This is a genomic window from Agrobacterium sp. MS2, assembly GCF_003261015.1.
GTDB classification, from domain to species: Bacteria; Pseudomonadota; Alphaproteobacteria; order Rhizobiales; family Rhizobiaceae; genus Agrobacterium; species Agrobacterium pusense.
The window spans coordinates 225,276-281,797 of sequence record NZ_QLNF01000086.1; the positions used below are offsets into that span (position 1 = coordinate 225,276).

General features: G+C 60.1%; 54 protein-coding genes and 1 pseudogene (1 of these 55 only partly in view). 28 read left to right on the forward strand and 27 right to left on the reverse strand.

The genetic code is table 11. The features are described from left to right. The 4 genes from DOU54_RS28300 to DOU54_RS23945 form a co-directional block, all read right to left on the reverse strand. A partial coding sequence (locus tag DOU54_RS28300; protein WP_286079964.1) for an ATP-binding cassette domain-containing protein occupies positions 1-161 on the reverse strand: 161 nt, incomplete at its 3' end. Beyond that, positions 161-997 (reverse strand): ABC transporter ATP-binding protein, encoded by an 837-nt coding sequence (locus tag DOU54_RS23935; protein ID WP_060942273.1) that lies wholly within the window; start codon positions 995-997, stop codon positions 161-163. The genes DOU54_RS28300 and DOU54_RS23935, both read right to left, overlap by 1 nt. 4 nt (positions 998-1,001) lie before the next feature. Beyond that, positions 1,002-1,889: an ABC transporter permease gene (locus DOU54_RS23940; protein ID WP_113731917.1), complete on the reverse strand. Its 888-nt coding sequence runs from the start codon at positions 1,887-1,889 to the stop codon at positions 1,002-1,004. Continuing rightward, positions 1,889-2,911, reverse strand: a complete 1,023-nt coding sequence (locus DOU54_RS23945; protein WP_113731918.1) for an ABC transporter permease — start codon at positions 2,909-2,911, stop codon at positions 1,889-1,891. Before DOU54_RS23945 ends, DOU54_RS23940 begins: the two co-directional genes overlap by 1 nt. 296 nt (positions 2,912-3,207) lie before the next feature. Between DOU54_RS23945 and DOU54_RS23950 the strand changes: the two are divergent. Next, positions 3,208-3,842 (forward strand): annotated as a pseudogene (locus DOU54_RS23950) (LysE family translocator). 27 nt (positions 3,843-3,869) lie between these two features. On the opposite strand, the gene DOU54_RS23955 reads toward DOU54_RS23950, so the two are convergent. Both DOU54_RS23955 and DOU54_RS23960 read right to left on the reverse strand, forming a co-directional pair. Next, positions 3,870-4,598: a FadR/GntR family transcriptional regulator gene (locus tag DOU54_RS23955; protein WP_004445516.1), complete on the reverse strand. Its 729-nt coding sequence runs from the start codon at positions 4,596-4,598 to the stop codon at positions 3,870-3,872. Positions 4,599-4,689: 91 nt separating this feature from the next. After that, the gene (locus tag DOU54_RS23960; protein ID WP_004445517.1) at positions 4,690-5,676 is read right to left on the reverse strand and encodes a GlxA family transcriptional regulator; all 987 of its coding nucleotides are present in this window, start codon (positions 5,674-5,676) and stop codon (positions 4,690-4,692) included. 127 nt (positions 5,677-5,803) lie between these two features. On the opposite strand from DOU54_RS23960, the gene DOU54_RS23965 reads away from it, so the two are divergent. The 7 genes from DOU54_RS23965 to DOU54_RS23995 all read left to right on the forward strand — a co-directional run bounded on the left by DOU54_RS23965 (position 5,804) and on the right by DOU54_RS23995 (position 10,613). After that, the gene (locus DOU54_RS23965; protein ID WP_113731919.1) at positions 5,804-6,631 is read left to right on the forward strand and encodes an alpha/beta fold hydrolase; all 828 of its coding nucleotides are present in this window, start codon (positions 5,804-5,806) and stop codon (positions 6,629-6,631) included. A gap of 26 nt (positions 6,632-6,657) precedes the next feature. After that, a complete protein-coding gene (locus DOU54_RS23970) occupies positions 6,658-7,449 on the forward strand; it encodes an SDR family NAD(P)-dependent oxidoreductase (RefSeq protein WP_113731920.1) in 792 nt (263 codons plus the stop codon). A 13-nt stretch (positions 7,450-7,462) separates the two neighbouring features. Further along, positions 7,463-7,948, forward strand: coding sequence for a hypothetical protein (locus DOU54_RS23975; RefSeq protein ID WP_113731921.1), 486 nt, complete (start codon positions 7,463-7,465; stop codon positions 7,946-7,948). A 181-nt stretch (positions 7,949-8,129) separates the two neighbouring features. After that, positions 8,130-9,425: a bifunctional sulfur transferase/dioxygenase Blh gene (blh, locus tag DOU54_RS23980; protein WP_113731922.1), complete on the forward strand. Its 1,296-nt coding sequence runs from the start codon at positions 8,130-8,132 to the stop codon at positions 9,423-9,425. Beyond that, entirely contained in the window at positions 9,419-9,775 is a 357-nt protein-coding gene (gene bigR, locus DOU54_RS23985) for a sulfite-sensing transcriptional repressor BigR (protein ID WP_107339452.1), read from the forward strand. Before blh ends, bigR begins: the two co-directional genes overlap by 7 nt. Next, positions 9,772-10,179, forward strand: coding sequence for a YeeE/YedE family protein (locus DOU54_RS23990; RefSeq protein ID WP_167497236.1), 408 nt, complete (start codon positions 9,772-9,774; stop codon positions 10,177-10,179). Before bigR ends, DOU54_RS23990 begins: the two co-directional genes overlap by 4 nt. After that, complete coding sequence (locus DOU54_RS23995; RefSeq protein ID WP_113731923.1) at positions 10,176-10,613, forward strand: YeeE/YedE family protein; 438 nt, start codon at positions 10,176-10,178, stop codon at positions 10,611-10,613. Before DOU54_RS23990 ends, DOU54_RS23995 begins: the two co-directional genes overlap by 4 nt. A 73-nt stretch (positions 10,614-10,686) precedes the next feature. Here the strand turns inward: DOU54_RS23995 and gpmI are convergent, their stop codons facing one another. The 5 genes from gpmI to DOU54_RS24025 form a co-directional block, all read right to left on the reverse strand. Continuing rightward, positions 10,687-12,204, reverse strand: coding sequence for a 2,3-bisphosphoglycerate-independent phosphoglycerate mutase (gpmI, locus tag DOU54_RS24000; RefSeq protein WP_004445529.1), 1,518 nt, complete (start codon positions 12,202-12,204; stop codon positions 10,687-10,689). A 345-nt stretch (positions 12,205-12,549) separates the two neighbouring features. Then, on the reverse strand, positions 12,550-13,818 hold the full coding sequence (locus DOU54_RS24010; protein ID WP_113731925.1) for a dihydrolipoamide acetyltransferase family protein: 1,269 nt from the start codon (positions 13,816-13,818) through the stop codon (positions 12,550-12,552). A 2-nt stretch (positions 13,819-13,820) separates the two neighbouring features. After that, entirely contained in the window at positions 13,821-14,834 is a 1,014-nt protein-coding gene (locus DOU54_RS24015) for an alpha-ketoacid dehydrogenase subunit beta (protein WP_077985702.1), read from the reverse strand. A gap of 3 nt (positions 14,835-14,837) precedes the next feature. Continuing rightward, positions 14,838-16,076: a 3-methyl-2-oxobutanoate dehydrogenase (2-methylpropanoyl-transferring) subunit alpha gene (locus DOU54_RS24020; RefSeq protein WP_022562920.1), complete on the reverse strand. Its 1,239-nt coding sequence runs from the start codon at positions 16,074-16,076 to the stop codon at positions 14,838-14,840. 44 nt (positions 16,077-16,120) lie between these two features. Further along, positions 16,121-17,248 carry an acyl-CoA dehydrogenase family protein gene (locus DOU54_RS24025; RefSeq protein ID WP_113731926.1) on the reverse strand — a complete coding sequence of 376 codons (1,128 nt, stop codon included), beginning with the start codon at positions 17,246-17,248 and terminating at the stop codon, positions 16,121-16,123. A gap of 302 nt (positions 17,249-17,550) precedes the next feature. Here DOU54_RS24025 and DOU54_RS24030 point away from each other — a divergent pair, with 302 nt between their 5' ends. The 8 genes from DOU54_RS24030 to panB all read left to right on the forward strand — a co-directional run bounded on the left by DOU54_RS24030 (position 17,551) and on the right by panB (position 26,432). Continuing rightward, complete coding sequence (locus tag DOU54_RS24030) at positions 17,551-18,024, forward strand: Lrp/AsnC family transcriptional regulator (protein WP_004445535.1); 474 nt, start codon at positions 17,551-17,553, stop codon at positions 18,022-18,024. Positions 18,025-18,099: 75 nt separating this feature from the next. Continuing rightward, a complete protein-coding gene (locus tag DOU54_RS24035; RefSeq protein ID WP_113731927.1) occupies positions 18,100-19,272 on the forward strand; it encodes an isovaleryl-CoA dehydrogenase in 1,173 nt (390 codons plus the stop codon). A 9-nt stretch (positions 19,273-19,281) separates the two neighbouring features. Beyond that, positions 19,282-20,883, forward strand: a complete 1,602-nt coding sequence (locus tag DOU54_RS24040; protein WP_113731928.1) for a carboxyl transferase domain-containing protein — start codon at positions 19,282-19,284, stop codon at positions 20,881-20,883. Positions 20,884-20,890: 7 nt separating this feature from the next. Further along, the gene (locus DOU54_RS24045; protein ID WP_113731929.1) at positions 20,891-22,882 is read left to right on the forward strand and encodes an acetyl/propionyl/methylcrotonyl-CoA carboxylase subunit alpha; all 1,992 of its coding nucleotides are present in this window, start codon (positions 20,891-20,893) and stop codon (positions 22,880-22,882) included. A gap of 1 nt (position 22,883) precedes the next feature. Continuing rightward, positions 22,884-23,810 (forward strand): hydroxymethylglutaryl-CoA lyase, encoded by a 927-nt coding sequence (locus DOU54_RS24050; RefSeq protein WP_113731930.1) that lies wholly within the window; start codon positions 22,884-22,886, stop codon positions 23,808-23,810. Beyond that, entirely contained in the window at positions 23,800-24,576 is a 777-nt protein-coding gene (locus tag DOU54_RS24055; protein ID WP_022562927.1) for an enoyl-CoA hydratase-related protein, read from the forward strand. Before DOU54_RS24050 ends, DOU54_RS24055 begins: the two co-directional genes overlap by 11 nt. 138 nt (positions 24,577-24,714) lie before the next feature. Beyond that, complete coding sequence (gene panC, locus DOU54_RS24060; protein WP_113731931.1) at positions 24,715-25,593, forward strand: pantoate--beta-alanine ligase; 879 nt, start codon at positions 24,715-24,717, stop codon at positions 25,591-25,593. Beyond that, positions 25,590-26,432 (forward strand): 3-methyl-2-oxobutanoate hydroxymethyltransferase, encoded by an 843-nt coding sequence (panB, locus tag DOU54_RS24065; protein WP_113731932.1) that lies wholly within the window; start codon positions 25,590-25,592, stop codon positions 26,430-26,432. Before panC ends, panB begins: the two co-directional genes overlap by 4 nt. 192 nt (positions 26,433-26,624) lie before the next feature. On the opposite strand, the gene rhaI is transcribed toward panB, so the two are convergent. Next, the gene (gene rhaI, locus DOU54_RS24070; RefSeq protein ID WP_113731933.1) at positions 26,625-27,917 is read right to left on the reverse strand and encodes an L-rhamnose catabolism isomerase; all 1,293 of its coding nucleotides are present in this window, start codon (positions 27,915-27,917) and stop codon (positions 26,625-26,627) included. 102 nt (positions 27,918-28,019) lie between these two features. After that, positions 28,020-30,116: a bifunctional rhamnulose-1-phosphate aldolase/short-chain dehydrogenase gene (locus DOU54_RS24075; RefSeq protein ID WP_113732092.1), complete on the reverse strand. Its 2,097-nt coding sequence runs from the start codon at positions 30,114-30,116 to the stop codon at positions 28,020-28,022. Positions 30,117-30,313: 197 nt separating this feature from the next. Between DOU54_RS24075 and DOU54_RS24080 the strand changes: the two genes are divergently transcribed. The 7 genes from DOU54_RS24080 to DOU54_RS24110 all read left to right on the forward strand — a co-directional run bounded on the left by DOU54_RS24080 (position 30,314) and on the right by DOU54_RS24110 (position 37,691). After that, a complete protein-coding gene (locus DOU54_RS24080) occupies positions 30,314-31,144 on the forward strand; it encodes a DeoR/GlpR family DNA-binding transcription regulator (RefSeq protein WP_004445548.1) in 831 nt (276 codons plus the stop codon). A gap of 50 nt (positions 31,145-31,194) precedes the next feature. Further along, a complete protein-coding gene (gene rhaS, locus DOU54_RS24085; protein ID WP_004445550.1) occupies positions 31,195-32,205 on the forward strand; it encodes a rhamnose ABC transporter substrate-binding protein in 1,011 nt (336 codons plus the stop codon). A gap of 224 nt (positions 32,206-32,429) precedes the next feature. Then, a complete protein-coding gene (locus DOU54_RS24090) occupies positions 32,430-33,965 on the forward strand; it encodes a sugar ABC transporter ATP-binding protein (protein WP_193603450.1) in 1,536 nt (511 codons plus the stop codon). An 11-nt stretch (positions 33,966-33,976) separates the two neighbouring features. After that, complete coding sequence (locus DOU54_RS24095; RefSeq protein ID WP_113731934.1) at positions 33,977-34,978, forward strand: ABC transporter permease; 1,002 nt, start codon at positions 33,977-33,979, stop codon at positions 34,976-34,978. Then, a complete protein-coding gene (locus DOU54_RS24100; protein WP_113731935.1) occupies positions 34,975-35,985 on the forward strand; it encodes an ABC transporter permease in 1,011 nt (336 codons plus the stop codon). Before DOU54_RS24095 ends, DOU54_RS24100 begins: the two co-directional genes overlap by 4 nt. 3 nt (positions 35,986-35,988) lie before the next feature. Continuing rightward, entirely contained in the window at positions 35,989-36,312 is a 324-nt protein-coding gene (gene rhaM / locus DOU54_RS24105) for an L-rhamnose mutarotase (protein WP_004445557.1), read from the forward strand. Next, positions 36,309-37,691 carry an FGGY-family carbohydrate kinase gene (locus DOU54_RS24110; protein WP_113731936.1) on the forward strand — a complete coding sequence of 461 codons (1,383 nt, stop codon included), beginning with the start codon at positions 36,309-36,311 and terminating at the stop codon, positions 37,689-37,691. Before rhaM ends, DOU54_RS24110 begins: the two co-directional genes overlap by 4 nt. A gap of 55 nt (positions 37,692-37,746) precedes the next feature. Here DOU54_RS24110 and DOU54_RS24115 read toward each other — a convergent pair whose 3' ends face one another. From DOU54_RS24115 to DOU54_RS24130, 4 genes are all read right to left on the reverse strand, one after another. Continuing rightward, a complete protein-coding gene (locus tag DOU54_RS24115; RefSeq protein ID WP_044459182.1) occupies positions 37,747-38,583 on the reverse strand; it encodes an alpha/beta fold hydrolase in 837 nt (278 codons plus the stop codon). A 315-nt stretch (positions 38,584-38,898) separates the two neighbouring features. Beyond that, on the reverse strand, positions 38,899-39,594 hold the full coding sequence (locus tag DOU54_RS24120) for an FkbM family methyltransferase (protein WP_006698480.1): 696 nt from the start codon (positions 39,592-39,594) through the stop codon (positions 38,899-38,901). A 155-nt stretch (positions 39,595-39,749) separates the two neighbouring features. After that, positions 39,750-41,672 (reverse strand): putative bifunctional diguanylate cyclase/phosphodiesterase, encoded by a 1,923-nt coding sequence (locus tag DOU54_RS24125; protein WP_006698481.1) that lies wholly within the window; start codon positions 41,670-41,672, stop codon positions 39,750-39,752. A gap of 21 nt (positions 41,673-41,693) precedes the next feature. Next, complete coding sequence (locus tag DOU54_RS24130) at positions 41,694-42,200, reverse strand: putative pterin-binding protein (protein WP_077985719.1); 507 nt, start codon at positions 42,198-42,200, stop codon at positions 41,694-41,696. Positions 42,201-42,813: 613 nt separating this feature from the next. Here DOU54_RS24130 and DOU54_RS24135 point away from each other — a divergent pair. After that, positions 42,814-44,250, forward strand: a complete 1,437-nt coding sequence (locus DOU54_RS24135; protein ID WP_113732094.1) for an NAD-dependent succinate-semialdehyde dehydrogenase — start codon at positions 42,814-42,816, stop codon at positions 44,248-44,250. A gap of 245 nt (positions 44,251-44,495) precedes the next feature. Continuing rightward, the gene (locus DOU54_RS24140; protein ID WP_034497098.1) at positions 44,496-45,593 is read left to right on the forward strand and encodes a DNA alkylation repair protein; all 1,098 of its coding nucleotides are present in this window, start codon (positions 44,496-44,498) and stop codon (positions 45,591-45,593) included. A gap of 21 nt (positions 45,594-45,614) precedes the next feature. Here the strand turns inward: DOU54_RS24140 and DOU54_RS24145 are convergent, their stop codons facing one another. From DOU54_RS24145 to DOU54_RS24165, 5 genes are all read right to left on the reverse strand, one after another. After that, entirely contained in the window at positions 45,615-46,640 is a 1,026-nt protein-coding gene (locus tag DOU54_RS24145) for a sulfate/molybdate ABC transporter ATP-binding protein (RefSeq protein WP_006698485.1), read from the reverse strand. A gap of 4 nt (positions 46,641-46,644) precedes the next feature. Further along, complete coding sequence (cysW, locus tag DOU54_RS24150) at positions 46,645-47,532, reverse strand: sulfate ABC transporter permease subunit CysW (protein WP_113731937.1); 888 nt, start codon at positions 47,530-47,532, stop codon at positions 46,645-46,647. Positions 47,533-47,536: 4 nt separating this feature from the next. After that, entirely contained in the window at positions 47,537-48,358 is an 822-nt protein-coding gene (gene cysT / locus DOU54_RS24155; RefSeq protein WP_113731938.1) for a sulfate ABC transporter permease subunit CysT, read from the reverse strand. 73 nt (positions 48,359-48,431) lie between these two features. Next, positions 48,432-49,418, reverse strand: coding sequence for a thiosulfate ABC transporter substrate-binding protein CysP (gene cysP / locus DOU54_RS24160; protein ID WP_006698488.1), 987 nt, complete (start codon positions 49,416-49,418; stop codon positions 48,432-48,434). A 169-nt stretch (positions 49,419-49,587) separates the two neighbouring features. Continuing rightward, positions 49,588-50,646, reverse strand: a complete 1,059-nt coding sequence (locus tag DOU54_RS24165) for an enoyl-CoA hydratase/isomerase family protein (protein WP_113731939.1) — start codon at positions 50,644-50,646, stop codon at positions 49,588-49,590. 296 nt (positions 50,647-50,942) lie between these two features. On the opposite strand from DOU54_RS24165, the gene DOU54_RS24170 reads away from it, so the two are divergent. Beyond that, entirely contained in the window at positions 50,943-51,200 is a 258-nt protein-coding gene (locus tag DOU54_RS24170) for a DUF2934 domain-containing protein (RefSeq protein WP_113731940.1), read from the forward strand. Positions 51,201-51,266: 66 nt separating this feature from the next. On the opposite strand, the gene DOU54_RS24175 is transcribed toward DOU54_RS24170, so the two are convergent. Next, complete coding sequence (locus DOU54_RS24175; protein ID WP_113732095.1) at positions 51,267-52,070, reverse strand: SH3 domain-containing protein; 804 nt, start codon at positions 52,068-52,070, stop codon at positions 51,267-51,269. A 256-nt stretch (positions 52,071-52,326) separates the two neighbouring features. Between DOU54_RS24175 and ubiG the strand changes: the two genes are divergently transcribed. Then, positions 52,327-53,079, forward strand: coding sequence for a bifunctional 2-polyprenyl-6-hydroxyphenol methylase/3-demethylubiquinol 3-O-methyltransferase UbiG (gene ubiG, locus DOU54_RS24180; RefSeq protein ID WP_003585646.1), 753 nt, complete (start codon positions 52,327-52,329; stop codon positions 53,077-53,079). A gap of 33 nt (positions 53,080-53,112) precedes the next feature. On the opposite strand, the gene DOU54_RS24185 is transcribed toward ubiG, so the two are convergent. Genes DOU54_RS24185 through DOU54_RS24200 form a run of 4 tightly spaced genes read right to left on the reverse strand, consistent with a single transcriptional unit; the run spans position 53,113 to position 55,528 of the window. Next, positions 53,113-53,541: a DUF1178 family protein gene (locus DOU54_RS24185; protein ID WP_003585644.1), complete on the reverse strand. Its 429-nt coding sequence runs from the start codon at positions 53,539-53,541 to the stop codon at positions 53,113-53,115. After that, positions 53,538-54,398, reverse strand: a complete 861-nt coding sequence (locus DOU54_RS24190) for a carbon-nitrogen hydrolase family protein (protein ID WP_113731941.1) — start codon at positions 54,396-54,398, stop codon at positions 53,538-53,540. The genes DOU54_RS24185 and DOU54_RS24190 overlap by 4 nt, the downstream gene beginning before the upstream one ends. Before the next feature lie 24 nt (positions 54,399-54,422). Then, complete coding sequence (gene grxC, locus DOU54_RS24195) at positions 54,423-54,677, reverse strand: glutaredoxin 3 (protein ID WP_003585640.1); 255 nt, start codon at positions 54,675-54,677, stop codon at positions 54,423-54,425. Between the two features lie 59 nt (positions 54,678-54,736). After that, complete coding sequence (locus DOU54_RS24200) at positions 54,737-55,528, reverse strand: ComF family protein (RefSeq protein WP_113731942.1); 792 nt, start codon at positions 55,526-55,528, stop codon at positions 54,737-54,739. A gap of 140 nt (positions 55,529-55,668) precedes the next feature. Here DOU54_RS24200 and DOU54_RS24205 point away from each other — a divergent pair, with 140 nt between their 5' ends. Further along, positions 55,669-56,522 carry the 5' portion of a methyltransferase domain-containing protein gene (locus tag DOU54_RS24205; protein ID WP_113732096.1) on the forward strand. The gene runs 28 nt beyond the window's last position, so 854 of the gene's 882 nt are visible here — the first part of the coding sequence; it begins with the start codon at positions 55,669-55,671; its stop codon lies off the right edge, out of view.

Here is a 56,522-nt window from a genome sequence, read left to right on the forward strand (position 1 = left end):
ACGCAGCGCAACACGGTGGACTTGCCCGAACCGCTTTCACCGACCAGCCCGAAACATTCGCCGGGCTCGACACGGAACGACACCGAAGGCAGCACTTTCAGTGCAGTATTGCCGCTGCCGAAAGTGATGGAAAGATCGCGGGTTTCGACAGAAACGGCCATTATGCATTCTCCTCCAGCCATTCAGGGCGGCGGTCCAGCACCGCAAGCGGTGCGCGCGCACCGCCGATACGCGGCTGTGCCGCCAGAAGGCCGCGCGTATAGGGATGCTGCGCCTGATCGAGATCGCGGGCGGCCAGCGTTTCCACCACGCGGCCTGAATACATGATCAGCACCCGGTCGCAGAAATTGCGCACAAGGTTGAGATCGTGGCTGATCATGATGAGGCCGATGCCGCGATCGCGCACCAGACCGTCGAGAATGTTCAGCACCTGCAACCGCACCGTCACATCAAGCGCCGAAGTTGGTTCGTCAGCGATGACGAGATCGGGATCGGCAAGCAGCATCATGGCGATCATCACGCGCTGACCCATGCCACCGGAGATTTCGTGCGGATATTGCTCATAGACACGTGAAGCATCGCGGATCTTCACCGCATCCAGCATCGCCAGCGCCTTTTCCCGTGCCTCGGCTTTTGATGCCCTGAAGTGTCGCAGATAGGTCTCCGTCACCTGATCGCCGACCCGACGGATGGGGTTGAGGGAGAATTTCGGATCCTGAAGGATCATCGACATGCGCCGGCCACGAACCTTCAGCATCTCCTTCTCATCGAGGGAGAGAAGATCGAGCCCGTCGAAAGCCAGCCTGTCAGCGGTGATCGTTGCCGAAGGCAGGAGGCGCAACAGAGCGCGTCCGACTGTGGATTTTCCCGAACCGCTTTCACCGACAATGCCGAGCCGCTCCCGACCGAGCGTGAAGGAGATGCCGCGCACCGCCTCGGTGGGTGAGCCACCATAACGGATACGGAGATTTTCAACATCAAGGATTGGTTTTTCCATGTCCCTATCTCCGGTTCATCTGCTTCGGATCGAGCGCATCCCGCAGCCCGTCACCGAGGAGGTTGAAAGCGAGACTGACAGACAGGATCGCAATGCCGGGAAAGGTCACCAGCCACCAGCTATCCAGCATGTAACGCCGGCCGGTGGCGATCATCGCTCCCCATTCCGGCAGCGGCGGCTGCGCGCCGAGGCCAAGAAAGCCCAGACCTGCGGCGGTCAGAATGACGGTCGCCATGTTCAGCGTCAGTCTGATGAGAACCGAGGGGAGACACATGGGCATGATCGACTTGACGATGATGCGCAGCGGCGACGCGCCCTGAAGCCTTGCAGCGGCAATGTAATCCGCCTTGCGAAAGGTCATGGCTTCAGCGCGGGCAAGACGCGCAATCGGCGGCCATGAGGTGAGTGCGATTGCAATGATCGCGTTATTAAGGCTCGGACCCAGTGCTGCGACGAAGGCGAGCGACAGGATGAGGCTAGGGAAAGACAGGAAGATATCCGTGATGCGCATCATCACCGTATCGAGCTTGCCGCCGAGATAACCGGATGCCGTACCGACCAGAAGGCCGACGGGACCGACGATGATCGATACCAGCGTGATGATGGTGAGCGTGATGCGAGCGCCCCAGAGAAGACGGCTATAGATATCGCGCCCCAGCTCATCCGTCCCGAAGACATGGCCGTTGCCCGGGGGCTGCAGCGTGTTGGCGAGATTCTGTGCGTAAGGATCATGCGTCGCGAGCCAGGGCGCAAAAATCGCCGAGATGACGAGCAGCAGCAAGATAAGCAGGCCGAAAGCCGATGTCGGGCTCTTGAGCAGGAAGACGATAATGTTCTTCAGCGCGTTCAGCGGCACCGGAAGACGGAAGGAAGTTTCAGCACGGGCCGTCATCAGCGGGTCCTCGGATCGAAAAAGCGGTAGAGAATGTCGGACAGGAGATTGAGCCCGATAAAGATGACGCCGACGATCAGTACACAGGTCATCACCGCATTCATGTCGCCGATGATAAGATTGCTGGTGAGATATTGCCCGAAACCCGGCCAGGCGAAGACGGTCTCAATGAGGACCGCTCCTTCCAGCAGCGAACCGTAAGCCAGCGCGATGATGGTGACCAGCTGCACGCGAATATTGCCAAAAGCATGCAGCCACACCGTCTGCCGCTGCGACAGGCCTTTGACACGCGCGGTCGTCACATATTCCTGCCCCAGCTGATCCAGCATGAAGCTGCGCGTCATGCGGGTGATATAGGCAGAGGAGGAATAGCCCAGCAGGGCAGCTGGCAGGATGAGGTGGTTGATGGCCGACCAGAAGACCTCCATGTCACCCGCAAGCAGGCTGTCGATCAGCAGAAAGCCCGTCCGCTCCTCCACCAGACCGATATAGAACTGGTCCATGCGGCCACCGCCGCCAACGAGGCCGAGATGGGCGTAAAAAACGATCAGCGCGATCATGCCGGTCCAGAAGATCGGCATGGAATGGCCGAACAGGCTGAGAACGCGCACAAGATGATCCTGCCAGCGGTCTTTCTTCACGGCGGCGTAAACGCCCATGGGGATGCCGAGGCCGGCACCGATCAGGATGGCGAAGGTCGCAAGCTCGATCGTCGCCGGCATCACGCTTATGATGTCCTCGATGACGGGGCGGCCCGTGCGGATCGACGTTCCGAAATTGCCGGTGAAGACATCTCCGAGATAATAGACGAACTGCTGCCACAGCGGGCGGTCAAAGCCGAGCGCGTGATAGACCTGTTCATAGGTTTCGCGGGTCGCATCCTCACCGACAATGGCCCGCACTGGGTCGGCGGGCATCAGGCGGCCAATGAAAAAGGTCAGCAGCAGCAATCCAAGCAGCGTGACCGCAATACTTCCGATCTGGCCGGACAAGCCATAAAGCGAAAGGCGTCTTTTTGACATGATTCCTCCCTTGCCAGTCACCGAACGTGCAAGGAGCACATCCTGTCTGACAACTACGGTAAAGTTGTCACAGGTGTTGCGGGCTGTCAAGCATCCGACGCCAAAATCGATATCAGCAAGCGCGGTGGTATATAGGGACAGCGTTGCCCAGGCGGCGGTTGCGGCGTTCTTCTTTCCCTAAAGAAGCCCACATTGCCACAACCGCAAAACGCTGTATTCTCCCTGCCCACAGAAAGCTGACATGGAAAATTGTGGCGATTTGACCGCTCGTGTCTGCCGCCTCGGGGGAGGAAAATATGATCGACCTGACGCTCCTGGCCTTTGCCATGGTCGCCTTTATCGGCATTGCAACACCCGGCCCCACCGTCTTGCTGGCGCTTGCCAATGGTTCGAAATTCGGCGTGCGTCGCGCGATGATCGGCATGGCTGGTGCCGTCCTTTCGGATTTCGTCCTGATCGGCGCGGTTGCACTGGGACTAGGGGCTCTTATGGCCGCCTCGGAGTTCTGGTTCGGTGTCGTCAAATGGGCGGGGGTCTGCTACCTTGTTTACCTTGGCATCATGCTTCTGCGTTCAAGAGGGACGCTTGACGGCGCTCTCGGCTCTGCAGAGGCAAACAGGGCCGCATCGGCGCGCTCGATCTTCCTGAAGAGCTTTCTCGTCGCCGTGACCAATCCCAAGGGATACCTGTTTTTTCGGCCATCCTGCCGCAATTCATCGATGTCGCCGCGCCGCAGACTCAGCAATATACCGTACTTGCGCTAATCTTCGTCGGCATCGATTTCATCGTGATGTTCGCATACGCCCTGTTCGGCGCGCAGGCGGTCAGGATATTGCGCAAGTCCGGAGCATTATGGCTCGACCGCATCTGCGGCGGCGCGCTGTTGACACTTGCTGCTTCCCTGGCCTTTTACCGACGGGCAAACGCATAATTCATTGCCATATCAGCTATTTCCGCCTTACTCAGCCACGGTGCGGGACCGCAGGAGCACCTTGTAACGCTCGAGACTGCCGCGCAGATGCGAGGCCATATATTGGCGCGCGGCATCGGCGTCTCCCTCGATAATGGCATCGACGATCTTGCCGTGCTCCTCTTGAAGGTGGAGGTTGTAATCCTTGGGGCGCGACCCCGGCGCGGCACCCTGTAATTCGCCGCGGGGAATGATACCGGACCGAATGAGTTGAAGAAACTCCGGAAACCGCCTGTTCTGCGTGGCCTGCGCGATGGCGAGATGGAATTCGAAATCGGCGTCCCGCGTTGGTAGCCCGGCGGCGAGACAGTCACCGACACGCCGATGCGCATCCACGATCGATTCCACCTGCACGGCGGAACGGCGCGAGGCCGCCAGCCCGGCGGATTCCACTTCGAACACAGTCCGCAGTTCCAGGAGTTCGATAACCGAGGAAATGCGACCCACGGCGAGATCGTTAAAAGGCAGTTCCTTTGCCGGCTTGGCTTCGACAGCAAAGACCCCTGCACCCTTCCGTGCTTCAACGAGGCCATCGGCACGAAGAATGGCGATGGCCTCGCGCACAACCGTTCGGCTGACGGAATATTCCCGCGTCAATTCGCTTTCGCTCGGAAGCCGGTCACCCGGGCGGAACACCCCCTCCGCCAGATCCCGTCGCAAGGCCGAACTGATTTTCGCCGCAAGCGATACTTGCTTGGTGCTGCTCTCGACGTCCATTCCGGCCCACCTGTTTTAAACTTGTCTGGCATGTTAGCAAACACCGGCCACATTGCAAGTGCCGGGTACCACCACCCCCATCGGATCAACCTCAGGCAGCAACCATGGCCGAACCGCTGGAAAAGCGGCTTCTATACTCTCCCGGTGAGAGGCCGAGAATGCGGTGAAACACCCGGCGAAAGGCGGCAGCGTCCTCATAACCCACCGACCAAGCGATCTGATCGACCGAACGGCGGGTGAATTCCAGCAATTCACGCGCCTTGCCGACCCGCAGATGCTGGACATATTCGATGGGCTTCATGCCGGTCGCCACCTTGAAGCGGCGCAAGAAAGTTCGCTCCTCCAGCCCGGCATGGCCGGCCATGTCGGTAACGCTTGTCGCCCGCCCGGCACGGGCCTGCAACCAGTGCTGCACCTTCAGGATCGGCTCATCGCCATGCGTCAGCCTTGGGGCGAAACTACTATAATGACGCTGTTCCCGTCCTGACGGGTCGATCAGCAGAAACTTGCCGGTCTCGATCATCACGGAAGGGCCGAGCAGCCGGTCGACGATGCGCAGGCCAAGATCGGTCCACGCCATCAACCCGCCGGCCGTGATGATATCGCCGTCCTCGATGACGATCTTGTCTATCTCCAGCCGGACATCGGGAAATCGGTCCCGAAAACGCTCCGCAAACAACCAGTGGGTCGTCGCCGGGCGGCCAGCCAGAAGCCCGGTGGCCGCGAGCATGAACGACCCGCCGCAACTGGCAGCCAGCGTCGCGCCCTGGGCGTGCCGGTTCAGCAGCCAGCGGGCGTAAGGCTCGGCTTCCTCGATTTCAGCCGGCCCGGTCAACCGGCCGGGCACAACGAAGATATCGGGATGCCCCGGCCCGCCGGGTTCCGTGTCATAGGAGCGGGAAAATTCACCGCCTTCGCCCATGCTCCAATGGCTGACCCGCAATTTTGGCCCGCCGCGATCCTGTGAAAATACCGACGCGATGGCGAAAAGATCGGTGATGCCATGCACCATGGCGATCTGGCAGTCCCGATAGAGGACCAGCCCAACTTCCAGCGCGCTTCCCGTTACACCCGCCATGCCCAACCCCCGTTTTGTCAGTTTCGGCTCGCTTTCTGTCAGAAGCGCCAATCCATCCCCGGCTGCGTCAAGAGTATCTCTATTCCCACGGGACGCAAGCAAGCTCCCTGCAACAGGAGAGAGAGCCATGACAACGATCACCACCAGAGACGGAACGCACATCTTCTACAAGGACTGGGGCCCGAAAGAGGGCCAGCCCATCATCTTCTCCCACGGTTGGCCGCTCAGCGCCGACGCCTGGGACGCGCAGATGGTGTTCTTCGCCAATAACGGTTTCCGCACCATCGCCCATGACCGCCGCAGCCACGGCCGCTCCGATCAGGTCTGGCATGACAACACCATGGATCAATATGCCGACGATCTGGCCGAGTTGATCGAACAACTCGATCTTCACGACATCATTCTGGTTGGCCATTCCACCGGCGGCGGCGAGGTGACACGTTATATCGGCCGCCACGGCACCGCCCGCGTTGCCAAGATCGCTCTCATCGGCGCGGTGCCGCCGCTGATGCTGAAGACGGAAAGCAACGCCATCGGTCTGCCAATCGATGTTTTCGACGGCATCCGTAAGGGCACCTATGACAATCGCAGCCAGTTCTTCAAGGATCTGACCATTCCCTTCTACGGCTACAACCGCGAAGGCGCCGTCATATCCGAAGGTATCCGTGATGAGTTCTGGCGGCAGGGCATGATGGGCGGCCTGAAAGGTCAGCTCGACAGTATCCGCGCCTTTTCGGAAAGCGATTTCCATCAGGACCTGAAAGCTTTCGACAAGCCGACGCTGGTTCTGCACGGCGATGACGACCAGATCGTGCCGGTCGGCGCTTCCGCGCTTTCCACGGTCAAGATCGTCAAACATGCGGTGCTCAAAATCTATCAGGGAGCCGATCATGGCCTGACACAGACCCATCAGGACCGGTTCAACGCCGACCTGCTCGCCTTCATCAACGGCTGAAACCACCGGATACAGGAGACACGGACATGACACAGAATACATTTCTCATCACCGGCGCATCCGACGGCATCGGCGCGGTTTATGCCGAACGTCTGGCAAAACGCGGCCACGATCTCATTCTGGTGGCGCGACGCGCCGAGAAGCTGAAGGCATTGGCCGCGCAGCTGGAAAAGGATCATCACATCGCCGTCGAGGTTCTCTCCGCCGATCTTTCCAGGGCGGAAGATCTCGAAAAGGTAGAGGCGCGGCTGCGTGAGGACCGGCGGATTACCGGCCTCGTCAACAATGCCGGTATCGCTGGCGAAGGCGCGATCACGGCGCTGGACCCAGCCTATGTGACGACGATGATCAACCTCAACATTCTCGCCGTCACGCGGCTTGCGGCGGCCATCGCGCCGCGCCTTGCCGCCGACGGAAAGGGCACGATCATCAACATTACATCAGTTACAGCACTGATGCCGGCAGCATTCACCGCCGTCTACCCGGCCACCAAGGCTTTCGTGCTCGCTTTTACCGAGGCGCTGCAGGCACAGCTTTCACCCTCCGGCGTGCGGGTTCAGGCCGTTCTTCCCGGTATAACTCGCACGGCCATCTGGGAGGAAGAACGGCTCGATACCATTCCGGCCGCGATGGTCATGGATGTCCATGACATGGTGGATGCTGCCCTTGCCGGTCTCGACCTTGGCGAAGCGCTGACCATTCCCTCTCTGCCGGACATTGCCGATCTTGAAAATTTCCTTGCCGCGCGTGCAGCCCTGCGGCCCAATCTCTCCCATGCACTTGCCGCCAGCCGGTATCGTGCAGCCAAACCCGAATAGAGGGATACGTATCATGATCCTCGGACTGACCATTCCCCAATTCACTGCACTGCATGTGGGCTTGAGCTTCATCGGCATTGCTTCCGGACTGATCGCCCTGCCCGCTTATGCGGCAGGGCGATGGATGCCCCGCATGATGGCGCTATTCCTCGTCACCACGCTTGCCACCACGCTCACCGGCTTCCTGTTCCCAATCGGAAATTTCACGCCGGCACTCGGTGTCGGCGTCATATCGACCCTCGTTCTGGCAATCGCACTTGTCGCGCTTTACGGATACGGTCTGAATGGCAGGGCGCGCATCATTTATACGATCACCGCCACGATGAGCCTCTATCTCAACATGTTCGTCCTGATCGTGCAGGCCTTTCTCAAGGTCGAAACGCTCAACAAGCTGGCGCCGAACGGCAATGAACCACCGTTCCTGATCGCCCAGACGGTCCTGCTTGTAGTAGCCATCTGTCTCGGCTGGAAGGCGACGCGCCGCAGGCTTGCCGTCTGAGGCCAGTGTGAATTCCAATCGATGCCGCAAACATGCCTTGCGCCCTGCCACCCGGGCGCAGGGGATGTTCCGCTAACACGCCACAAGCCGCAGAGAGCTGCGAAGGTACCTCGCACTCTTGCCAGCGATCAATATACATTATACAATAATATATATTGAGTTGTTGCCACAGGAGATGTCGATGAAAGTCGTTAAGATCAACGAGCGCTTGACCGTTGCGGGGCAGCCGATGACCGCCGATTTCCAGTCGCTCTCCGCGCAGGGTTATAAAAGCGTCATCAATGCCCGGCCGGATGGCGAAGAGCCGGGCCAACCGGGCAATGAGCAGGAAAGAAGCGCCGCCGGGGCGGCAGGCATGGACTATGGCTTCATCCCGGTCACCGGCCCTGCCATCACTGAGGCCGATATCCGCGCCTTTCAACAGAAAATGGCGGAAGCGGCAGGCCCCGTTTTTGCCCATTGCAAGGGTGGCACCCGTGCGCTCACGCTTCATGTGCTTGGGGAAGCGCTCGACGGACGCATGGAACGCGGCGACATCGAGGCTTTTGGCAAGGCGCTTGGCTTTGATCTTTCCGGCGCCACCTGCTGGCTGGAGCGACGCGCGGCAGCGGTTCCGCACATCAAGGCATTCTTTGATCCGCGCACCTGGAGCGTGCAATATGTCGTTTCCGATCCAGTGACCAAACGCTGCGCCATTATCGATCCGGTCTATGATTTCGATGAGAAATCCGGCGCAACCGGAACGATGAATGCCGACGCCATTCTGAACCATGTGGAAAGCGAAGGCCTGTCGGTGGAATGGATTCTCGATACTCATCCGCATGCCGACCATTTCTCCGCCGCCCATTACCTGAAGCAGAAGACCGGTGCGCAGACAGCCATCGGCGCGAAGATCACCGGCGTACAGCGGCTCTGGCAGGAAAAATACAATTGGCCGGACCTTGAAACCGATGGTTCGCAGTGGGACAGGCTGTTCGAGGCGGGCGACAGGTTCAATATCGGTTCGCTTGAAGCGCGCGTGCTGTTTTCGCCCGGCCATACGCTCGCCTCCGTAACCTATGTGGCGGGAGATGCCGCCTTCGTGCACGATACGCTTTTCATGCCGGATTCAGGCACAGCGCGGGCTGATTTTCCCGGTGGCAGCGCCAGAGAACTCTGGGCGTCCATTCAGGACATTCTCGCCCTTCCGGACGAAACACGGCTGTTCACCGGCCATGATTATCAGCCCGGCGGCCGCGCGCCGAAATGGGAAAGTACGGTGGGCGAACAGAAACGCAGCAATCCACATCTGGTCGGCATGACGGAGGAAAGCTTCATCGACCTCAGGGAAACGCGGGATCGGACCTTGCCGATGCCAAAGCTCATCCTCCACGCCCTGCAGGTCAATATTCGCGGCGGACGACTGCCGGAGCCGGAGGCAAATGGCAGGCGTTACCTGAAATTCCCTCTTGATGTGCTGGAGGGCAGCACATGGTAAAAGGAAAGACGCTCGGAAAGCCCCTTCATACTCCTGACATTCCCCTTCCCGCCATGGAGGAACGGGCCGTGGAAGTCGCACTGCTTTTGAAGACCCTTGCCCACCCTGCGCGGCTGATGCTGGCCTGCACGCTGGCGCAGGGAGAATTTTCCGTGGGAGAGCTGGAAGCCAGGCTGGATATTCGCCAGCCTACACTCTCCCAGCAGCTGGGCGTCCTGCGGGAAGCCGGTGTGGTTGAAACCCGGCGTGACGCCAAGCAAATTTTCTACCAGCTGAGCGAAGCGAAAGCGGCGCAGCTGATCGAGGCGCTTTACACCATATTCTGCGCGCCGGAGGAGGAGACCGCGTGAGCCCCTACTGGTCTTCTCTTTTCGGCGGCATGTTGCTCGGCCTCGCCTGCGTTCTCCTGCTTGTCTTTAACGGCCGCATTGCCGGTATCAGCGGGATCATCGGCAGAACTCTTGGCAGGCAGCGGCGTCTTGCCGATCTCGCCTTCATCGCCGGCTTGCTGGCGGGACCTTATATCCATGCCGCAGCATTCGGCCGGCTGCCCGCAATCACCGTCGCTGCCCCTTGGCCCCTCATCCTGATTGCCGGTCTGCTGGTGGGTTTTGGCACACGCATGGGCTCCGGCTGCACCTCCGGCCATGGCATCATGGGGCTGGCGCGGTTTTCCCGGCGCTCGATCGCCGCAACCGCAACCTTCCTGATCACCGGCATCTTTACTGCGACGATAGCGGGAGCCCTGTCATGAAAAATCCGGCCGTAGCGCGTATTGCACTTGCATTGCTTGCAGGAGCGTTGTTCGGATTTGGCCTTTCGCTGTCGGGCATGGTCGATCCGGCGCGTGTTTCCGGCTTTCTCGACATCACAAGCGGCCATTGGGACCCGAGCCTGATGTTCGTTCTTGGCGGTGCCATTATGGTCGCGGCGCCGGGCGTGCTGCTCAGCAGACGTCTCGCCAAGCCCGTTCTCGCCGACGATTTCCGCCTTCCAGCAAAGCCCCGCATCGACGGGCCGCTGATAACCGGCTCGGCAATTTTCGGCATCGGTTGGGGGCTTGCCGGCTCCTGCCCCGGCCCGGCACTCTCCGCTGTCGGCCTTGGGCTGACGCCAGTCGTTCTTTTCGTCTGCGCCATGATTGCCGGCATGCTGGCTCACGACCGCCTCTACGCGAAGCAGTCATAGCTTCAAACGCTCGTTCGGAACCTGAAACAGACGGTCGCGCGGGGGTGAAATGCTGCCGCGCGACGACGCTTGATTAAAGGTCGATCAGGCTCTTGCCCGTCATTTCCGGCGGCAAGGGCACATTCATCAGCTGCAGCAGGGTGGGCGCGACATCGGCGAGAATACCGTCATGGAGCTTCGCACCTTCAGGGCCACCGAAAAGGATCACCGGAACCGGATTTGTGGTGTGCGCCGTATGCGGGCCGCCGGTCACCGGGTCGACCATGGTTTCGCAATTGCCGTGGTCGGCAATCACAAGCATTGCGCCTCCCACTTTTTCGAGTGCGGCAACGACCGCACCGAGGCCACGATCCACGGCTTCACAGGCCTTGATTGCGGCCTGCAGATCACCGGTATGGCCGACCATATCAGGGTTGGCGTAATTGGTGACGATGAGATCGTAACCCTTGCCGATCGCCTCGACAAATTTTTCCGTTACCTCGGGCGCGCTCATTTCCGGCTGCAGGTCGTAGGTCGCGACCTTCGGGGATTTCGGCATGAAGCGGTCTTCACCGACTTCCGGCTCTTCCTTGCCGCCGTTCAGGAAGAACGTCACATGCGGATATTTTTCCGTCTCGGCGAGCCGGAACTGCGTAAGGCCCTGCTTCGCCACCCAGGCGCCAAGCGTGTTGACGATATCGCGCTTCGGGTAAGCCGTGGTCATGAAATCATTGTGCCGGGTAGAATATTCCACCATGCCAAGCAGCGCCGAGAGCACTGGCTTTTCGCGCGCAAAACCGTCGAAATCATCGGCACCGATGGCAAGCAGGATTTCACGCGCGCGGTCAGCACGGAAGTTCAGGCAGAACAGGCCATCGCCGGCCTTGAAGCCTTCATAACCGTCGATCACGGTCGGCAGGATGAACTCGTCCGTGACTTTATTCGCGTAGCTCTGTGCAACGGCGCTCACCGCATCCCGGGCGTGCTCGCCTTTGGCCAGAACCATCGCGTCATAGGCCTTTTCGACACGCTCCCAGCGGTTGTCGCGGTCCATCGCATAATAACGGCCGATCACGGTGCCGATGCTGGCGCCTTCCGGCAGGCTTGCCACAAGCGCAGCCACAAAATCTTCAGCGGATTGCGGCGCGACGTCACGACCATCGGTGATGGCATGCACCACGACCTTCAGGCCGTGGCTGACCATCAGCTTCACCGCCGCCTGGCCGTGGAGAATATGGCCATGAACGCCGCCATCGGAAACGACGCACATCAGATGCGCCACACCGCCTGCGGCCTTCACCTTGGCGGCGAAATCAAGCATCGCCGCATTGCGGAAAAAGCTGCCATCCTCGATTGCAAGATCGATCTGGCCGAGATCCATGGCGACGATGCGGCCCGCACCGATATTGGTATGACCGACTTCGGAATTGCCCATTTGTCCGGTAGGCAGCCCCACCTTAGGACCAAACGTGGTGAGCCTCGCATTCGGGCAGGTGGCGAAAAGCCGGTCCATGGTGGGCGTGTTTGCCAGAACAGGCGCGTTGCTGGATGTATCCTCACTCAGCCCCCAGCCATCGAGAATAGTCAGGACAACGGGCTTGGGAGTTTGCATGGGAGGACCTTTTTCGTTCTGTTGCCGGCGGAGAGCGGACCGCCGGGCACCGGAGCGCCCTCGTCCGCCACTGTGATCGTGATGAGAAAACATGCTTCTCGTTCTTCTCTTCTATACTCGAAGATGACGAACGCAAGCCTATACCGATAGCGAAACAGTTCCGTGAAGGCTGAAAACGCGGGCTAAGAAATGCGGTCATGACACGCATACGCCCTCATCCCTGTGCTCGTCACAGGAATCCAGCCGACGCGCGTCTGCGCGACGGGACGAGTTCCTTTCAGCCCAAAGACTTGGGCTGGCTGGGTCCCTGTGACGAGCACAGGGAGGAGGGAGCACGGATCGCCTTCAATCGATGAAAATAAGCGCCGGCTTTTCCAGAAGCGCCTTGACGGCCTGTATGAAGACTGCCGCATCCCAGCCGTCCACGACACGATGATCGAAGCTCGAAGACAGGTTCATCATCCTGCGCGGCACAAAGCGAATTCCGTCCCAGACCGGCCGCGTCACGATCTTGTTGACGCCGATGATCGCCACTTCGGGGTAATTGATGATGGGCGTCGAAACGACACCACCCAACGCCCCAAGCGAGCTGATGGTGATGGTGGAGCCCATCAGTTCTTCCCTATGCGCCGTCCCGGTGCGAGCGGCCTCGGCAACGCGTGCGACCTCGTCTGCGCACTCCCAAAGGCCGAGCGCTTCCGCGTGGCGCACAACCGGAACGGTGAGGCCTGACGGTGTCTGCGTGGCAATGCCGATATGAACCGCCTCGTAGTGGCTGACGACACCTTTTTCATCATCGAAAAGCGCATTCATACCAGGATGATCGGCAACGGCTTTGACAAGCGCGCGCATCAAAAATGGCAGGACCGTCAGTTTCGGCTGCCCGGAACGGCGGTTGCCGTTCATCGTAGCGCGCAGATCTTCCAGATCGGTCACGTCGACTTCTTCGACATAGGTGATGTGGGGAATGCGGGAGGCGGAAAGCACCATCTTCTCGGCAATCTTGCGCCTGAGCCCGGTCACCTTCACCTCTTCGACAGCGCTATCGTGGGGTGCCATCGGTTCAGTACGTTCCGGCCGCCCCCGCACGGTTAAGAACGCGTCGAGATCCGCATGGGTAATATGCCCGTCGGGACCCGTTCCCTTGACCTGTGCAAGATCGATATCGAGATCGTCAGCACGCTGGCGAACGGCCGGAGACGCCAGCGGCTTATGGTGCAGTTCGACCGCAGGCGCCGTGTTGGCTTCCCCGGCTTCGCGCGGCACCGGCTGGGTTTCAACGGGTGGCGGCGTGTCCGTCATGTCGGCGGGCGCTTCCTCTTCCGTCATGCGGGTCGGCGCCTCCCCTTCCGGCGCGCTACCATTGGCAGCGACATCGGTTTCGATGCGCAGGAGCGGTGCTTTCACCGGCACCGTATTTCCCACCGTTACCGCGAGCCAGGTGACGACGCCCGCCACCGGCGAAGGGATTTCCACCGTCGCCTTGTCGGTCATAACCGCGGCCAGCACCATGTCCTCGTGGACAAGATCGCCCGGTTTGACGTTCCATTCCACGAGTTCGGCTTCCGCCACACCTTCACCGACATCGGGCATGGTTAGAGTAAATTCTGCCATGATCAGGCCTCCATGACTTCGACAAGGGCGCGCCCGACGCGGGCTGGCCCCGGAAAATAGTCCCACTCCTGCGCATGGGGATAAGGCGTATCCCAACCTGCGACGCGCACGACGGGAGCCTCAAGGTGATAAAAACAATGTTCCTGCACCAGGGAGACGACTTCTGCCCCGAAGCCGGAGGTCAACGTCGCCTCATGCACCATGACGCAGCGGCCGGTCTTGGAAACCGACTTCACGACGGTATCGAGGTCGAGCGGCAGCAGGCTGCGCAGATCGATGATCTCGGCGTCCACCCCCGTCTCTTCCGCCGCTGCCAGCGCCACATGCACCATGGTGCCATAAGCGATGACCGTGACATCGTTTCCGGGGCGGCGGATTTCGGCCTTGCCGATGGGAATGGTGTAGTGCCCTTCCGGCACCTCCCCCTTCTCGTGTTTGGACCATGGCGTTACGGGCCGGTCATGGTGACCGTCAAACGGGCCGTTATAAAGCCGCTTCGGCTCCAGAAACATTACGGGGTCGGGATCTTCGATGGACGCTATCAGTAGCCCCTTGGCGTCGTAAGGATTGGAAGGAACCACCACTTTCAGCCCGCAGACATGAGTGAAAAGCGCCTCCGGGCTCTGGCTATGCGTCTGGCCTCCGAAAATGCCGCCGCCGGTCGGCATGCGAAGAACGATCGGGCAGGTAAAATCCCCGTTTGAGCGGTAACGGATACGCGCTGCCTCCTGGGTGATCTGGTCATAGGCGGGATACATGTAATCGGCGAACTGGATTTCGACACAGGGCCGCAATCCATAAGCGGCCATGCCGATGGCGGTGCCGACAATGCCGGATTCGCTGATCGGCGCATCGAAACAGCGGGTTTTACCGTATTTCTGCTGCAGCCCCTGCGTGGCGCGGAAAACGCCGCCGAAATAACCCACATCCTCACCAAAAACCACGACATCGTCGCTGCGTTCCATGGATACATCCATGGCGCTGCGGACGGCTTCAATCATCGTCATTCTTGCCATGTCTTACCATCCTGCCTTCTGGCGCTGGCGGACGAGATGCGCCGGCATCTCGGCGTAAACACCTTCGAAAATATCCTTCTTCGGCGGTTTTTTGCCCTCGTGCAGCGTGCCGTGGCTTTCCGCCTCGCGCTGGGCTTCCAGCACCTCATCGGCGATCTCCGCTTCCGCCTGCCGGTGCCGCTCTTCCGACCAGACGCCACGCAGGATGAGGTGTTTCTTCAACCTCAGGACAGGGTCGCCCAGAGGCCATGCTTCGGACTCGGTCTTCGGGCGGTAGGCGCTCGGATCGTCAGAGGTGGAATGCGCGCCGACACGATAGGTGACGTATTCGATGAGCGTCGGGCCGAGATTGCGGCGCGCCCGCTCCACGGCCCAACGGGCCACGGCATAAACGGCCAGATAATCATTACCGTCGACCCGCAGTGCGGGAATACCGAAACCCAGCCCGCGTGCCGCGAAGGTCCCGGAGCCCCCGCGTGCAATGCCCTGAAAGGTGGAAATGGCCCATTGGTTGTTGACGATGTTGAGAACGACCGGCGCCTTGTAGGTCGATGCAAAAACCATCGCCGAATGAAAGTCCGACTCCGCCGTCGAGCCATCGCCAATCCAGGCGGCCGCAATCTTTGTATCACCCTTGATGGCCGACGCCATCGCCCAGCCCACCGCCTGGACATATTGCGTGGCGAGATTGCCGGATACGGTGAAGAAACCGTGTTCTTTGGAAGAGTAGAGGACAGGCAGTTGCCGCCCGTGCAGCGGGTCGAGTTCGTTGGAATAGATCTGGTTCATCATGGTGACGAGCGGATAGTCGTCGGCGATCAGCAGGCCTGCCTGCCGATAGGTCGGGAAGTTCATGTCGCCCTTGGAAAGCGCCTTGCGGAAGGCGCAACTCACTGCCTCCTCCCCGAGATGCTGCATATAAAAAGAGGTCTTGCCCTGCCGCTGCGCCATCAGCATGCGCGCATCGAAAGCCCGAAGCCTCATCATGTTCTTCAGACCCGTCAGCAGGTCGTCATCCGAAAGCAGCCCGGCCCAAGGTCCGACGGCCTCACCCTGATGATTAAGGACGCGAATGATCGAATAGGCGAGATCACGCATGCTCTCCGGCGCGGCATCCACTTCCGGGCGAGGCACGGAACCGGCCTTGGGTATCTTTACATTGGAGAAATCCGGCTGATCGCCGGGCCGCACGGCGGGTTCCGGAACATGCAGGCTGAGATGTGGCGTTTCTGATATGTCCATTCTACTCCTCCCGTCGCGGTCTCCTCCAGACCGTGAAACAACTCTCAAAGGTTTCTTGCGATCACCATCCGCTGGACATCGCTTGTCCCCTCGTAAATCTGGCAGATGCGCACATCGCGATAGATCCGCTCCACCGGATAATCCGCCATGTAGCCATAACCGCCGTGGATCTGGATGGCGTCCGAACAAACGCGTTCGGCCATTTCCGACGCGAAGAGCTTGGCCATCGAGGCTTCCGAAAGACAGGGTTCACCCGCTTCCTTCAGCGCCGCCGCGTGCAGCACCAGCTGCCGCGCCGCCTGAATGCGTGTCGCCATATCCGCGAGACGAAACGCCACCGCCTGATGTTCGATGATCGCCTGCCCGAAGGCCTTGCGCTCGCGGGCATAATCCCGCGCCGCCTCAAACGCCGCCTGCGCCATGCCCACCGCCTGCGCCGCGATGCCGATGCGGCCGCCTTCCAGATTGGCGAGCGCAATGCGGTAACCCTGACCTTCCTCACCGAGCCGTAAATCGGCGGGAATGGCCATGTCGTTGAAAGCGATCTGGCAGGTATCGGACGAGTGAAGGCCGAGCTTTTCTTCGACCCGGATAACCTCATAGCCCGGCGTATCGGTGGGCACGATGAAGGCGCTGATACCCTTCTTGCCTGCCGCTGCATCCGTAACGGCAAAAACAATGACGACATCGCCATTCTTGCCCGAGGTGATGAACTGCTTTGCGCCATCAAGAATATAGCGATCGCCATCGCGACGCGCCCTGGTCTTGAGATTTGAGGCATCGGAGCCAGCCTGTGGTTCGGTCAGCGCAAAGCCGCCGATCCATTCGCCGGAGGCAAGCTTCGGCAGAAAACGCTGCTTCTGGTCCTCGGTCCCGAATTTTAGGATCGGCACGCAACCGACCGAATTATGGACGCTCATGATGGTGGAACAGGCACCGTCCCCCGCAGCGATTTCTTCCAGCGCCAGCGCATAAGCGACAGCACCGGTTTCCGCCCCGCCATACTCTTCGGACACCAGCATGCCGAGGAAGCCGAGCTCGCCCATCGCTTTCAATTCTTCCTCGGGGAAACGGCTTTCCCGGTCACGCGAAGCGGCGCCAGGGGCAAGCCTTTCCCGCGCAAAGTCGCGGGCCATATCTCTGATCTGCTGCTGGGATTCAGTGAGCATCATCGCCGCCTCCCGCCAAGAAGCAGAAGCGTATCAGGCGCGTCGCCAGCTGGAATTGGTCGCGAGGGCTGCCCTTGAAAGCACGGGCGGCCCCATCGATCACGACAGGGTCATGCACAGCCAAATTCACCTCCCTTGGCCAGCCCTGACGTGAGGAACCGGCCCGCCGCAAATCTCCTCCAGACCGCGACTGACGTGAACGCTATCACTATCTCGAATTCATTTCAAAGCTATTTTGATTGACAGTTTTTTGATTGGCGATATCTTTGATCCAACAAATAGTCATATCATAGAGCAAATGATCCATGATTGAGCTCGACAGTTTCGACCAGAAGATTCTGCATGTTCTCGGCGATGACGGGCGGGTCAGCTGGCGGGATCTTGCGGCTCGGATAGGCCTTTCCTTCACGCCAACGTTGCGCCGCGTGCGCAAGCTCGAAGAGGAAGGCATCATTCGCGGCTATACCGCCGTATTCGATGAGAACCGGCTGCTCGGCAATATGGGTGTCTTCATCTCCGTCACGCTGGAGCGGCAGATCAAGGAAGCGCTGACGACATTCGAACATCATGTGGCCTCCATTCCCGAGGTGGTGGGTGGTTACCAGACGAGCGGCAGTTCCGATTATCTGATCCACGCCATGGTGCGGGATCTGCCGCATTACCAGCAGCTGCTGGATTTCCTGACCACCGTTCCCGGCGTGTCGCGCATCCAGTCCAACTTTGCCATCAAGACATTCGTGCGCCGTTCCGCCGCCTTCACCGGGGGTGACACGCCGTAAATAAGGGCTGCCGGCGCGGAGGAGGTGCCGGCTGCTGACAAAAGGGACGGCCCGCCGTCCGGAGGAGGAGACGCGATGAGTTTGAACCTCGCCGCCATTTTCGATGCCGATCTCGGCCCGGAAATCGCAGCATTGCGCGACAGCGCAAGTGCATTTGCCGATGATAAAATCGCCCCGCTGGCGGCCGAGATCGACAGGGACGACCGCTTCCCGCGTCAGCTCTGGCCTGAAATGGGCGAGCTTGGCCTGCACGGCATCACCGTTTCGGAAGAATTCGGCGGCGCCGACATGGGCTATCTCGCCCATTGCGTGGCGATGGAGGAAATAAGCCGGGCTTCCGCCTCCATTGGCCTTTCCTACGGCGCTCATTCCAACCTCTGTATCAACCAGATTCACCGCTGGGGAACGCAAGAGCAGAAGCGCAGATATCTGCCGAAGTTGGTCTCGGGCGAGCATGTCGGTTCGCTTGCCATGAGCGAGACGGAAGCCGGTTCGGATGTCGTCTCGATGCGGCTGAAGGCGGAACGCAGGGGCGACCGCTATGTGCTGAACGGTGCGAAAATGTGGATCACCAACGGCCACGAGGCCGATACGCTGGTGGTTTACGCCAAGACGGATATGTCCGCCGGCCCGCGCGGCATCACGGCCCTCCTGATCGAAAAGGGCTTCAAGGGGTTTCGCCCGGCCCAGAAACTCGACAAGCTCGGCATGCGCGGCTCACCCACATCAGAATTGGTTTTCGAGGATTGCGAGGTGCCGGAGGAAAACATTCTCGGACGCCTCAATGATGGCGTGACGGTGCTGATGAGCGGGCTGGATTACGAACGCGCCGTGCTGGCCGCCGGCCCCGTCGGCATCATGCAGGCAGCCATCGATCTGGTGCTGCCCTATGCCCGCGAGCGTAAGCAATTCGGCAAACCCATCGGTGAATTCCAGCTGGTGCAGGGAAAGCTTGCCGATATCTATTCATCCATGAACGCATCCCGCGCCTATGTTTATGCCGTGGCCCGGGCCTGCGACAATGGCCGCATAACAAGGCAGGATGCGGCAGGCGCGATCCTCTTTGCCGCCGAGCGGGCGACGCAGGTGGCGCTGGATGCGATCCAGCTTCTCGGCGGTTCCGGTTATGTCAATGAAAGCCCGGCCGGACGGCTGCTGCGCGACGCCAAGCTTTATGAGATCGGCGCAGGCACCAGCGAAATCCGCCGGATGCTGATCGGCCGCGAGTTGGTCAAGGGCAACGGGTGAGGACGCGCGATGAAGCTAACATCCAGCCTGAACCGCGATCCCGCCTTCGCTGCCAATGTCGAGTTTATGTCGGATCTGGTGGCTGACCTGCGCCGACAGGTCGAAAAAATCTCCAGAGGCGGCGGCGACAAGGCCCGCGAACGGCATCTTTCCCGTGGCAAATTGCTGGTACGTGACCGCATCGAGACACTTCTTGATCCCGGCAGTCCATTCCTCGAATTCTCGCAATTTGCAGCTTACGAGGTTTATGACGAACCTGTTCCGGCCGCCGGCATTGTCACCGGCATCGGCAGGGTCTCGGGCCGAGAATGTGTAATCGTCGCCAATGATGCGACGGTGAAGGGCGGCACCTATTATCCGCTGACGGTGAAGAAACATTTGCGCGCGCAGGAGATTGCCGCCGAGAACCGCCTGCCCTGTATTTACCTCGTGGATTCCGGCGGCGCGAACCTCCCCAATCAGGACGAAGTGTTTCCCGACCGCGACCATTTCGGCCGTATCTTCTACAATCAGGCCAATATGTCGGCGAAAGGCATCGCCCAGATCGCCGTGGTGATGGGCAGCTGCACGGCGGGCGGGGCCTATGTGCCTGCGATGAGCGACCAGTCCGTGATCGTCAAAAACCAGGGCACCATCTTCCTTGGCGGCCCGCCGCTGGTGAGGGCGGCAACAGGTGAGGTGGTGAGTGCGGAAGAGCTGGGCGGTGCGGATGTGCACTCCCGGCAATCCGGCGTCACCGATCATTTTGCCCATGACGACCGCCACGCGCTGGCGCTGACCCGGCGGATCGTTTCCAGCCTCAAGCGCTGCAAACAGTTGGGGCTGGATATCCGTGAACCGGCAGAACCGCTTTACCCGCCCGAAGAGCTTTACGGCATCGTTCCCGCCGATACGCGCAAACCCTTCGAGGTACGTGAGATCATCGCCCGTCTGGTGGATGGTTCTGAATTTGATGAGTTCAAGGCGCTTTATGGCACGACGCTGGTCTGTGGTTTCGCCCATATCCATGGCTATCCCGTTGGCATCATCGCCAATAACGGCATCCTGTTTTCGGAATCGGCGCTCAAGGGCGCGCATTTCATCGAGCTCTGCTGCCAGCGCGGCATTCCCCTGGTTTTCCTGCAGAACATCACCGGCTTCATGGTCGGCAAGGCCTATGAGGCTGGCGGCATTGCCAAGGATGGCGCCAAGCTCGTCACCGCCGTCGCCTCCGCCAAGGTGCCGAAATTCACCGTCATCATCGGCGGCTCCTTCGGGGCCGGTAATTATGGCATGTGCGGCCGGGCCTATTCGCCCCGCTTCCTCTGGATGTGGCCGAATGCCCGCATTTCCGTGATGGGCGGCGAGCAGGCGGCCTCCGTTCTGGCACAGATTCGCCGCGACGGTATCGAAGCTGATGGCCGGCACTGGTCGAAGGAAGGCGAAGAAGCGTTCAAGCAGCCGATCCGCGAAAAATACGAGCGGGAGGGCCATCCCTATTATGCCAGCGCGCGGCTTTGGGACGACGGTATCATCGACCCAAAGGATACCCGCCTCGTCCTCGGCCTCGGTCTGTCCGCCGCGCTCAACGCACCCATTGAACCCACCCGTTTCGGCATATTCAGGATGTGAGGCGACGATGTTTTCGAAAATACTCATCGCCAACAGGGGCGAGATCGCCTGCCGCATCATCCGTACCGCCCGCAAAATGGGCATTCGTACCGTCGCCGTTTATTCCGATGCCGATCGTGACGCCATGCATGTGGCGCTTGCCGACGAAGCGATCGCCATCGGCGCTGCACCCGCGCGTGCCTCCTATCTCGATGGCGAAAGGATCATCGCCGCAGCGAAGACAAGCGGCGCAGAAGCCATTCATCCGGGTTACGGTTTTCTTTCGGAAAATGCCGGTTTCGCCGAAGCCTGTGCCGCCGCCGGGCTGGTGTTCATCGGCCCACCGGCCGCGGCGATCCGCGCCATGGGCGGCAAAAGCGAAGCAAAGGCACTGATGTCCAAGGCTGGCGTGCCCGTGGTTCCCGGTTATCACGGTAAGGACCAGGCGGAGGAACGGCTGGGAAATGAGGCGGAAGCCATAGGCTATCCCGTCCTGCTCAAGGCTTCGGCCGGCGGCGGCGGCAAGGGCATGCGCATCGTCAGGCAAAAGCGTGAATTTGCGGCGGAACTTGCCGGGGCAAAACGCGAGGCGTCGGCCGCCTTCGGTGATGACCGCATGCTGATCGAAAAATATCTCGAACGGCCGCGCCATGTGGAGGTGCAGATCTTTGCCGATAGCCACGGCAATTGTTTTTCCCTTTTCGAACGTGACTGCTCGATCCAGCGCAGGCATCAGAAGGTTTTGGAAGAAGCCCCTGCCCCCGGCCTGCCGGATGCGCTCAGGCAACGTATGTATGAAGCGGCAACAGCCGCCGCCCGCGCGATCGACTATCGCGGTGCGGGAACCGTGGAATTCCTGCTCGATCCTTCCGGCGCATTCTATTTCATGGAAATGAATACGAGGCTTCAGGTCGAACATCCCGTGACCGAGTATATTACCGGTCTCGATCTGGTCGAATGGCAGATCCGTGTTGCGGATGGTGAAACGTTACCGCAGGACTGGGCCGATCTCAGCATACGTGGTCATGCCATCGAGGCCCGTATCTATGCCGAAGACCCGGCGCATGATTTCCTGCCGTCGGTCGGCACCATCAGCCATCTCGTTTTCCCCGATCAGGGCCCTCACGTCAGGATCGACAGCGGCATCCGCGCCGGCGACGCCATCACCGTGCATTACGATCCGATGATCGCCAAGCTTATCGTCTGGGATCGGGACCGAGCCTCAGCCGTGCGGCGTCTGACGCTGGCGCTGGAAAAGCTGGCGATCTGCGGCGTTACCAGCAACGCCGCGTTTCTGACACGGCTTGCCCGATTGGAAGCTTTCGCCTCAGCCGACCTCGATACGGGTTTCATCACCCGCAACGAGGCTTCGCTCTTTGCTCCAGCCGCGAGTGATGGAAGTGTCATCGCCCTCGCCGCGCTTGGCCTGCTGCTCTCCCGCCGCACAAACGGAATGTCGCAATCAGAGGCGGATCCCCATAGCCCGTGGAACACGAAGGTCGCATTCCGCCTCAACGCACCGGCGCGGGAAACGCTGAATTTCATGTTTGATAACCAGCCGTTAAGCGTCGGCGTCACGCATGAGGGTGATGAATTCACGCTCGCGATCGAGGGGCGGACGATCCGGGCCTACGGCAGCCTTTCCGGTGACGGCCAGCTCCTTGCAACCTTGGACGGCCGGAAAAGTCAGGGCTATTTCTTCGCAGAGACCGGCACCTATGCGCTTTTCCTGCATGGCGAGCCTTACCGCATCAGCCAGCCAGATCCGATCGAAATCGCGGATTCTTCCGTTCACGCCGCTGGCCTGGAAGCTCCCATGCCGGGCGTGATCCGCGCGGTGCTCAGCCGGAACGGTGCTGTCGTGGAGGCCGGCGACGCGCTTGTGGTTATGGAAGCGATGAAGATGGAGCATACTATCCGTGCACCGGCGAAGGGCATCGTCAACGCCATCAATTGCAATGAAGGCGATATGGTCGCGGCCGGCGCGGTGCTGGTGAATTTCGAGCCGGAAGGAGCATGAGATGAGCTTGCCCCGAACCGTCAGGATCGTTGAGGTTGGCGCACGTGACGGCTTGCAGAACGAGACCACCGAGGTTCCGACCGCGACAAAAATCGAGCTGATCGAGCGGCTGGCTGCAGCAGGACTGAGAACGGTGGAAGCGGGCGCTTTCGTCTCACCCAAAAAAGTGCCGCAGATGGCGGGGTCGAAAGAGGTGTTTAGAGGCCTCGAAAGGCGAGCGGGAACGGCCTATCCGGCGCTTGTTCCCAACATGAGAGGTTTCGAAGCTGCCATTGAAGCCGGTGTCACAGAAATCGCGGTTTTCGTGTCCGCCTCCGAAGGTTTCAGCCAGCACAACATCGGCTGTTCGCGCGCCGAAAGCCTAGACCGTCTGCGCGATGTCGCGGATGCCGCTGCCGTGCGAAATATCCGCATGCGCGGTTACCTTTCCTGCATTGCCGGCTGCCCCTATGACGGAGCAGTTGCGCCCGATGACGTGGCGGCGATGGCCGATGCCCTTGTTGCGCTCGGCTGCCATGAAATCTCGCTGGGTGATACGATCGGCATCGGCACGGCGGGCCAGATCCGCAACATCATCGAGCGGGTCTCGGCACATGTCGCGCTTGAAAAACTCGCCATGCATTTCCACGATACCTACGGACAGGGCGTCGCCAACGTGCTGGCTTCGCTTCGACAGGGCATAACCACGTTCGACAGTTCCGTCGCCGGGCTGGGCGGTTGCCCCTTCGCGCCGGGCGCGAGCGGCAACGTCGCCACCGAAGACGTCATTTATCTGCTTTCGGGACTTGGCATAGAAACCGGCGTCGACCTGATGGCCGTGGCGACAACCGGTGACTGGATAAGCGGGCATCTCGGCAGGTCCAATGCAGCGCGTGCCGGCAAGGCACTTCTCACCGCGAAACGGAAGGGTGAAGCCCATGGCAAATGAGGTGTTGAGCGAGAAACGCAAGGATGTTCTGTGGCTGACGCTCAACCGACCGGAGGTGCATAATGCCCTGAATGCCGCGATGACCGATGCGCTCACCCATGCGATCCGCGCAGCCTCCGGCGACCATGGCCTGCGCGCCGTTGTGATAACGGCAGCGGGAGAACGCAGTTTCTGTTCGGGTGCAGATCTGAAGGAAAGTGCGGGCGGCATGTTCCTGTCCCGGGACGGCACGAACCCTATAGCCGACGTCATGCGCGCCATAGAAGGCTGCGACAGGCCCGTCATCGCCCGCATCAATGGCCGGGTTCTGGCGGGCGGGCTTGGCCTCGTTGCCGCCTGCGATCTCGTCTATGCAGCCGATCATGCCGAATTCGGCCTGCCGGAGGTGAAGGTCGGTGTTTTCCCCGCCATGGTCGCAGCGAAACTTCTGGCAAAAATTCCATTGGGCGGGCTTCAGGAAATGGCTTATCTCGGCCACACGGTCAGCGCCAGTGAGGCGACACGTCTCGGGCTCATAAACCGCGCCGTTCCCCTCGCCAGCCTCGACGGCCTGATCGAAGAGGTTCTTGCAACGCTGCGGCACAATGCACCGGGTGCCATCGCGGCCGGAAAGGCGGCGCTGCTCGCCATGCGCGACATGCCATCGGCGGAGCGGCTCGTCTTCGCCGAACGCATCATCGCCGTCGTCAGCGGCAGTGATGAGGCGCGGGAGGGACGTCTGGCCTTTGCGGAAAAACGTCCCCCGCGCTGGACCGGCAAGCCCTGAGGCCAGACAGGCAGGGTGTGTCGATCGCCAACTCCGTTAATCGATATAATGGGTTTGACCGCGTTGACCCCGTTTCACAAATCGCGTTCTATCCAGCACCTTTCGCCGGAGGGTGATCGGGAAGCCGGAGGAGACCCTATGCGCCTTGTAAAAACTGTCGCCGAATTGCGCGATGCGATCGCCGTCTTTCGCCGCGCCGGCAAAACCGTCGGCTTCGTACCGACGATGGGTTTCCTCCATATCGGTCATCTCACGCTGGTTTCCAGAGCGAAGGCGGAAAACGACGTGACGGTGGTTTCCATCTTTGTCAATCCGCTGCAATTCGGCGCCAATGAGGATCTGGCCGGCTATCCGCGCGACCTCGCCCGCGACAGCGCGCTTCTGGAGGAAGCTGGCGTCGACATTCTTTTCGCGCCCGAAGTCTCGGAGATGTATCCGCGTCCAATGGCAACCGTCGTTGACTTGCCGGAACTCGGCAGCCAGCTGGAAGGCGCGGTTCGGCCGGGGCATTTCGCCGGTGTCGCAACCGTGGTGACGAAGCTTTTTAATCTCGTTCAGCCAGATTCGGCCTATTTCGGTGAGAAGGACTATCAGCAGGTAACGTTGATCCGCCGCATGGTCGAGGACCTCGCCCAGCCGGTCAGGGTCGTTCCCGTCACAACCGTGCGGGAGCCGGATGGGCTCGCCTGCTCCTCACGCAACGTCTATCTGAGCGACGAGGAACGCGCCGCCGCCGTAATCGTCCCGCGGGCGCTGAACGAGGCGGAACGGCTTTATGACCTGGGATTGGATGACCCCGCCGCGTTCGAAGCGGCTCTCGAAACATTTATCGCCGCCGAGCCTTTGGCATGTCCCGACGTCGTTGCGGTACGCGATCCCGATACGCTGGCACCCGTTGCTTCCGTGCAGGCAGGGCCAATATTGGTGGCGCTGTTCGTGCGCCTCGGCAGCACAAGGCTTCTCGACAACCGCGTCATCGGCCGCGAGAGAACAGAGAAAAAGGAGGCAGCCCAATGAGCGCCCATGGAAAACAAAAACGGCTGACGACGGCCTCCATCCGGCAGATGAAGGGCGAGGCGCGCATCGTTTGCCTAACCGCCTATACCACACCGATCGCCCGCCTGCTTGACCCGCATTGCGACCTGCTGCTGGTCGGCGATTCCCTCGGCATGGTGCTCTACGGCATGGATACCACAGTCGGCGTGACGCTGGACATGATGATCGCCCATGGCCGCGCCGTCATGCGCGGCGTCGAACATGCCTGCGTCATCGTTGATCTGCCCTTCGGAACCTATCAGGAATCCAAGGAACAGGCCTTCCGCAACGCGGCGCGGCTGATGCAGGAAACCGGCTGCGACGGCGTGAAGCTGGAGGGAGGCGAGGAAATGGCCGAAACCATCGCCTTCCTGGTAGCCCGCGGCATTCCCGTCTTCGGCCATGTCGGTCTGATGCCGCAGCTTGTTCACACGGCCGGCGGCTTCCGCTCGCTGGGGCATTCTGATGCTGAAACGCAAAAGATCTGGCGTGACGCGATTGCGGTGGATCAGGCGGGCGCCTTCGCCATCGTCGTAGAAGGCACAGTCGAGCCGCTGGCCCGCGAGCTGACGGAAAAACTTGCCGCGCCCACCGTTGGCATCGGCGCATCGCCAGCCTGTGACGGGCAGGTGCTGGTTTCCGACGACATGCTCGGCCTCTTCACCGACTTCAAACCGAAATTCGTCAAGCGTTTCGCCGATCTGGGCCCGACGATCTCCGAAGCGGCGGCGGCCTATGCCGATGAGGTTCGCGCAGGGGCGTTTCCCAGGCCCGAACATACGTTTCAGGTGCGCCGACAATCGCCTTCTGGGACGTCGTGAAGGCGCAGCGGGCGGGCGCGCTTCGTGACCAACACCTTCACCTTCGTCATGCTCGGGCCTCTCCCGAGCATCTATTACCGATCGATTTTATGCGAAGCAGGCAGATCCTCGGCACAGTGCCGAGGATGACGTCGAGATAGGGGCAAGGTGTGTAGTCAGCCTTCGCTCCCCCCTGTTCCAACGACACAGAATTTACACAATCCCGCCGCTGCCGCCAATCGAAGCCGGGCGCTTCGCCGCAACCTGCTTGCGATAGCCGCTTGCCCGATAGGCCGCAATCGGATCAATCGCACCGCCTGCCAGTTGCCGCGCCTGAGCGAGAATCGGTTCGACATCGGTGCGATAGGCCCGCTTCAGTACATCTGAAGCCATCAATGCATCATTGTCCTGCTGGTAGCCGTCAAGAGCCACACGATCCACCAGCAGCGCCTGCGCATAGGCGCGACGGATTTCGTTGGCGCTGGAGATCAGGCTTTCGATCGGGTCCGTCACATTATGCGACTGATCGATCATGTGGGCGGGATGGAAACCCTTCACCCCGCGATGTTCGGCGTCGACAAGTTCGCTGAAAACCAGGAACAGGCGGTAAGGGTCGATTGAGCCGGCATCCAGATCGTCATCGCCATATTTGCTGTCGTTGAAGTGGAAACCGCCGAGCTTGCCGAACTGTATCAGCCGGGCGACGATCATTTCGATATTGGTGTTGGGCGCATGGTGACCAAGATCAACGAGGCAGAAGGCCTTGTCGCCGAGCGCGTTGGCGATGAGATAATTGGTGCCCCAATCCTGCACGACGGTGGAATAAAAGGCCGGCTCATACATCTTGTGTTCGGAAAAGATGCGCCAGTCATCGGGCAGCGCCTTGTAGATGTCGGCCATTGCGGCGAGATAACGCTCGAAACTTCTGGTGAAATTGCTCTGTCCGGGGAAGTTGGAGCCATCACCCACCCAGACCGTCAGGGCCTTGGAGCCGATGGCCCTACCGATTTCGATACATTCGAGATTGTGTTCCACCGCCTGCCGGCGTGTGGCGGCGTCGGTGTGGCTGAGCGAGCCATATTTGTAGGAATGGCTCTGGCCCGGAGCATCCGAAAACGTGTTGGAGTTCATGGCGTCGAAGCCGAGACCCCGCGCATCCGCATGGGCTTTCAGGCGTTTCGGGTCTTCCTTGTCCCACGGAATATGAAGTGAAACATTGGGCGTCGCCCGCGTCAGCTGGTTTATGACGGCGCAGTCATCGAGCTTGTCGAAAATGCCGCGCGGTTCGCCCGCGCCGGGAAAACGGGCAAAACGGGTTCCGCCGGTGCCGACGCCCCAGGAGGGCACGGCAACGAAAAATTCGGCGACCCTGGTTGTGACGGCCTCGATATCGATATTGCGGCGCGCGAGCTGGTTGCCAAGCGCCTGATAATCGTCCTTCAAAGCAGCAGCGCGCTTTTCGTTTTCAGCCGCGATCACATCGGCGGCGATTGTCGTCTCGGTCATCTCTTCCTCCCCGGAATCGGTCCAGTGCATGCTAGTTCATCGCCCCAGCTCCGTTATTCCGGCTCAAGGCCAGAGTGACGGAGGTAAGACGTGGAGAAATTTCTACCGCGTAAAACTCTGCGCATTACCCGCATCGACATTGATGATGTTGCCGGTGGACTTTGCGGAGGCGTCGGACGCCAGGAAGTAGATCGCCTCGGCGATATCTTCCGGAAAGACATTGAGTTTTAGCATGGAGCGCTTGCGGTAATGTTCCTCCAGGTCGGTCACTTCGATCTTGGAAGAGGCCGCGCGCTGCTCGCGCCATTCGCCGCTCCAGATCTTCGAACCGCGCAGCACGGCATCGGGATTGACGGTGTTGACGCGAATGCCGGCCTCCGCCCCCTCAAGCGCAAGGCAACGGGCGAGATGAATTTCTGCCGCCTTCGCGGTGCAATAGGCCGAGGCATTGGGCGAAGAGGCGAGGCCGTTCTTGGAAGCGACAAAAACGACGTTGCCGCCGAGATTCTGGCGCCGCAGCAGCCGGAATGCTTCTCGCGAAACGAGGAAATAGCCTGTCGCGAGAATGTCGATATTCTTGTTCCACATGGCAAGCGTCGTATCTTCCACGGGAGCGGAAGAAGCGATGCCGGCATTGGAAACGAGGATATCCACGCCTCCGAATTCCACACTCGCTTCCGCGAAGGCGGAAATCACTGCATTCTCCTGCGTCACGTCAAGCTTGACGGTACGCACCGCATCCGCGCTGTACCGCTTGACGAAATCGCCCTTCGCAGCCTCCAGTGCCGCTTCGTCGATATCGGCCAGCACCACACAGGCACCCTCGCCCGCCAGCCGCTCCGCCGTTGCCCGGCCGATACCGCCGGCGCCGCCAGTAACGAAGGCCACGCGGCCCGCAAGGCTCCTCGGCTTCGGCATGCGCTGCAGCTTCGCTTCTTCCAGCAACCAATATTCGATATCGAAGGCTTCCTGCTCGGGAAGACCCTGATACTCCGACACGGTGGACGCGCCACGCATGACATTAATGGCGTTGACATAAAATTCGCCAGCGATGCGGGCCGTGGCCTTGTCTTTAGCGAAAGACATCATGCCGACGCCGGGGATGAGGAATATCACCGGGTTCGGATCACGCATTTTTGGCGAATTGTCATGGCGGCAAGCTTCATAATAGCGCGTGTAATCCGCGCGATAGTCCTCCAGCGCCTTGTCTAGGCTGGCCGTCAGCGCATCCACATCTGGATTTGCGGTATCGAGATCAAGGATCAGCGGACGAATTTTCGTGCGCAGGAAATGGTCAGGGCAGGATGTGCCCAGCGCACCGAGCGGTTTCAAGTCCTTCGAATTGACGAATTCCAGAACGGCATCCTGATCGTCAAAATGGCCGAGCTTGCGTTCTTCACGTCCGATGCGGCCACGGATTTCCGGCATCAACCGGGCGGCGATGGCCCGACGTTCGGCAACCGGCAGGCTTTTGGCCACTGCCCCGCCGAAGATCACCTTGCCTTCGGTCTTTTCCGCAAACCATTCGATTGCCTTGTTGATGATGGCGAGCGTCAGTTCGTAACACGCCTTGGCGTCGTTATCCCAGGTGAAGAGGCCGTGGCTTTCCAGCACGACGCCCTTGGCTTTCGGATTGGCCTTGACGAAAGCTTCCAGATCAAGGCCCAGCTGGAAACCGGGGCGACGCCAGGGCAGCCAACCGATGTCGTCGCCGAAAATCTGCTGCGTCAATTCCTTCGAGTTTTTCGAGGCGGCGATAGCGATGATCGCATCGGGATGCATATGGTCGACATGATCGTAGGGCACGAAACCATGCAGCGACGTATCGATTGAGGCGGCGCGCGGATTGAGGTTGAAGGTGCAGTGCGGCAGGAAACCGACCATGCGGTCCTCGTCTTCAACGCCCTTATAAATGCCCTTCAGCGCTTCCAGCTTGTCGAGATAAAGCGTTGCAAAACCATCAAGCTTGATGGTGCCGACATCGCCGCCGGAGCCCTTCACCCACATGACGCGGACCTTCTCGCCCGTCAGGGGATCGGTTTCAAGCACCTTTGCCGATGTGTTCCCGCCGCCGTAATTGGTGATGCGCTTGTCGGCACCGAGCAGGTTGGAGCGGTAAAGAAGCTTTCCCGGCTCATCAAGCGTCCTGGCATAAGCGTCGTCCCAACGGCTTTCGAGAAGGCGGGATGTTCCCGTCATGTCTTCCTCCCACATGGTCTTCATTCGCGAACCGACACCGGTCCGCCTCCTTTGACGGCAGGTATCGCGCATCCAAAAGCCCAATGTCAATCAAAAACGATCATAAATTTTCATGTTGCAGCGCGATGTTGATTAATTTGATCGTTGTTGATTGACAACGTAAAGAGATTGCGAATAATCACGATCAGGAGGACCAAATGCACGAACGCGAACGCCATCGCATCATCTTGAGCGCCATACAGGAAAAACCTGTGGTGACGGTGCAGGATATTGCGGAATTGACGGATGCGTCGGAAGCGACCATTCGGCGGGATATTGCGTCCCTGCACGTGCAGGGCAAGTTGCGGCGCGTGCGCGGCGGTGCGGAAGCGGTGCATCCGCCGCAGCTCGGCAATCTGGCCGCACGGCCTTTCCGCGTGTCCGAATCAGTCAATATCGACAAGAAACGCGCAATTGCGCGCAAGGCGGTCGATCTCTGTAATGATGGCGATGCGATCATCCTGAATGGCGGCACCACGACATTCCAGATGGTGCATTACATGGCGGCGCGCCGCCTGCAGGTAATGACCAATTCTTTCGCCATCGCCGAGCATCTGGTGAAGCATTCCAAATGCAATGTCAGCGTGCCGGGTGGCGCGATCTATCGTGACCAGAGCCTGATCCTGTCACCCTTCGAGAATGACGCAATCCGCAACTTCTATGCACGGCGGATTTTTCTCGGGGCGCAGGGCGTGGGTGCGCTCGGCATCATGGAATCCGACGCGCTGGTCATACAGAGCGAGCAAAAGCTGATGCGGCAGGCGGAAGAGCTGATCGTGATGGTCGATTCCTCGAAATTCAGGAAACGGTCCAGCCTCATTCTCTGCCCGCTCGAGAACGTCTCGACCATCATCACCGATGACGGGATTTCTGACGAGGCGGCAAGGATGGTGGAAGATGCCGGGGTAGAGCTGCTGATCGCCGGCGCCGTGGCGGACGCGAAAACGGCCGGTCCGCCGGATGAGGAGAATTCTTCGTCGGTCGCTTGAGGAGCGCCGGCAGGGAAGTTGCAAGGTTCAAAAACGGGAGGAAAAGGGACATGAAACTTACACGCAGAACATTAACGAGCGTACTCGCGCTCGGCGCGGCACTCTCCGTCGCCGGACTCGGCGGCGTTGCACAGGCCGCCGACGTGAAGATCGCGCTGGTGGTGAAATCGCTTGGCAACGGCTTTTTCGAAGCCGCCAACAAGGGCGCACAGGAGGCCGCAAAGGACCTCGGCGGAGTCGAGATCATCTATACCGGCCCGACCAGCACAACGGCGGAAGGCCAGATCGAAGTCATCAATTCGCTGATCGCGCAGGGCGTCGACGCCATTGCCATTTCCGCCAACGATCCCGACGCCGTGGTTCCGGCGCTGAAGAAGGCGGCGCAGCGCGGCATCAAGGTGATTTCCTGGGATTCCGGCGTTGCGCCCGAAGGACGCATTCTTCAGCTCAACCCCTCGTCCAACGCGCTGATCGGCAAAATGTGCCTGCAGCTCGCAGCATCGCATCTGGAAGGCGGCAAGGGCGATTTCGCCATTCTTTCGGCTACCACCACCTCCACGAACCAGAACATCTGGATCGATGAGATGAAGAAGCAGCTGAAGGACTTCCCCGGCCTCAACCTCGTCACGACGGTCTATGGCGACGACCTCGCCGACAAGAGCTACCGCGAAGCACAGGGCCTTCTCTCCTCGCAGCCGAATGTGAAGGTCATCGTCGCGCCGACGACGGTCGGCGTTCTCGCCGCTTCGCAGGCCGTGAAGGATGCCGGCAAGATCGGTCAGGTCTATGTCACCGGTCTTGGCCTGCCTTCCGAAATGGCCGGCGCCATCAAGTCGGGCGCCACCAAGGAATTCGCCATCTGGAACCCCATCGACCTCGGCTATTCCGCCACCCAGATCGCCTATCGCCTCGTGAAGGGCGAAACCGACGGCAAGCCGGGTTCGGAAATTGAAGCCGGCCGTATGGGCAAGATCAAGGTTGGTGAAAACAGCGAAGCGGCGATGGCTGATCCGTTTGTTTATGACGCGAAGAATATCGATCAGTTTTCGAAGATTTTTTGATCTGAGAAGTTGCTGACCGCGGGCGGAGGGTTACCCCCTCTGCACTGCCGGGCATCTCCCCCTCAAGGGGGGAGATCGACTCGCGGATAAGTTTCGCCCATCTCGACATTTGCGAATGAAGTGGTGGTAGAGCCTCCTGCCGATCTCCCCCTCGAGGGGGAGATGCCCGGCAGTGCAGAGGGGGTAGCTCCTCGCCGCTTCACACAAACCGACCGGTAAGACGAATGATGCGTGCCGAACCTCAAATCCTAAACGCTGCAGAAGCTCCCAGCGCCACGCCCATTCTCGAAATGCGCGGCATCAGCCAGATATTCCCCGGCGTCAAGGCGCTGGATGGCGTCGATATTGCGCTTTACCCCGGCAAGGTCACCGCCCTGATCGGCGAAAACGGCGCGGGCAAATCCACGCTCGTCAAGATCCTCACCGGCATTTACCGCCCGAACGAGGGCGACATCCTTCTCGACGGCCAGCCCGTCAATTTTCACAGCGCACAGGATGCCATCGATGCCGGCGTGACGGCCATTCATCAGGAAACCGTGCTGTTCGATGAGCTTTCCGTCGGTGAAAACATCTTTCTCGGTCATGCCCCGAAGGGCCGTTTCGGGCTGATCGACTGGAAGACCATCAATACGCGTGCCAGAATTCTGCTGGAACAACTCGAAAGCGCCATCGATCCGACGATCCGGCTGAAAGACCTGTCGATCGCACAGCGCCACCTCGTCGCCATTGCCCGCGCCCTGTCGGTCGAGGCGCGCATCGTCATCATGGACGAACCGACCGCCGCCCTTTCGCGCAAGGAAATCGATGATCTCTTCCGCATCGTCGAAAACCTGAAGCGGCAGGGCAAGGCTATTCTCTTCATCAGCCACAAATTCGATGAGGTCTATGAGATTGCGGAAAACTATGCCGTCTTCCGGGACGGAAGGATGGTGGGCGCCGGCACGCTCACGACCACCCCGCAGGATGAAATCGTTCGGCTGATGGTTGGCCGTGATGTAACGAATGCCTTTCCAAAGCAGGCTGTTACGCTGGGTCCCACGGTTCTTTCAGTCCGCGATTACTCTCATCAGACCGAGTTTCGCGATATCTCTCTCGAGTTACGCAAGGGCGAAATTCTTGGCCTTTACGGGCTGATCGGCGCCGAGCGTTCGGAGCTTTGCCAGTCGCTGTTCGGCATAACCCGCCCGGCATCGGGTGAAGTGATGTTGAACGGCCAACCCATCACAATCCGCTCGCCGGAAGATGCCATCCGCGCCGGTATCGTCTACGTGCCGGAGGAACGCGGCCGCCACGGTCTGGCGCTCGACATGCCGATCTACCAGAACATGTCGCTGCCTTCACTCACACGCACCTCGCGCAAGGGCTTCTTGGCCGCCGCCAACGAATTCGCGCTTGCGCGCAAATATGCCTCGCGGCTCGATCTGCGCGCCGCCGCCCTTTCGGTGCCGGTCGGTACGCTTTCAGGCGGCAACCAGCAGAAGGTGGTGATCGGCAAATGGCTCGCCACGCAGCCAAAGGTCATCATCCTCGATGAGCCGACAAAGGGCATCGATATCGGCTCCAAGGCAGCGGTGCACGGCTTCATCAGCGAGCTCGCGGCCGAAGGCCTGTCGATCATCATGATCTCGTCCGAACTTCCCGAAATCCTCGGCATGTCCGACCGCGCCATCGTCATGCGCGAAGGCCTGATGGCGGGCCAGTTCGAACGCGCCGATTTTTCCCCGGAAAAGCTGGTGCGCGCCGCCACCGGCAATGCCTGAGAGGGGCTAACATGCAACGTCTACTCAAAAACCGCGAATGGCTGCTGGCGGGTATCATCATCGTCATGATCGCCGGTTTTGCGATGCGCGCCCCCGGCTTCGGCCGGCCCGGCAATCTCGTCAACATCTTCAACGATACCTCCATTCTCATCATTCTGGCGCTGGGCCAGATGGCGGTCATCCTTACAAAATCCATAGACCTCTCGGTCGCAGCCAATCTTGCCTTTACCGGTATGGCGGTGGCGATGACCAACGCTGCCTTTCCGGGCATTCCGCTGCCGCTTCTTATCGTCATGGCTGTCGGCATCGGCGCGTTTCTCGGCTCGCTCAACGGCGTTCTGGTCTGGTGGCTCGGCATTCCGCCCATCGTCGTCACGCTTGGTACACTCACCATCTATCGCGGCATGGCCTTCGTGCTTTCGGGCGGCGGCTGGGTGAATGCGCACCAGCTATCCCCCACTTTCCTCAACGTGCCGCGCACCATGCTTCTCGGCATGCCGATCCTTTCCTGGGTGGCGATCCTCATCATCGCCGGCGCCTGGCTGGTGCTCGGCCGGACTTCCTTCGGCCGCTCCGCTTATGCCTCGGGCGGTAATCCGAGTGCAGCCGTTTATGCGGGCATCGATGTCGGCCGCACCCGCTTCTTCGCCTTCGTGCTCTCGGGCGCGCTCGCCGGTCTCGCCAGCTATCTCTGGGTGTCGCGTTACGCGGTTGCCTATGTCGACATCGCCGCCGGCTTCGAACTGGACAGCGTGGCGGCAAATGTGATCGGCGGCATTTCGATTGCGGGCGGCATCGGTTCGGTGGCGGGTGCCGTGCTCGGCGCGCTGTTCCTCGGCGTCATCAAGAACGCGCTCCCCGTCATTGGCATCTCGCCCTTCGCGCAGATGGCGATATCAGGCGTCGTCATCGTGCTCGCCGTCGTCTTCAACGCCCGCGCCGAAGCCAGGAAAGGCCGCATCATCCTGCGGGACCGCGCCGCAGGTGATCAGCCCAAGGAGGCCGCAGCATGAGCACGCCATCCCATTCAACACAAAGCCCGCGCATCATTCCAGACAAGCTGGGAACACCTCTACGGCGCATCATGGGCAGCTGGGAAGTGCTGCTGCTCGGCGTCGCGATCCTGATCTTCATCGCAAATTCGCTGGCCTCGCCCTATTTCCTCAATGCCTGGAACCTGTCTGATGCGACCTTCAATTTCACGGAAAAGGCCATCATTGCATTTGCAATGGCGCTGCTGATCATCGCCGGTGAGATCGATCTCTCGGTCGCCGCCATCATCGCGCTCGCGTCCACCGCCATGGGCGCTGCGGTGCAGATGGGCGCCGGCACACCGGGCCTTGTTGCGATCGGCATCGGCACCGGGCTTTTGTGCGGCGCCTTCAACGGGTTCCTGGTCGCCGGGCTGAAACTGCCGTCCATCGTCGTCACCATCGGTACCATGAGCCTGTTTCGCGGCATTTCCTACATGGTGCTGGGTGATCAGGCCTATGGCAAATACCCCGCCGATTTCGCCTATTTCGGTCAGGGTTACGTCTTCTGGGTGATTTCGTTCGAATTCGTCCTGTTTATCGCCATGGCCATTCTCTTCGCCATTCTGCTGCATGCCACCAATTTTGGCCGGCAGGTCTATGTGATCGGCAACAACCCGTTCGCCGCCCGTTTCTCCGGCATCCCCGTCGAGCGAGTGAAGTTCATCCTCTTCCTGCTCACGGGCCTGATGAGCGGCATTGCCGCCGTCTGCCTCACCTCGCGGCTCGGTTCGACGCGGCCGTCGATTGCTCAGGGCTGGGAGCTGGAGGTCGTGACGATGGTTGTGCTGGGTGGCGTGTCGATCCTTGGCGGCTCCGGCACCATCGCAGGCGTCGTCATCGCAGCCTTCGTCATGGGCCTCGTTACCTTCGGGCTTGGTCTTTTGAATGTGCCCGGCATCGTCATGTCGATCTTCGTCGGCCTGCTGCTGATCATCACCATCGCCATCCCCATCGTTGTCCGCCGCCTTCGGTCCATGAGAAGCTGAGCCATGACGGAACTCGAAAAATACGCCTTCAAGATGAAACTCTTTCCGGGAAAAGAGGCCGAATATAAAAAGCGCCATGACGAGATATGGCCGGAACTGGTGACGCTGCTGCACGAGGCAGGGGTGAGTGACTATTCCATTCATCTCGACCCGGAAACCAACATCCTTTTCGGCGTGCTGACGCGCCCGAAGACCCATCGCATGGCTGCTCTGCCAGAGCATCCCGTGATGAAAAAGTGGTGGGCCCACATGGCCGATATCATGGAGAGCAATCCCGATAATTCGCCGGTCGCAAAAGACCTGGTGACGGTGTTCCATCTGCCATGAGCAAGAGCACCAGACCGGACCGCGTCGCGGTCATCGATATCGGCAAGACCAACGCCAAGGTCGTCGTCATCGACACCGGCACCGGCGAGGAGATTGCCAGCAAAAAACAGGCGAACCCCGTCCTCCGCGATGGAATTTATCCGCATTACGATGTGGAGATGCTCTGGCGCTTCATTCTCTCCACGCTTCAGCGTTTCGGCCAGAAGCCCGGCTTCGATGCGATTTCCATCACGACCCACGGCGCTTCGGCAGCACTTCTCGATGGGAACGGCGACCTCGCCATGCCTGTGCTCGATTATGAACACAGCTATCCCGCAGCCATTGAGGAAGCCTATCGCAACATCCGGCCCGATTTTGCCGAGACCGGTTCACCACAGCTTCCCGCCGGGCTGAACCTTGGCGCGCAAATCCATTTCCAGAAGACGGCCTTTCCGAACGATTTCGCCAGGGTGCGCAGCATCGTTACCTATCCACAATATTGGGCGGGACGTCTGACCGGCATTCGGGCCACGGAAACGACCTCGCTCGGCTGTCATACCGATCTCTGGAACCCGCGCCGGAAGAGCTTCTCCTCGCTCGTCGAGCGTCTCGGTATCGAGACGTTAATGGCGCCGGTCCGCTCCGCTTTCGATGTCCTGGGTACAATCCACCAATCACTGGCAATCGAAACCGGCCTTTCGCCGCATATGCCGGTCTATTGTGGAATCCACGATTCCAACGCCTCGCTCCTGCCGCATCTTCTGCGCCGCGACGGTGATTTTTCGGTCGTCTCCACCGGCACCTGGGTGGTGAATTTCGCCATTGGCGGCGCGGCGGGTGCGCTCGATCCCATCCGCGACACACTCCTGAATGTCGATGCTTTCGGCCGTCCCGTTCCCTCCTCTCGCTTCATGGGCGGCAGGGAATATGAAATGCTGGCACAGCAATTCGGAGAAGCGAAAGACGAAGCAATAGACGCAGCTCTCGGCGGCGTTGTGGCCAGGGGCATGATGCTGCTGCCGAGTGTTGTCAGCGGCTCCGGCCCGTTTCCGGACAAGACGGCGCAGTGGCTCAGCGATAAAAACGCCACCGCTGCAGAGCGACACGCGGCGACATCGCTTTACCTGGCGTTGATGACGGAATTCAGCCTTTCGCTCATCGGGCGGAAAGGTCCCATCCTTGTCGAAGGCCCTTTCGCCAGCAACGCCCTTTATCTGAAGGCGCTGGCCGGCTTTGCAGAGACGGACGTAACGGCGGTCGAAGGATCAACCGGCACCAGCGCGGGCGCGGCCCTGCTTACCGGCATCAAACCGCTTGCCGGTCGAGAGCGCCATTTCACGCCGCACGACATTCCCGGTCTCACCTCTTACCGCAATGTCTGGCGAGGCCGCCTCGCCTGATGCGAAACGCAAAATGCGGCCGAATGATCGGCCGCATTCTGATGTCGCAAAAGTATCAGCCCTTGATGAAGGCCAGCAGGTCGGCGTTCAGCACATCGGCATTGACTGTCAGCATGCCATGCGAGAAACCGGGATAGGTCTTCAGTGTGCCGTTTTTCAGCAGCTTCACCGATTTCAGGGCGGAGTCGGCGATCGGTACGATCTGGTCGTCTTCACCGTGCAGAACAAGCGTCGGAACGCTGATATTCTTCAGGTCCTCGGTCTGGTCGGTTTCCGAGAAGGCCTTGATGCCGTCGTAATGGGCCTTTGCACCACCCATCATGCCCTGACGCCACCAGTTCTGGATCACGCCTTCATGCACGGTCGCACCATCGCGGTTGAAGCCATAGAACGGGCCGGCCGGCACGTCGCGGAAGAACTGCGCACGGTTTGCGGCAAGCGCGGAGCGGAAGCCGTCGAAAACCTCCATCGGCAGGCCTTCCGGATTGGCTTCGGTCTTGACCATGATCGGCGGTACGGCGGAAACGAGAACCGCCTTGGCGACACGGCCGGCGGGTTCGCCATGCTTGGCGACATAACGGGCAACTTCGCCGCCGCCGGTGGAATGGCCGATATGCACGGCATTCTTCAGATCGAGCGCTTCGACGACGGCGAAGGCGTCGGCGGCGTAGTGGTCCATGTCGTGACCATCGGCAACCTGGGCGGAACGGCCGTGACCACGGCGGTCATGGGCGACAACACGAAAACCCTTGGAGACGAAGAACAGCATCTGCGCATCCCAGTCATCGGACGAGAGCGGCCAGCCATGGTGGAAAACGATCGGCTGGGCATCCTTCGGGCCCCAGTCCTTATAGAAGATTTCGGTTCCGTCTGTCGTCTTAACAAAGCCCATGATCGTTTCTCCTTCGGTTGCGTTGGAATCTCAGGTGCATCCTGTTGTGCGCCGGTTTGATGGAGGGATAATGACGCAGGAAAATGACTTCAACAATTACAATAATAATTCGGAATGAATTGCATTTTTGGCAATAATAACAGAGCTGCCCGCTGCCAGATGAATTGCGGCACGGGCACTAAACGGCATGAAGCTCCAAAGGTTGCACCAGATGGCGCAAGCGGTTGGTAAATGATTGCGGGCAGAACGCTTAGCGCCTGCCCGCAGCTTGAAACAAACTCTCCAACGTCGCCCTTGGCTTGAGATGCCCGGCTTTCAATCCACCTCGGGATCGTATTCCCTCGGGCTGTCATCCCGGGAAAACAGCACGCAAGGACCGCGAGAGCCCCGCGGATCATAGGCATAACCCTTGGCGGTGAGTGCCTGCATGATGTCGCGGACGCCGGCAAGACCGTAGAGGTGGTCGTGCAGCTCGACGAATATCCGCTCCACGCCGCTCAGGTCGGCCCTGCCTAGCAGATCGCGTTCCGCACCCTCGATATCCATGACGAGCGCTGTAATGCCGCGGCTCGCGATGAATTCATCGATGTTGGCGGAGGAGATTTCGATCCGTTTTTCATAGGGGCCCTGATTTTCGTCCATGGACGACATCCAGAGATCCCTGCGAACGTAAAAAGAATAGGAGCTTGGCTCGTCGGCGGTGAGAAGCCCCTGCGAAAACACGACGTTACCCCGGCAATTGGCCTTGATCACCCGCTCGGCCAGCGCCGCAGTCGCGGGGTTGGCCTCGAAAGCCCATACGGAAACATCCTTGATGCCTGCAATGATCGACGTGATGATCCCGATACCGGAACCCAGCTCCAGCACCCGATCACCGGGCTTGATGGCTTTCAGGACGCTGCGAGCCTCCTTCGCCTCGTAGCTGCCGTCGGTCAGCGCCTGCCAGATGACGGGCGACACCTCATCGGAAGAAAGAGGCAGGGCAACTCCATGCACGTCCAGTATTTCCATGTCTCAAGCCTTTTCGCAAAATCCGGTCGTCTCGCCGCAACGGTCCCGAATCAACCGAAAATGCTCTACAGCATCGTTGCGGTAACCGGTATGGGTTTTCGCGAGCGACAGTATCACTTGGTAAAAATTCCAATGGCCGCCAGGACAGGCGCCTCTCAGGCGGAGCTCCAGGCGACGAGCTCCTTGGCCGGCAGCGGCCTGCTGATCAGATATCCCTGAACCTGGTCGCATCCCAGACGCCTGACGCATTCATATTGCTCTTCCGTCTCGATACCTTCCGCAATCGTCGTCATTCGCAAACTGCGGCCAACGCCGACCACGAATTCCACGATCGCCAGCGCATCCCGGTCGCTGGTGATATCGCGCAGAAAGGATCGGTCGATCTTGATCTTGTCGAAGGGGACGCCACGCAGATTGGCGAGCGATGAATAGCCAGTGCCGAAATCATCCATGGCGATCTTGATGCCGACTGCCTTCAACCGCGACAGCGTGTTGATCGTCTGGTCGCTCTTGTTGAGCAGGATCGATTCGGTGATCTCAAGTTCGAGCCGGCTTGGTTCCAGTCCGCTTTTTTCAAGCGCGCCCATGACGTTTTGAATAAGGTTGGTACTGTGGAACTGAACGGGCGACAGATTGACGGCCACCTTCATGTCCTCGTCCCAGCCCATCGCCTCGCGGCAGGCGGTTTCCATCACCCACTTTCCGAGCGAATGGATGAGACCGGTTCTTTCCGCGACGGGAATGAACACACTGGGGGGCACATCGCCGCGCACCGGATGTTTCCAGCGAAGCAACGCCTCGAAGCCGCAAAGCTTGCGCGTCTGCGTCGCCACCTGCGGCTGGTAATAAACTTCCATCTCGTCGTTCTGCAGTGCCGTCTGCAGATCGGCTTCGAAGGATTTCTTCTCGGTCAGCTGCTTCTGCATCCGAACCTTGAAAACGCTCGCACGGCCTGGACCGATGGCTTTCGCCTCGTAAAGCGCCAGATCCGCCCGCTTGAACAATTCATCCGCATCCACTGCACCGTGCGATATGGCGATGCCGATGCAGGTGCCGATTTTGACCTCCTGCTCACCCAGCTGATAGGTGCGGCTGATCTGATCGATGAGCTTGGTGGCAAGCCGGCGCGCGGCGTCCTCATTCAGATCGTCGGAGACAACCGCGAACTCATCGCCTCCAAGGCGGCAAACCATGTCATAATCGCCGCCGATGGCCGAGAGGCGCTGCGCCACGGCCTGAAGCAGCGCATCGCCTGCATCGTGGCCGAGCGTGTCGTTGACATCCTTGAACCCGTCGAGATCGAGCAACAATATGGCTGTCGTACCGGTGCCACCGAAGGACCGGCGCAGTCGCTCGATCAGTTCCTGCCGGAACAGCGCCCGGTTCGGCAGGCCCGTCAGCGCATCATGATAGGCATCATGCTCCAGACGGACATTTTTTGCCTGCAACTCCAGCGTCGCGGCGCGCAGATCGTCCGTCAGCCCGCGCATGCTTTTCTGCGCGCGGTTCAGGAGATCGTTCTGGCGAAGCAGCAATATGACAAGCGCGATGCCGCAGAGGATGAGACCGCCAGCCAGCGCCGTATAGACGATGTGGAGCTTGCGGACATCCTCATGGGCGGTATCGATCAAATTCACATCATACGCGACGGAAGACGAGGCGAGCGTCGTCATCGGCGCATCCAGCGCGCTCATAGCGGCAAGAAGATCCGGCACATCGCTCGAATTCAAGCTGTTTATCTGCTGTTCGAGACGCGCCAGAACGGCGTCAAGGCGGGTTACCAGATCCCGCCATTGCTGCTTTTCATTGATGAAAGCGCCGAGGTTGCCCTGCTTCAACAGCTCCAGGCGACTGAGCATGATATCCAGACGCAGCTGCAATTCATCCCGGTCAACCCTGCCGGGATTAAGCGCGAACACAGCGAGTTTATTCTGGAGGCGCAGATATTCGGCTACGGTCTGGCTGACGGCCCATGAGTCATTATAGCGGGCGAACTTCTGCAGAGCGGTCTGCCGCTCGGCAATGACGAAAGCGATATAGCCCGTTGCCAGGACGAAGCAACAGATGATCACCGCCACAAGTTTTCGCAAACGGCACCTTTATTCCACTATCAGTTTGGCGACTTGCCATGCGGACCGCGAATAATAAGTCTGCTTCTGCAGTTCCGGGTCGCTGTCATAGGGATAGATGACAAACAACGGGCCCTTTTCGCGTACTGTCATATAGTTGCCATCCAGTTTGATGGCGAGGATAACATTGAATTTCTTAAAGTCTTCAACCGGTATCGTGCTCACATAATCGTTGAGAGCCACCGCCGTGACACTGGTGCCCTTTGCGCCGACGACATCCATCAGCTTGGCAAGCGACACACCGTCAAAGCGGACACGCCCGTCGTGCCACGGTGTCGTCGTCTCCACGGTGTCCATGCCGAGCGCTTCCAGCATGTCGCGGTCAAATTCCGCAGCTCCATCGGTATTGGTGTTGGTGATGTTGCCGGATATGGTTAATATCGGCTTGCCCTGCGGCTTGGCTATGTCTCCCGCCTCGGCACAGGAAAGCCACAAGAGCGACATGAACGCACTGAGAAGTACCCGGGCGAAATTCATAATTTTTCTCCATCGATAACGTTCAGGTCGAGGGTTTTCGCCAACCCTGGAAGGTCAAGGGAACCGCCAACAGCATATATATCAGGAACCGATGTTATATCCTCACTGAGATTTTATCCGTATTTTCTCTAGGTATTGAGTAAACCCTTTGGATAATTTTTCCGTCTTATTGTACTTTTTGACGTTGCGCGCCCTGTTATGACGCAACCGGCAACGCCGCGCACCGCCCGCCCCCGATCCGTCCAGCGTGACCACGGCCGAATTGTGGCCGAATTTCCACCGTTTCCTTACGCAGCAACGTGATTCGCGCCCGCCGTTGCGACCGGAAACGGCATCGACTTCCATGGCGGCACAAACGGCGAATGATGGTTCCGCGTCACATAAAAATCATGGCATTACCTCGGGCAAGCGGTTGAAACATACCGCCCGGAACTTAATATAAGCACTGTCGTTTCCGTTTCCGGCAGTCCACGACCTCCGCCGGAAAAGCCCAGACACCTGTTCCACGCTGCGAAAGCTGCGACGCCGGATTTCGTCCGGCCAGGAAAATTCTGTTCACCTCTCCGGGCCGGGCGGCATGCGCCGTATCGGCCGCATCATGAAGGTAGCCCCTATGCACACCTATCCCGACATCAAACTTCTCATTGGTGGCGAATGGCGCGATGCCGTTTCCGGTAAGACAATCGCCGTCTCCGATCCGGCGACGGACGAAATCATCGGCGCGATTGCGCATGCCGAGAAGGAAGACCTCGATCTGGCGCTCGCCGCCGCCGAGCGGGGTTTCAAGGTGTGGCGCGACACCTCGCCCTTTGAGCGCTCCAAGATCATGCGCAGGGCGGCCGACATATTGCGCGAGCGCAAGGACAAGATCGCCTACATCATGACCCGCGAACAGGGCAAGCCGCTGGCGCAGTCCGCCACTGAAATCATGGGCGCGGCCGACACCATCGACTGGTTCGCAGAAGAGGCGCGCCGCACCTATGGGCAGGTCATTCCGGCGCGGGCAACCGGTGTCTCACAGCTGGCCATCAAGCTGCCGGTCGGACCCGTTGCAGCATTTACGCCATGGAACTTCCCGATCAACCAGATCGTCCGCAAGCTTTCCGCCGCGCTTGCAACCGGCTGCTCCATCATCGTCAAGGCGCCGGAAGAGACGCCGGCGTCGCCTGCCGAACTCATCCGCGCCTTTGTTGATGCAGGCGTTCCGGCGGGCGTCGTCGGCCTCGTCTATGGCGTACCGTCAGAGATTTCGGAATATCTCATTCCGCATCCGGTCATTCGCAAGATATCCTTCACAGGCTCCACGCCCGTTGGCAAACATCTGGCTGCACTGACCGGCAGGCACATGAAGCGCGCAACGATGGAACTGGGCGGCCATGCGCCTGTCATGATCTTCGACGACGCCGATATCGACAAGGCCATCGAAGTCACCTCGCTTGCCAAGTTCCGCAATGCCGGCCAGGTCTGTGTCGCCCCTACCCGCTTCCTTGTGCAGGAAGGTGTGGCCGATCGGTTCCTTGAAGGTTTTGTGGAAGCAACCAAGGCAATCAAGGTGGGCAATGGCCTGGAAGATGGTGTCGTGATGGGCCCGCTCGCCAATGAGCGTCGCATCCCGGCGCTGGAAGGCCTCATCAACGACGCCGTTTCGCATGGCGGCGAATTGAAGACCGGCGGCCGCCGCATCGGTAACAAGGGCAATTTCTTCGAGCCGACGGTTCTCGCCAATGTGCCGACATCAGCCAAGATCATGAATGACGAGCCCTTCGGCCCGGTCGCCATTATCAACCGGTTCTCAAGCTTCGATGACGCCATCACCGAGGCGAACCGCCTGCCCTTCGGCCTTGCGTCCTATGCCTTCACCGGTTCGGTCAAGACCGCGCACGCGCTTGGCCAACAGGTCGAGGCCGGCATGCTGACCATCAACCACAACGGCCTTGCTCTTCCCGAAGTCCCCTTTGGCGGCATCAAGGACTCCGGTTATGGCACGGAAGGTGGCTCCGAAGCAGTCCAGGCCTATCTGGAGACGAAGTTCGTCAGCCAGATGAGCTGATTTTCCCAGAAAATTCTTCTCCCGCCGCGGAGAAGGTGGCCCGAAGTGCCGGATGAGGGGGCAAGCTCGCGACTTTTCGCTGACCTTGCCTCCTCATCCCGCTACCGCGAACTTCTCCCCGGATGGGGAGAAGACGTTCGTGGCACGCGCTCGGTCCGTCAGCAGTATTCGAAAGCGACATAGTCTTCCCTTGCCTCGCCTCTCCTCCTGCCCTAAAAGAACAAAAAGTGAACTTTGAGGACATTATGAGCGACACGGCGGCACCGGCACTGAAGGAAATCTTCAACCACGAGAAACTGCAGCATATCGCCGATCAGACCAGGGCCGTCCATCCGCCCTTCAACGCTTCCGCCTTCATGGCGCTCGCCACCGAAAACCTTGAAGCGCTGGGCATCATGCAGCGCATGCGGCAGGTGGCAACAAGCCTGCATGCGACACTTCCCGGCGACTATGCCCGCAACATCGAAATCCTCACCGCCGCAGCGCCCGGCATCGGCAACGGTTTCGCTTCGATTTCGCTTCCGGAGTATGTCGCGCTTTACGGCCTTGATGATTTCGATCTTTCCATGGACGCGCTGCAATATTTCACCCGCTTTGGCTCCTCGGAATTCGCCATCCGGCATTTCCTGCAAAAGGACCTGACCGCCACCCTTGCCGTGATGGAAACCTGGTCACGGCACGAAAATGAGCATGTGCGGCGGCTTGCCAGCGAAGGCTGCCGGCCTCGCCTGCCATGGTCATTCCAGCTCAAGCCCCTGATCGATGATCCCTCGCCGGTTACCGCGATCCTCGACACCATGAAAGCAGACCAGGCGCTTTATGTGCGCAAATCCGTCGCCAACCACCTGAACGACATCACCAAGGATAATCCCGCTTTTGTGCTGGCGCTCATCGATGAATGGCCGAAGGACAACCCGCATACACGCTGGATCATGCGGCAGGCCTTGCGCACGCTGATCAAGAAGGGCGACACCGCAGCGCTTGCCCATCTCGGGGCGCATGAGGAGGCGCAGATTACACTTGCGGCGTTCGAGGTGTTGCCGGCAAAAGTCGCTCTCGGCAATCCGGTGCGGATTTCCGCCTCTTTCACTTCGACGGCGAAGAGCCGGCAAAAGCTGGTGATCGATTACGCCGTGCATTATGTGAAGAAGAGCGGCGATGCCTCCGCGAAGGTCTTCAAGTGGAAGGAAGTCGAGCTTCCGCCCGGCGAGACATGTACATTGTCAATCAGCCGCGCCATACGTGATTTTACGACCCGCAAACACTATCCTGGTGTCCACCGGGTCGACCTTGTGATCAACGGCAGGCTGATAGCCGAAAGCGCATTCGAACTTCTGTTTTAAGCGGGCATAGGCCCTGGCGCCTTACGGCGCCGGGAAAATCTTCGCCCGGCGAATGATGACGGAACCGCGATCTCCGGCGGCGACGTCGTTTTCGGGCGGCACGTCGAATTCCAGAATATCGCCGCCGTCGGTACTGGCGATCACCCGGCGCTCACCGGCGCGGTCAAGGACGCGCTCCACGGACGCCGGTATGCCGTCATGCAGGTCTTCCCACTCCAGATCGCCGGGACGTGCGTAAATATCAACCGCGCCATCGCCCTGAGCATAGGAGAAGGGCAGTTCATTCTCACCCACATACACCTTTCCGCCGCGCGCCACACCGGCAACCCGGTTGGCATCTCCCAGAAAGCGCATGACGAAGGCACTGTTCGGCTGGCGGCAGACCTCCTTCGGCGTGCCCTGCTGCACGATTTCGCCCTGATTGAGAATGACGACCCGGTCGGCCAGATCGAGCGCCTCTTCCTGGTCATGCGTCACGAAAATCGTCGTGATGCCGAGCGAATCGTGGATCTCGCGCAGCCAGCGGCGCAGGTCGCGACGCACATTGGCGTCCAGCGCTCCGAAAGGCTCATCCAGCAATAGCACCTTGGGATCGACCGAAAGCGCCCGCGCCAGCGCCACGCGCTGCCGTTGGCCGCCGGAAATCTGCGCGGGAAAACGGTCGCCCAGGCCATCGAGCTTCACCAGTCGCAGCAATTCTTCGACGCGCGCGGCGATAGCCGCCCTATCCCGGTTCACCTTCGAGACCTTCATGCCGAAGGCGATGTTTTCGTTGAGCGTCATATGCGGAAACAGCGCATAATGCTGGAACACAAACCCCACACCGCGGTCACGCACCGGAATATTGGTGGCATCCTCCTCCCCGAAGAAAATCTGGCCGCCATCGCTATATTCGAGGCCGGCGACCATGCGCAAAATCGTGGTCTTGCCGGAGCCTGACGGACCGAGCAGCGCCAGAAGCTCGCCGCTTTCGATATCAAGCGAAACATCGCGCACGGCACGGAACGTATCAAAGGTCTTCACCACATTTTCGAGGCGGATTTTCATGGAATCAGGTCTCCGTGGCGATGGCGGCATCGCCGTTGGTCTTTTTACGCCCGCGCCCTGCGCCGCGCCGTTCCAGCGCCACCTTGGCGATGATGGTGACGACGGCGAGGGTCGCGAGGATGGACGCCGCGGCGAAAGCGCCAGCCGTCTGGTAATCGTGATAAAGCAGCTCGATATGCAGCGGCAGCGTATTGGTCTGACCACGAATATTTCCTGACACCACCGATACGGCGCCGAATTCTCCCATTACGCGGGCGTTGCACAGCACGACACCATAAAGCAGCGCCCATTTGATGTTCGGCAAAGTCACCGAAAAGAAGGTTCGCCAGCCGGATGCGCCAAGCGAGGTCGCCGCCTCCTCGAGATCACGACCCTGGGCCTGCATGAGCGGAATGAGTTCCCGCGCCACGAAAGGTGCCGTCACGAACATTGAGGCGATAATGATGCCGGGAAGCGCAAACAATATCTTGATATCATGCGCGTCGAGGAACGGCCCGAACAGGCCCTGCAAACCATATACGAAGAGATATGCGACACCGGCAACGATCGGTGAAATCGAGAAAGGTATCTCGATCAGCACCAGCAGGAAGCGCCGGCCTGGGAAATCGAACTTGGTGATGGACCATGCCGCTGCAACACCGAAGGCCGTATTGATCGGCACGGCGATCAGTGCGGTCAGCACCGTCAGCATAATGGCGTGACGAGTATCCGGATGGGTGATGGTGGCCGAATAGGCCTTCCAGCCCTGTGAGAACGCTTCGACACCGATGATGACGAGCGGTGCCACAACGAGAAGCGTGCCGATGATGAGCACGAAGGCGATCAGGCTGCGGCGCACAAGAGGTGCATCGCCGACACGGGGCGGTTTGCGATGTGAGGAAACGCCGCTCATCTTCTCAGCCCCTCGCCGTATACCGAAGCGCGCGCGCCTGCAGATAATTGGTCACCGCCAGCATCACGAAGGCGGTGATAAGCAACACGGAGGCGATGGCCGCTGCCGCCTGATAATCATATTCCTCGAGCCGGATGAAGATCAGCAGGGCGGTGATTTCCGTCGAGAACGGCTGATTGCCGGCGATGAAGATGATTGCCCCGAATTCACCCAGGCTGCGGGCGAAAGAGAGCGAGAGACCGGCGAGCAGAGCCGGAGTCAGGAGCGGCAGGATGATCTTGCGGAAAATTTCAAGATCGGAACCACCGAGCGACTGCGCCGCTTCTTCCAGCGCCGGATCGAGGTCTTCCAGCACCGGCTGCACGGTGCGCACGATGAAGGGCAGGCTGGTAAAAGCCATCGCCACCATGATGCCAAGCGGCGTATAGGCCACCTTGATGCCGAATTGCGCCAGCACCGAGCCGAACCAGCCATTGCCGGCAAACAGCGTCGTCAGGGCGATGCCGGCGACGGCGGTGGGAAGCGCGAAGGGAAGATCGACGATCGCATCGACAAAACGCCAGCCGGGAAAGCGGTAGCGCGTCAACACCCAGGCGAGCGCAAGTCCGAAGATCATATTGAACAGGGTTGCGGCCAGTGCGCAGAGCACGGTGACACGGTAACTGGCGACGGCCCGCGGCGAGGAAATGATGGACCAATACTCGGCGGGCCCGAGGCTTGCCGCCTTGAACACAAGCGCCGAGAGCGGCAAAAGCACAATGATGGCGACGTAAGTGAGGGTAACGCCAAGGGACAATTTCAGCCCCGGCAGAACATTCCGCTTCAAACCCCGCCCCCATCAATCAAAAAGCGACCCGGCAGTTTCCCGCCGGGTCATTCAAATGTTGCTGTCGCTGTGATTAGCGGCTGCCGTAGAGCGTATCAAGCGTCGCGCCGGATGCAAAATGCTCTTTCTGGATTTTAGTCCAGCCACCGAAAACGTCATTGACGTTGACGAGGCGGATGGCCGGAAACTTGTCCTTGAACTCACCGACAACCTTTTCATTATGGACACGGTGGCCGAATTCAGCGGCGATGCGCTGCCCCTCTTCGGTATAGAGGAAGTCGAGATAGCTTTTCGCCAGATCGCGAGAGCCACGCTTGTCGACGACCTTGTCCACCACGGCAACCGGGAATTCGGCCAGCAGACTGACGGAGGGCACGACGCCTTCCACCTTCTGGGCGCCATATTGCTTGGCGATGCCGCGGGTCTCCGCTTCAAAGGTAATCAAGACGTCACCGATTTCACGCTCCACGAAAGTGGTGGTTGCAGCGCGGCCTCCGGTGTCGAAAACAGGCGTATTGTCGAAGATTTTCTTGACGAATTCCTGGACCTTCGCGTCGTCGCCCTTGAACTTTTCCTTGGCGTAGGCTGTGGCGGCGAGATAGGTGTAACGGGCGTTACCGGAGGTCTTCGGATTGGGGAAAACGACCTTCACGTCGTCGCGGACAAGATCGTCCCAGTCTTTGATTCCCTTGGGGTTGCCGGCGCGGACAAGAAAAGAGGGGAAGGAATAGAAAGGCGATGCGTCATTTGGGAAATCCTTCTGCCAGTCAGCGGAAACGAAACCCTGCTTCACCAGAAAATCGACATCGGTCACCTGGTTGAAAGTGACGACATCGGCTTCAAGACCCTCGACGATGGCACGCGCCTGTTTGGAGGTGCCGGCATGCGACTGATCGACGGTTACGCCCGGATGCTGCTTGATGAACGCCTCGTTCTCGGCCGCGAAGACCTCGCGGGCGACATCATAGGACGCGTTGAGAATGGTAGTCGGAGACTGCGCCTGCGCCGCAACTGAAAAAAGAGCGGCGATGGCAGTTCCGATAATGAGAAGACGTTTCATGAATACCCCCGGCAATTCGAATGGTGCTCAACATAGCGGGCGGCAGCAACGCCCGCGAGAAACAACTATGCCTTGCCGGAGGATGGATTGGAAATTTCGCCCAAATAATATTCACTTGGAAGGCGTGGATTTCATATAAGCCACGAACCCGGATTTCTTTTGCGCCTCACTAAAGGCGATGATCGGGAAACAGGTTGCCAGAATGCTTGGCGAGATAGGGCGCAAGGTCCTCCTCCCGCACCTCTTCCAGCCGCGCCGGCGACCAGCGGGGATTGCGATCCTTGTCGACGAGGGCAGCGCGCACGCCCTCATAAAAATCACGTTGGCGCAATATCTCCGTGCCGGCAGCAAATTCCCGCTCAAGGCATTCGATGAGGCTCGCGCTTTCCCGACCCAGGCGCAGCAGCTTCAGGGTCAGCTTAAGGCTGGTGGGGGAGCGCTTTTGCAGAACCTCGAGGGTCTCGCGTGAAAATGCATCTTGGCGCGCCGAGAGCGCGGCAAAAATCTCCTCGACCGTGTCAAAACGGAATGTCGCGTCGATGATCTCCCGATTGAGGGATAAGATGCCTTCGCCGGCCTCAATCGCGTGCGCCGTGATGGCCGTCTCAACACTGTCCGTATCCACCGATCGCGATAGATCCTGAACCAGCCTGCCAAGGCGATCCGAAGGAACAAGATAATCGGCAAAGCCCGCATAGATGGCGTCGGCGGCAGTAACGGCATTGCCCGTCAGCCCCAGCCAGGTGCCGCATTCGCCCGGCGCCCGTGGCAAAAGCCAGGACCCGCCAACGTCAGGAAAATAGCCGATGCCCGTCTCCGGCATGGCGAGCTTTGTGCGCTCCGTGACGATACGATGGCTGCCATGGGCTGAAATGCCAACGCCGCCGCCCATGACAATACCATCCATCAGCGCCACATAGGGCTTGCCGAAGTGGGCGATACGATAATTCAGCGGAAATTCTTCCCGCCAGAAATCAAGGACCTGTGGGTCGCCCGCCTTGCCGAGATCGTGAATGATGCGGACATCGCCCCCGGCGCAAAGCCCCCTGTCCCCTTCTCCGGTCAACACCACGCAGGCAACGCCGGGTTCCTCCTCGAAACGCTGAAGCGCATGGAACAGGTCGCGCACCATAGGCAAGGTCAGGCTGTTGATGGCCTTCGGCCGGTTGAGGCGAATGATGCCCGCCCCTCCCTGTTTTTCGACGATGACCTGCGCATCCGTTTCCATTCTCCGCTCCAAGACCGACTCCTCCGCTGCCCGTTCGTTCGGCCATCTTGGCGGCCTTGGCGCAATCACGCAACGTTGATCTTGCGTGGCAGGAACGTCTTTCGCTCAAACCGCTTTAACGGGCAGAAAATGCCAGAAATCGGTTTTCGCAATGCAGCATGTTTGCTTGACGCCCGGAAAATCATGGCATGTAATGGCCTCTGGAAATGCCGGCATTGATTCCTGTCGAGCGTGTGCCGGACCAAAGCGGAATGTCGCCTTCTCATAGGCGCTGTAAACAGCAACGGGAGACGAGCATGCAGGTTTCGGAACACGAATGGATCAGTAAACGCGCATATACACTCTGGGAAAAGGAAGGCCACCCGCACGGGCGCGATGCGCACCATTGGGAACAGGCCAAGCATGAATTTTCGCTGCTGAAGACGTCGGAAGCGACGAAGCCCACAACGCGCAAGAAGGCCGCTCCCAAGGCCGCTGCGGCAGAGGCGGCACCGGCCGCAGAAGCCCCGACAAAACCCAAGAGCCGGGCGCGCAAGGTTACTGCCTCGAAGTAGCAGCTCCCAAAGCCAAAGTGCACCCATCCATGAAAAAGCCCGACAAACATGCCGGGCTTTATCTATTTATCGTGCATCACAACCAGGATCGCCGATCCGGCAGCCACCGCGAAAATTTTCCGATGCGGGCGCGCGCCGCGGATCGTCCCATTGACGGCGATCCGGCCGACGTTGGCCTTCATCCTGGGTCTGCTGGCCATCGCGGTTGCGGTCGCGATTTTCATCTTCCCAACGGCGGCGGTCATCGTCGCGACGCGGCCTGTCCTGATTTCTGTCGCCCTGGTTCCAGTCGCCGTAGCGACGTTCCCAACGACCATCATTCGGACCGCCCTGGCGGGGATCACGCCACTCATCGCGGCGGCCATCACGCCAGTCGTCCCGGCGGCCATCGCGCCAGTCGTCACGCGGACGTGGGCGATCCCATCCGGCACTCGGGGGCGGGGCGTTCCAGTAGCCGCCTGATGGCGGCGGGCGACGCCAACGGTCACGTTCGCGGTAAAAGTCGCGATCGCGATAATAACGGTCCCAATACCGGCCGGCTTCGAAGGTGATTATGGGAACGCCGAGATCGCGATAATAACGGGGCTCGACGTAGACCCGGTTTTGCCGGAATGTCGTCTGGATGTAGCGGCCGGCTACCCAGCCTCGACCGTTGACGAAAGACACATCACACCACGGCGTATCGGACAGGCAGCCGTGTACCGTCAATGGTGCGCCGACGGGGATCACGACAACAGCCGGATAGGCCGTGCTGGGACCGGAGCGCATATTCACATTCGCGGTGGCGAATCCCCGCGTTGCGGCTTCGGCAAGGGCCGGCGCGGCGAGCATGGCCACCAGCGCAATTGCGCCAAACAGTTTTTTCTTCACTTCTTTCTCCTCAAGCAAAGGCCCGCTTTGCCCTTGTCGGCATCCATCCTGTTCGATGGACGAGTATGCGTTCCGCATACTGCCACGATCGGAAAATACGCGTTCTTCCATGAACGCAGCATGAAACAAATGCGGGGCCGCATCAGTTCCCCTGCGGCAATGAGCGCCCGATAAATCGCTGCCGGGGAAAGCCTCCGGTCTTGACTTCGGGGGGCAATCGTCCGACTTCAATGCAACAGCAATATGGAGCAGAACCATGAGCGAGACCGCACAGACGACCGTCGACCAGAGCGAAGTGGATCGCTTCTCCGCGATGGCCGCAGAGTGGTGGAGCCCGACCGGCAAGTTCCGCCCGCTGCACAAATTCAATCCGGTGCGTCTCGAATATATCCGCAACCGCATCTGCGACAATTTCGGCCGGGACCCGAAGGCGCACCGCCCATTGGAAGGGCTGCGCGTTCTCGACATCGGCTGCGGCGGCGGCCTTCTCTCCGAACCCGTCGCCCGCATGGGCGCCGATGTGGTAGGCGCGGATCCCTCGGAAAAGAACATCGGCATCGCCTCCACCCACGCCCGTGAAAGCGGGGTCAGCGTCGACTATCGCGCGGTGACGGCCGAACAGCTGCAGGAAGCCGGCGAAACCTTCGACGTCATCCTCAACATGGAGGTGGTCGAACACGTGGCCAATGTCGATCTCTTCGTCACCACCTGCGCGAAAATGGTACGCCCCGGCGGCCTGATGTTCGCGGCCACCATCAACCGCACGCTGAAAGCCCGGGCATTGGCGATCTTTGCCGCCGAAAATGTTTTGCGCTGGCTGCCGCGCGGCACGCATCAATATGAAAAGCTGGTCCGCCCGGAAGAGCTTGAGCGGCCGCTGGTTGCAAGCGGAATGGATATCATCCACCGGACAGGCGTCTTCTACAACGTGCTGCAGGATCGCTGGAACCTCTCACCGGATATGGACGTCAACTACATGATGCTGGCAAAGCGCCCGGCGCAGGGGTAACGCCGGGCGCTCCGTGAGCGATGTCTCTGAAATTCAGTTGACGTCGTCGGGCAGCACCGGCAGCGGTGCGATCTCTATGCCCTCTTCCAGCAAGGCCCTGGCGTCCTGCACCGAGGCATTGCCGATGATACCCCGCTCGTCCGCTTCGCCATAATGGATCTTGCGGGCTTCCTCGGGAAACCTGTCGCCGACATCCTCGGCAGTGGCGCGAATATTGGCGACGGCCTCGCGGATTTTTGCAAGCGCCTCTTTTCTGGCGGCATCCATGGCGAGCGTCTGGCGTTCGTCCTTCTTGCGGGCGGTGGAAACCGACGGCGCCATCAAAAGCTTGGAGACCTGCGCGGAATTGCAAACCGGGCAGGAGAGGAAACCGCGCTGCAACTGATCATCGAAATCGTCGCTGCCGGCAAACCAGCCTTCGAACTCGTGGCCCTTTTCACAGGCTAGCGCATACCGGATCACGCTGCCTCACCTCCCACAGGTTTGAGGGGAATGACCGTATCCAGCCCGAACTCCCGGGCATTGCGCAAATTGGGAATCTTTCCACGGGCGGTCGCCACCAGCGATGTATCGATCTCGGCGAAGATGATCTCCTCGCCAGCGCCGCCGGCGACTGCCAGAACCTTACCCCAGGGATCGATGATGATGGAATGGCCGAAGGTTTCACGCCCGTCCTCATGTACGCCCGCCTGAGCGGCGGCGATGACGAACGCGCCGTTTTCAATGGCGCGGGCGCGCAGCAGAATTTCCCAATGGGCTTCCCCGGTCTGGCGGGTGAAGGCAGCGGGAACCGTCAGGATCTCAGCGCCGGCAAGAGCTTCCGCCTGGAAAAGCTGCGGAAAACGGACGTCGTAGCAGATTGCGAAGCCGAATTTACCCAGCGGCAGTTCAACGATGCGCGCCACCTCGCCGGGCTCGTAAGCGGCGCTTTCACGCCAGCTCTCGCCATTGTCGAGATCGACATCGAACATGTGGATCTTGTCATAGCTGCAGATGCGCGAGCCGTCCGGCGCGAAGAGGAAGCCGCGATTGGCGATCTTGCCGTCCGGGCGGGCAATAGCCGTAGAGCCCACATGGACGTGAATACCGAGTTCGCGGGCAAGACGTGCGGCGGTCGCTACGATGATATCGCCGTCATCATCGCGCAGCTGGGCCCGCAGCGCCTGCCTGTCCTTCTGGATTGCGCCCGTCATTTCCGGGGTCTGAACATAAACAGCCCCTTCGGCCGCGGCGGCGCGCACAAGCCGATCCATATCGGCGGCGTTCCTCGCCGTATCGACACCGGAGCGCATCTGAATGGCGGCAGCCTTGAAACTCATGATTTCCTCCGTCGGTCGGGCAGATCAGGCCGCCAGCATCGCGTCCAGCTTGCCGGCGCGGTCCAGCGCATGAAGATCATCGCAGCCGCCCACGTGCTGGCCATTGATGAAGATTTGCGGGAAGGTCGTTCCGCCCGATTTCTCGATCATCTCCTGCCGGTATTCGGGCGTCGTCGTGGCGTTATATTCGGCATAATCCACGCCCTTGCTATCCAGCAGCGCCTTGGCGCGCGCGCAATAACCACAAAAATCCCGCGTATAGATTGTCACCGGTGCCATGTTTTCAAAGCCTCGCAAACGTGCGGTCAAGCGCACGGTTTCCTCATGTCATTACGGCTTCATATAGGACCGGAAATGGCCATTGCAAAGGTCAAAACTGTCACTTCCGCAGCACCCGCTTTTCGGAGGGCCCGGCTTGCAGCACGCACTGTCGCGCCGGTGGTGTAAACGTCATCCACCAGCACCACGTGCTTGCCTGAAACATCCGCTTCCAGACCAGGCGCGAGAGCAAAAGCGCCCCGCATATTGTCACGCCTGGCGATCGCCGAGAGCCCAACCTGCCGCTCCGTCGATTTCACCCGCAGTAGGGCGCCGGCGAGCAAAGGCTTGTCAGCCGCCCTGGCCAGATGCCGCGCAAGCTCGGCGGACTGGTTGAAACGGCGGCGCAGGAAGCGGTAGCGATGCAGAGGAACGGGCACGATGCAATCGCAGGCGCTGACCGCTCCGTCGTCTGCGCGCAGCATCCACAACGCCATCAACCGCGCAAGCTCTGTCCGGTCCTGATATTTCAGACGGTGCACCAGCTTGCGGGCGACGCCCTGATGGCTCGCGGCGGCACGCAGACGGTCAAAAGGCGGCGGGTCGGCAATGGCCTCGGCGCTGACAATGTTTTCGCCATGGTCGCGGACAAAGGGAATGCCGAGAATTTCGCAGTAAGGACGCTCGATAAAAACAATGTCCCGCCAGCACTCTGGGCACAACGCTCCTTCTGCGCCGATCATGCGGGTGCAGCCGGCACAGGTCGGCGGGTAAATCATGCGGAAGACCGAACGCAACACGTCTCGTGCGACCCGCAGCAGGACCGCGGATTTCGACAGCATCCCCGAAAACAGACCTTCACCAGCGCCCATGAGGTTGACTTTAGCGCCGAACGGGTGCCTTTGCGAGACAGATTATTCCGGCCGGTGCCGGAAAAGCAATGCCTGAAACGGCATGACACAGAATGCGGCCCCGCCGTACCGATGGCGCCAGAGGCCGAGCAGGCAAGACGATGGACATTCTTTTTGACCAGGCCGTGATCGAACAAAACCGTCGCCGGGCGTGGAACCGGCGCGACGACAAGGCCCTTTTTCTTCTCGACATGGCGGCGGAAGAACTGGCAGACAGGCTTGCCATTGTCGAACGCCAGTTCGAGACCGCCATCGAGCTGCATGGCGGCACCGGCGTTGCCGCCCGGCGGCTGGCACAGACGGGAAAGGTGAATTCCATTCGCCGCATAGAGACGGAAAGCCGTTTCACCACGGATGAAAATATTCCGGAGGCGGCATCCATGGAGCATCTGCCGCTGGGAGAGGCCTCCGCCAATCTCATCGTTTCACCGCTTGCCCTGCATTTGACCAACGACACGCCCGGCGCGCTGATCCAGATCCGGCGGGCATTAAAGCCGGACGGCCTGTTTCTCGGCGCGATTCCCGGCAGCGGGACGCTGCAGGAACTGCGCGACGTGTTGTTGACGGCAGAGGCGGAACTGAACGGCGGGGCAAGCCCGCGCGTCATTCCCTTCGCCGATGTGCGCGATGTCGGCGCGCTTCTGCAACGCGCCGGTTTTGCGCTTCCCGTCACCGACGCGGAAACCTACACGGTACGTTACGATTCGATTTTCCCGCTGATGCGCGACCTGCGTGCGATGGGCATGGCCAATCCGCTGGCAGGCCGTAGCAGACGACCGCTCAACCGTGCCTTTTTCATGCGGGCGGCAGAGCTTTATGCTGAACGTTATGCCGATCCGGATGGGCGCATAAGGGCGACATTCTCCGTCATCTATGTCTCGGGCTGGGCGCCGCATGAGAGCCAGCAGAAACCGCTGAAGCCCGGCTCCGCCAAAGTGCGCCTGGCGGACGCCCT

Excerpts from the sequence above, each read along its gene's own strand:
- DOU54_RS23935 (WP_060942273.1), bottom strand. The coding sequence starts at position 997 with ATGGAAAAACCAATCCTTGATGTTGAAAATCTCCGTATCCGTTATGGT.
- DOU54_RS23940 (WP_113731917.1), bottom strand. The coding sequence starts at position 1,889 with ATGACGGCCCGTGCTGAAACTTCCTTCCGTCTTCCGGTGCCGCTGAAC.
- DOU54_RS23945 (WP_113731918.1), bottom strand. The coding sequence starts at position 2,911 with ATGTCAAAAAGACGCCTTTCGCTTTATGGCTTGTCCGGCCAGATCGGA.
- DOU54_RS23955 (WP_004445516.1), bottom strand. The coding sequence starts at position 4,598 with ATGGACGTCGAGAGCAGCACCAAGCAAGTATCGCTTGCGGCGAAAATC.
- DOU54_RS23960 (WP_004445517.1), bottom strand. The coding sequence starts at position 5,676 with ATGGCGGGTGTAACGGGAAGCGCGCTGGAAGTTGGGCTGGTCCTCTAT.
- DOU54_RS23965 (WP_113731919.1), top strand. The coding sequence starts at position 5,804 with ATGACAACGATCACCACCAGAGACGGAACGCACATCTTCTACAAGGAC.
- DOU54_RS23970 (WP_113731920.1), top strand. The coding sequence starts at position 6,658 with ATGACACAGAATACATTTCTCATCACCGGCGCATCCGACGGCATCGGC.
- DOU54_RS23975 (WP_113731921.1), top strand. The coding sequence starts at position 7,463 with ATGATCCTCGGACTGACCATTCCCCAATTCACTGCACTGCATGTGGGC.
- blh (WP_113731922.1), top strand. The coding sequence starts at position 8,130 with ATGAAAGTCGTTAAGATCAACGAGCGCTTGACCGTTGCGGGGCAGCCG.
- bigR (WP_107339452.1), top strand. The coding sequence starts at position 9,419 with ATGGTAAAAGGAAAGACGCTCGGAAAGCCCCTTCATACTCCTGACATT.
- DOU54_RS23995 (WP_113731923.1), top strand. The coding sequence starts at position 10,176 with ATGAAAAATCCGGCCGTAGCGCGTATTGCACTTGCATTGCTTGCAGGA.
- gpmI (WP_004445529.1), bottom strand. The coding sequence starts at position 12,204 with ATGCAAACTCCCAAGCCCGTTGTCCTGACTATTCTCGATGGCTGGGGG.
- DOU54_RS24010 (WP_113731925.1), bottom strand. The coding sequence starts at position 13,818 with ATGGCAGAATTTACTCTAACCATGCCCGATGTCGGTGAAGGTGTGGCG.
- DOU54_RS24015 (WP_077985702.1), bottom strand. The coding sequence starts at position 14,834 with ATGGCAAGAATGACGATGATTGAAGCCGTCCGCAGCGCCATGGATGTA.
- DOU54_RS24020 (WP_022562920.1), bottom strand. The coding sequence starts at position 16,076 with ATGGACATATCAGAAACGCCACATCTCAGCCTGCATGTTCCGGAACCC.
- DOU54_RS24025 (WP_113731926.1), bottom strand. The coding sequence starts at position 17,248 with ATGATGCTCACTGAATCCCAGCAGCAGATCAGAGATATGGCCCGCGAC.
- DOU54_RS24030 (WP_004445535.1), top strand. The coding sequence starts at position 17,551 with ATGATTGAGCTCGACAGTTTCGACCAGAAGATTCTGCATGTTCTCGGC.
- DOU54_RS24035 (WP_113731927.1), top strand. The coding sequence starts at position 18,100 with ATGAGTTTGAACCTCGCCGCCATTTTCGATGCCGATCTCGGCCCGGAA.
- DOU54_RS24040 (WP_113731928.1), top strand. The coding sequence starts at position 19,282 with ATGAAGCTAACATCCAGCCTGAACCGCGATCCCGCCTTCGCTGCCAAT.
- DOU54_RS24045 (WP_113731929.1), top strand. The coding sequence starts at position 20,891 with ATGTTTTCGAAAATACTCATCGCCAACAGGGGCGAGATCGCCTGCCGC.
- DOU54_RS24050 (WP_113731930.1), top strand. The coding sequence starts at position 22,884 with ATGAGCTTGCCCCGAACCGTCAGGATCGTTGAGGTTGGCGCACGTGAC.
- DOU54_RS24055 (WP_022562927.1), top strand. The coding sequence starts at position 23,800 with ATGGCAAATGAGGTGTTGAGCGAGAAACGCAAGGATGTTCTGTGGCTG.
- panC (WP_113731931.1), top strand. The coding sequence starts at position 24,715 with ATGCGCCTTGTAAAAACTGTCGCCGAATTGCGCGATGCGATCGCCGTC.
- panB (WP_113731932.1), top strand. The coding sequence starts at position 25,590 with ATGAGCGCCCATGGAAAACAAAAACGGCTGACGACGGCCTCCATCCGG.
- rhaI (WP_113731933.1), bottom strand. The coding sequence starts at position 27,917 with ATGACCGAGACGACAATCGCCGCCGATGTGATCGCGGCTGAAAACGAA.
- DOU54_RS24075 (WP_113732092.1), bottom strand. The coding sequence starts at position 30,116 with ATGACGGGAACATCCCGCCTTCTCGAAAGCCGTTGGGACGACGCTTAT.
- DOU54_RS24080 (WP_004445548.1), top strand. The coding sequence starts at position 30,314 with ATGCACGAACGCGAACGCCATCGCATCATCTTGAGCGCCATACAGGAA.
- rhaS (WP_004445550.1), top strand. The coding sequence starts at position 31,195 with ATGAAACTTACACGCAGAACATTAACGAGCGTACTCGCGCTCGGCGCG.
- DOU54_RS24090 (WP_193603450.1), top strand. The coding sequence starts at position 32,430 with ATGATGCGTGCCGAACCTCAAATCCTAAACGCTGCAGAAGCTCCCAGC.
- DOU54_RS24095 (WP_113731934.1), top strand. The coding sequence starts at position 33,977 with ATGCAACGTCTACTCAAAAACCGCGAATGGCTGCTGGCGGGTATCATC.
- DOU54_RS24100 (WP_113731935.1), top strand. The coding sequence starts at position 34,975 with ATGAGCACGCCATCCCATTCAACACAAAGCCCGCGCATCATTCCAGAC.
- rhaM (WP_004445557.1), top strand. The coding sequence starts at position 35,989 with ATGACGGAACTCGAAAAATACGCCTTCAAGATGAAACTCTTTCCGGGA.
- DOU54_RS24110 (WP_113731936.1), top strand. The coding sequence starts at position 36,309 with ATGAGCAAGAGCACCAGACCGGACCGCGTCGCGGTCATCGATATCGGC.
- DOU54_RS24115 (WP_044459182.1), bottom strand. The coding sequence starts at position 38,583 with ATGGGCTTTGTTAAGACGACAGACGGAACCGAAATCTTCTATAAGGAC.
- DOU54_RS24120 (WP_006698480.1), bottom strand. The coding sequence starts at position 39,594 with ATGGAAATACTGGACGTGCATGGAGTTGCCCTGCCTCTTTCTTCCGAT.
- DOU54_RS24130 (WP_077985719.1), bottom strand. The coding sequence starts at position 42,200 with ATGAATTTCGCCCGGGTACTTCTCAGTGCGTTCATGTCGCTCTTGTGG.
- DOU54_RS24135 (WP_113732094.1), top strand. The coding sequence starts at position 42,814 with ATGCACACCTATCCCGACATCAAACTTCTCATTGGTGGCGAATGGCGC.
- DOU54_RS24140 (WP_034497098.1), top strand. The coding sequence starts at position 44,496 with ATGAGCGACACGGCGGCACCGGCACTGAAGGAAATCTTCAACCACGAG.
- DOU54_RS24145 (WP_006698485.1), bottom strand. The coding sequence starts at position 46,640 with ATGAAAATCCGCCTCGAAAATGTGGTGAAGACCTTTGATACGTTCCGT.
- cysW (WP_113731937.1), bottom strand. The coding sequence starts at position 47,532 with ATGAGCGGCGTTTCCTCACATCGCAAACCGCCCCGTGTCGGCGATGCA.
- cysP (WP_006698488.1), bottom strand. The coding sequence starts at position 49,418 with ATGAAACGTCTTCTCATTATCGGAACTGCCATCGCCGCTCTTTTTTCA.
- DOU54_RS24165 (WP_113731939.1), bottom strand. The coding sequence starts at position 50,646 with ATGGAAACGGATGCGCAGGTCATCGTCGAAAAACAGGGAGGGGCGGGC.
- DOU54_RS24170 (WP_113731940.1), top strand. The coding sequence starts at position 50,943 with ATGCAGGTTTCGGAACACGAATGGATCAGTAAACGCGCATATACACTC.
- ubiG (WP_003585646.1), top strand. The coding sequence starts at position 52,327 with ATGAGCGAGACCGCACAGACGACCGTCGACCAGAGCGAAGTGGATCGC.
- DOU54_RS24190 (WP_113731941.1), bottom strand. The coding sequence starts at position 54,398 with ATGAGTTTCAAGGCTGCCGCCATTCAGATGCGCTCCGGTGTCGATACG.
- grxC (WP_003585640.1), bottom strand. The coding sequence starts at position 54,677 with ATGGCACCGGTGACAATCTATACGCGGGATTTTTGTGGTTATTGCGCG.
- DOU54_RS24200 (WP_113731942.1), bottom strand. The coding sequence starts at position 55,528 with ATGGGCGCTGGTGAAGGTCTGTTTTCGGGGATGCTGTCGAAATCCGCG.